Consider the following 57,221-nt stretch of genomic DNA (forward strand, 5'->3'; position numbering starts at 1 on the left):
GAATACGGAAGCTGCGCCGGCGAGCTAATCAGGTAGCGCCTCAGTAAGGGTATACCTAAAAGACAGGCGCATAAGCAGTGCGGTGACCGCCTCAAGAGAACAGACCGTGAAAAGAGTGGAACCAATTAATAGGTGGCAAATTGAACCCGCATGAGACGGCAAGGGCATCACGCTAGGGCATCCCGATTGGTCCGGCAGCAGTTAGGCAATCTCCAATCGCACCCGAGCTTTGCCGTGCCTAATCAGGCGCCTGCCGAACACCGGCGCAAACTTCAAGAATTGGAGCGGGCGGAGCGAAAAGCAGACCTTCGTGGCGGGGATCACCTGCCCCGCTCCTCAAACAGGGAGGCACGATCGGTGAAGGACGACCCGCTAAAGACGGCAGAGTATCAGGATGGCGATGTCACCATACTCTCAAGAGCGCCGCTAATTGGGACATTGGAGCTAACGGATAACGATGGCGAGCCCATCAAACTGCAACTGGATCGACGGAACGCCGAAGCCTTGATGGCAGGATTAACAAAATTTCTCCTGAACGGGGAGGGCGAGGACGCACCGATGGCGGCTGATCGCGACGCTTCAGGATAAGGATTGACGCCATCCTAAAGCCTTTGTGAGGGATTCTGTCGCAAGCAGCTCCCCTAGGGCGGCGCGGCCGGTAATCTGTCGTGGCGTCATGTTTAGGGTGTCAGCACCCGCTCGTTCATCGAAAACGACCGTGCAGCCTAGCGCGATGGCAATCTCAGATATCGCTTCTGCCATCTCCTCGTCAGGCGTGACAAAATCCCCCGAGATTGTCCGGAGTTCTTCGATCGCCTTGGAGGTCGACAGTAACGACCCTACGCATCTGCTATGGGCGCAAGCCTTCACGACGGAAATTAGATCGGCTCCATCATAGTGCTTGTTGTCCATGACGGCTCTCCGTTTAGTCGAGCCCCTTCGATCCACTCAACCTTTTGCTTGCGGAAAGAGTTCCATAGCGCCTGAGCCGAGCATCGCCATCGGACCGGTTCCTGGGTTCCTGATGGGCCTCCCGCGTTAGGTCGATGGATCGATGTCGCAATACCGGTTCTCTCTGGTTATGCTTGCCGATCACAATGCGTGCGCCATAACGGTTGTGTGGAAATGGATTTTCGCAATGCCGTCGATGAAGCGCTGGTGTGGGCCCGCGGTTGGTTCGACTATGGCGGCGCACCCTGGTTCTTCTATCAGATCAGTATCATCGTTGGGCTTTTTCTGGCGGCAAAGCTCGCTGCAAGTCGCATCGAACCGCTTCTGGAAACCCGGGCGCGCCAGATCAAAGGACACCCCGGGTTGCTGCGGGTCGTAGTTGCGCTATTGCGGCGCATCGACTGGCTTGTTTTCACGGTCTTTCTGCTTGCTGCTCTCATCTTATTGCGTGGCGTCACTTGGCCGAGCCGAAGTTATATCATTTCCATCGCGTTATCGCTCTCCCTAGCGTGGCTGTTCGCCTCCGTGCTCTCGCGCATCATCCGCAATCGGCTGGCAGCGCGCACTCTTGGCTGGCTTGCCTGGATCTATGCGGCCTTTGTTATCCTTGGCATTAACGACGACGCGGCGGCATTCCTAGATTACTTCGCTTTGCCTTTGGGCCAGATTCGCCTGTCGGCTCTCACGGTGTTGAAGGCGACACTGCTGCTGACCGCGACCGTCTGGCTCGCTGTCGTTGTTGGCAGGTATCTCGACGAGCGCGTTCAGAGTTCGGAAGAACTCACACCCTCGATCCGCGTCCTGATAGGCAAGTTCGCAAAAATCGGACTTGTGCTGTTCGCCGGTTCGGTTGCGCTTTCTTCCGTTGGTGTTGATCTCACGGCATTGACGGTGTTTTCCGGCGCCATCGGCCTTGGCGTCGGTTTTGGACTGCAAAAGGTCGTTTCGAATTTTATCTCCGGCGTGATTATCCTGCTCGACAAGTCCATCAAGCCGGGGGACACGATTTCGCTCGAAGATACCTTCGGATGGATACGCGACCTGCGGGCCCGCTTTGTCTCAGTGGTGACGCGGGACGGCCGCGAATACCTGATCCCGAACGAGGACTTCATCACCCAGCGGGTGATCAACTGGACATTTCGCGACGACCTTGTGCGGCTCGACGTGGAATTCGGTGTTTCCTATGACGCGGACCCACATAAGGTCAGCCAGCTAGCGATACAGGCTGCCTTGACCGTCCCGCGAGTGGAGGCGGATCGACGGCCGGTCTGCTGGCTTACGGCCTTCGGCGAATCTTCGCTGGATTTCGTCCTGCGCTTCTGGGTCCATGAGCCACAGCAGGGCCTGACCAACGTGCGCGGAAAAGTGCTGCTCGCGCTGTGGGATACGTTCAAGGAGAACGGAGTTGGCATCCCCTTCCCGCACCGTGAGATTATCATGAAGCAGGGCTTCCAATCTCGACCGGTTAACACTGGCTAATGTGGCGGGAATTCACGTCGATGGAAGCGCATGAGTGCCAAAACGCTCAGCCATTCGCCACAAACAGGAGAAACCTCGGAACCACTGGTTGGCTTACTGGGCTTGTCTGGAGAGCGCCGCCAAGTTCGTCAAACTCTTGGGATCAGTGGTGAGCTTAGGTGACTCGAACACCTGACCCCATCATTGCGAATGTCGGGTTCGCAACTGATAGTGGACATTGCCCGGTGCCGTTGCAACTTCCGCTTCTGGCGCTGTCTGCCGGTTCCGATGGGCAAAACGGACGGTAGCTTTCACTCTCACAGCCGAAATTCAAACGGGGACACTAGCGGCAATCGCGCCGGCTTGACCGGACAGCGGAACGTTTTACCGATGCCGAAGTTTGTTGACGCCCTCGTCAGTTTCGAAAATCAAATCTGGAGTCTCGATGCGGATCCGAGCCGGCTACAATCTGAGCTTCGAATGCCAGGCAGTCACGCCGATGTTGCTTGTCCTCGAAATTCATCCCTCGCGACGCATCGATTTGCTAACGGAACAGATCATCAGCTTCGATCGCCCGATCGAGTCCCGCGGCTATATTGACGGCTTCGGAAACGCCTGCACACGCATCGAGGCGCCCGTGGGCTTGACCACGATCTCGACCGACTTCGAGATCTATGACAGCGGCAAGCCGGATGTCGTCGCCGCGGATGCGGTCCAGCATGATATCAAGGACCTGCCGGATGACGTGCTCGTCTTCCTTCTCGGCAGCCGCTATTGCGACACTGATCGCCTCGGGGATTTCGCTTGGGCAAACTTCGCCAACACGCCGCCGGGATGGCCTCGCGTCCAGGCAATCTGCGATTTTGTCCACACCCACATCGCGTTCAACTACCAGAACGCCGATCCTCTAAGGACGGCACATGGTGGATATACCGACAGGACCGGCGTGTGCCGCGATTTCGCGCACCTTGCAATCACACTGTGCCGGTGCATGAACATTCCAGCCCGCTACTGCACCGGCTATCTCGGCGACATCGGTGTCCCGCCGGTGCCGGACCCAATGGATTTCAGCGCCTGGTTCGAAGTTTATCTCGGCGGGCATTGGTTCACCTTCGATGCGCGTCATAACAAGCCCCGTATCGGCCGAATCCTGATGGCAACGGGCCGCGATGCGACTGACGTCGCGCTTTCCACGAGCTTTGGCGCCTCGAGGCTGGCTGGGTTCGAGGTGATCACGGAAGAGATCATGCCTGGCGTCGACGGCTAGAGTAGCGCTCAGCGACTTGTGCCGCCGACGCCCGACTTCATCGGCGCCCTCGGGCCGCTCTTGAACGGTATTGTTCGTTGGCGCGGGCTCCCAGCCGAACACGCTCCGGCCGCCGAGCAGGTGAGATTGGTCGAGCTCCCCAGCGACGATCTCCTTCAGGCTTGGCCCCGTGGTATAGCGTTCCAACCGCCGCGACTGGTCGTCAAGACGCTTCAGCGCCCGCAGTTCCTCATCTCGCCCAAGCTTAGCCTTGTGGACCGCCGACTTGAGAACGCCGATAGTCTCGTCATACACTTTGAGCGGCACCGGAAACGGGTGCCGGTCCTTACCGCCATGCGCTAACGAAAACCGCGCTGGATCGGAAAAACGGCAGGGCGCGCCGTGGACAACCTCCGCAACCAGGGCAAGCGCACGCGCGGTCCTTGCACCAACGCCGGGCACGAGCAGCAATTCTGAGAAATCCGAAGGTCCACTTTCGACAGCTGCGGCGATGTTGCCGTGCAACCGCCGCATGATGACATCGCTTTCGCGAACATCATGGTGCGCGGGCATCACCAAGTGAGGAAGGAGCGGTTGATCCGTCTTGGGTTTGGCCTTCTCCTGAACAGCGGCGAACTCGCCGACTATGCGATCGGGGCCGAGAGACTGGAGGAGATCGAGTTGGCCCTTCCGCGAGGCCTCCGCCCGGTAATCGGTGAGGTTGACGATTTCGCCCTGGGCTTCTCCTTCAATTGCCGCGTGCGGCGCTTCAACGAAGTTTTTCAACCCCTCAGAGAGCCAGTGATAGCGACGCGCCTGCCTGCTCTCCCCGTTCATGCCTTGCTGCACGACGGTCCAATTGCCCTCATCGGTGACGATAAAACCGTGGAGATAGAGGTCAAATCCATCCTGCACGGCCGCGCTGTCGACTTTCGCCACAAGCCGGCTTGCCGTTGCAAGGCTCCCTCCGTCGAAGCCGATTCGCTCGCCGATCGAGACCAATTCATGTGGCGTCTTTCGTGAATGCGCGCCCCGACCGCCGCAGACATGGATGCCCAATTCTTTGGACAGGGGAGAAAGGCCACGCTTCAACGCGCCGATGACGCTGGTGGTAATGCCTGACGAGTGCCAATCCATTCCCATCACGGCGCCGAAGGACTGAAACCAGAAGGGATGCGCCAGCCGGCGCAGCAGTTCGTCGCGGCCATAGTGGTGGATGATAGCCTCGCACATGACAGCGCCGAGACGTGTCATCCGGTCGCCGAGCCATTTCGGAACCCGTCCACCGTGGAGCGGCAGATCCGCACTTCCGCTTCGCTGTGCCACTCTGAAATCGCCTATTTTTAGCTGGGCACCCTTGCCCAAACGGGTCCAGCCACACATTCGGAAATCCTGACTGTTAGTGAACAAAAAAGGAACAAAAGAGTCAAGCTGCTGCCGAGGAGGGTGAGCACTGCGAAAACCCAGCACTCGCCGATGGCCTTCGCGTGATGTGCGACATGCTCGCGGCGGCGTCTTGCATCGTCAACACTTGTGCGAGCAAGGTATGGGCAAGTTGGGAGAAGACCATTGCGGTGCAAGAACGAGGCCCCGGCGATGCTCTGCCGGGGCCACCCCTCCGCCCAAGCGGTTATGCGGCTTGTTGCAATGCGCGTTCGTTCACACCGCCCTCGCCAAGAGCGGAGAGCGCTTCGTCTGTTGCTGTTTCTTCATCGAGCGTGGCCTTGAGGAGTTCGACCGCTTCGGGTTTTCCAAGCTGTTCCGCCCACGCGATGAGGGTCCCATAGCGGGCGATCTCGTAATGCTCAACTGCTTGGGCCGCTGCGACCAAGCCAGCGTCCAGGGCCGGAGCGCCCTTGTATTCTTCGAGGATATCCGAGCCTTCCTCTAGGATGCCGTCAATTGCCGGGCAGGTCTTGCCACGGGCGGACTTGCCAAAGAGTTCAAAGACTTGGTCGAGACGTTCGACCTGGCCCTCGGTTTCGGCCCGGTGTTTCTCGAACGCCGCCGTCACCTCTTCGGATTCCGCGCCCTTCGCCATTTTCGGTAGTGCCCTCAAGATCTTCTTCTCGGCGTAATACAGGTCCTTCAAGCCGTCGAGGAATAGGTCTTCCAGGCTCTTCGTTTCCGTTTTTGCGGTCTTCTTCGTGGTTGCCATTGTGGTCGGTCTCCGGGTTGGTAGAAGCCTCGCCATGTCGGAGGCTGCTGATAACCCGCCGCTCCAATACTTGTTCCCATCATTTCGGGGTATCAAGCGGTCGGCCGTCCATCAACTTCCCGATGCCCTTCTCCAGGGGGCCGACCTCATCCTCTACCTCATCAAGCTTGACCTGCGCCGACCTTGCGTCTTTGCGGAACGCCTTGGCCAAATCAGGCGCCGACCTCTGCGGCTCGCCGAGGACGCGCGGCTTGTAGATATGCTCCTTCGCCCATTGGCGAATGAAGGCCAGGCCCTTGAAGCTCACGCGGTGTTCCCTTTCGGCGCCGCAACGGTCAACTCGTCGGTGATCGCTTGCTCTATGTCGACTACGACCGCTTCAAGTTCCTCGAGCGGAACGCCTGCTTTCTTGGCGTCGGTCGCACATTTTTTTGCGAGGATCGGCGCCGACTTCTGCGGCGCCTTGAGGTGCCGGTCGGTAACTTTGGCATCGAGCCAACTATCCATGAAGTCTTCTGCGCGTTTGCTCATTTGGTGCCTTCCAGCGATTTCCTTAGCGGTCAATCGACACAACGCGATGCTGTGCAAAAGGATGCTGGGAAGTGGTCACGATGCGAACGGCTGGGCATGACGGAACGCCTGCCCCAGCGTGAGCCATGTCCAGGCTGCGAACCATTCTACACAAGAACGAGCGTCGACGCAGGCGGCGAGGCCGCAGCGACTCTTCCGGAGCGTGCTCAGAGCTTTACAGTGTCACTGATTGAGAAATATCGGACGATTGCGGTGCGGTTTTCGAGCTAAGCACCTGTTCGCGCAATGCTTCCCAAGTTGCGGGTTGGTTTCTCGGTTACGCTGACGAGCGAGTCAACCATCTGTAACCTGACACATGCGATCGACTACTGGCGGGCGGCGGCTGCCATGCTCGACCAGGAATTCCGGGGCCTAACTAGACGCCGGCGAAACAATCGATGCGACCATTGTCAATTCCGCTTCTACCCGAACCAATAACGAAGACCACGATTGACGTAAGCATTGCAATAGATCGGAAACGGCCCTGGCGGCGTCTCGCGTAAAATTCGGTGCGCCAGCTTATTCAGACAGCCGCCCGCTACGATGGCCCATCATCATCCGGCCTGCATACATCGTGGGAGCGCGCTTGCCGGGAAGGTTGGCTTCCAGGACAAGTTGCTCGACGAAGCCTTGATTCATTTCGAATTCGACGCACTCATCGAGCTTGTCGACAATCCAAACCGCGTAATTCTCGGATTCCTTCCGCTTGTATCCCGAATCATCCAACGGAATAGTAATTTCAGGGGCAACCGGCAGCAGCATTATTTTTGGTTTTGGTAGGTCATATGTATGACCTTCGTAAGCGTATCCGACAATTATCCCGCACGACAATTGTTTTCTTAGATCAATTTTTCCAATAGTTTCAGTTTTGTTCTTTAAAGCAATAACAATTGTCCCAAGTTTTTTGGTATCTACTTTCAAATGATAAGTGATTGTAATTGGAATTTGTGGAATTGTTGCCTTCAAGCTTTCCATCAGTTCTCCAAATTTCTCCTTCGTGTTACTACGCCCCATCAAATTGTTGAAGAGCGCTAACTCATCATCGTTCAGTTCGCCCAGGGCCTCAGACTCTATGCTGATGCCGGTGTCCTCTAGGGCTGCTGGTTGTCCAGGCACGCCCAGTCCCGTTTCGGCGCGTATCCCATAGAGCCTAACCTGCGTTGCATTGTATGCGCCCGCAGGAAACGTCAATGTGGGGCGGTGAAAGTCGTCGCTCATTTTCCCTTCTCCCATGTTTGAAAACGTTCAGTTCATAAAATTTCTCGCCAGCGGAAATTCTCTTCGAATTTTGCCCCCAGCATCGGGTTCAGCTGATCGCTTGCATTGATCAACGCCTCCGCGGCATTCTCGAACGTCAGACTATCTGCATCGAGACGAGGCCAGGCCTGCGCTAAAGCCAGCGCTACGTCATCCCTCGCCTGGGCCAGCGCGCTCTTGAACAGGAAAGGGCGAGCGCGAAAACCACGAGCCGTGAAATCCGAAATGCGGTGCATTGCGGCTTCGTCGACATTCTCTATGTCGATCTCCAGGAGCCGTTCGTCGGCCAAGCCGTCACGGACGAGCCCTGCGTGATAGAGATCGACGATCGTATCAAACAACGCGCCCGTGAACGGCCGCGACCGGTCATGGATTTCGTCAGTCACCTCCGACAGCCGACGGGCATTGCTGGCGAGGCGGATCTGCCGATCTCCAGTCAGTTCAGCGATCCGATTAAGTTCGTTCAGGACTAGAAGATTGCCGCTGCAGTTGCGCAGCAGCCGATCAAGACCGCTGTCGAAATGCAGGAACGACAGAAGCGAAATAAGATCGGCGCTTGCCTCATGAAACGGCGCGTAATCTCCACGGCCAAGACCGTCGATCGGCGTGCCGAAAAGCGAAAACAAAATAGCATGACCAATCTCGTGCGCGATTACATCGAAATTGAGCGCATACGGATAAGTCCGGCCATCCGGCCCGCGATCTTGCCCCAGCTCTAGGTAGCCGTAGCCCGACTGTGCATTATCCCATTCGACCCAGGGGATGATTTCGAGTCGTTCGTAGGTATCGGCGAAGTGCCAGACGATCGGGCGGCCGAGATAACTCTCCCAGATATCCAGAACACGGCTGACGGATGCAAAGGCGTGGGCTGCCAGGAATTGACGGGAATTTAGCGGTATCTGGTCGAAATGGCCGTCGAAAGCCGCTTGCGCAGGTGGAAAGATCTCGCCGACGAATGGCGGCAGATAAGGATATTCGTAGGGTTCCTTGTCGAGGAGCGGATCACGGACATAGAGGCGGTGATCTTCGGGACCGGTGAGCAGCCGGTCGGGCGGAGTCGAGATCCACACCGTCTCGGGCGTGCCATATCCGGCAATATGTGGCACTTGCGGGAAGATACGGAAACGTGTTCCGAGGCCCTGGCTCTCGAGCCCAGTCTGATCGAGCGTTTCGAATTGCCCGCGTCCCCACATAATACACACACTATCATTCGTCTTACGTTAGGTAAACTGTGCTTCAGTCTCGAAATACGTCAGAGACTTAACCCTGCATCTTCGAGGTCACGCGTAAAGACAGCCGTCAGGGTCAAGCTCGCCAGCTCGGGCTGCCGTCGAAAATCTTCCCTCTGCAACAGTCGGAGCGCGTCAATCGCGTCCTTTTTCTTTTGCTGGACAAAGACGGAGGCGAGGATCGCGCGACATTCCTTGGCAAAAAATTCGTGCCCCTCCCTCAAAGCGTCATCGACCACTCTCACGAGTGTGCGATCACGAAAATTGAGGCGATTTGCGGCGCGATCGAGGCTCGCCCGAAGGTTAGCCGAAAGCAGGCGCTGACGGTAGGCTGAGCGAACCGTCATCCGCAGATCGATCATCGCTTGTGTCAGCGGCGCGAAGTTCAGTTCGGCAGGCCCGTGCAGCACGGCGACCGCATCGTCCCTGGCGAATGCGAATCTCCGATACCAGCGATAGACGAGGCCCACGCCCTGCATGTGGGGGAACAGTTCCGCGGCACGCAAGGCGCCCATGCTGGCCGCACCAATGACCGGAATGCCGAGGCTGAGCGCCCAAAGTATTTCCTTGTGCCTGACAGCGGGCTCCGTCTGAAAGCTGCCGTCAATGAGGAGGATCGCGGCTGGATCGAAGTGCTGCACCGCCCACACGATCGAGCCTTGTGCTGCCGGCGGCAGGCAAATCCCCTCGAACGTCTCATGCGCCTCCGCATGAGATATTGTCGGACCGGTGAAAACCAGCTTTGGTCGCATTTAGCTCAACTCTCCAGGAGCGGAAGCAAATCGGGAATGATGATCCTGACGACTGACAGGTCGGTCAGGGGTGTGACATCAAGCCGGACCACATTCACGGCGGCAATCCCGCTTTGTCCAAGCATACGCAAAATATTGGGCAGCCGCCCGCCTGCCTTTGCGTCTATCCGTTTCGCAAGCATGGAAGTTCCGGCTGCCGCGGCCTTCGGTAATGAGCCGCCGATGCGTCGCGATCTTCTGCCAGTCAGGAAACTTCGGGTAGAACGCGCGTGTCATGTCGTCTCGAGCACCCGAAATAGCCGCCAGCCGGGACTGCGCCGCCTCGTAAATGGCATGAGAAACCGCGGCTGCTGGATCGAGGCTTGCAGCCGAGCCGACCGCGGGGTGCGGCAGGAGCGCCGTTTCTGCTGCGCCATCCTCCATCAGATGGCAGCAAATGACCGGAATTCCAGTTGGCGACGGCGCCTCCCAGAGGCCAACGAGCAGTCCTCTGTCTCTCAACCGCCCCAGAAGCTCGCAAACTGACTTATCGTCGATAGTCTCCAGGTCGACGCGGCACCTCTGGAAAAAGCCGTGGGTCCGGTTCGCCCGCGCAATAGCATCCCGCTCCACGCACTCGAGAATGCCATGCAGGATCGCATCACTTTCGACGAAAGCTGCCGCCAGACCCGTCGTCGAAGCGGCGAACGTCCCGTCATGGGGCTGTGGTGGAAACGTGTAAGCCGTATGCACGAGTTCGAGCGGAACCATGTCCCGGCTGCCATTGAGAAGATTTTCAGCCACCACCCATGTCAATGCCTGGTCGCGCCAGTCCGAAGCGGCGCCATCCTGGAGGTGAGCCGCGAAACGATCCGGCGGAATTTCGAGCGAATTGGCCGAGGCGGTGACCGCATCGTAATGACGCATGCGCTCGGCAAAGCACCCCTCGGCGGACTCCAGAATGGCAGAGATCGCTGCTTCGGCGATGGTGCCGCCCTTGCCTTGCGAAACCGCGTTAGAGAGGGAAAAGGGCCTCACCACCTGCACCACGGGGATGCCGACACGGTCGAGCCCGGTGATGTCGGCGACCCGCGTTATGCCCAAGGCTTCGCGCATCGCCATCAGCCGCGCCAGCGCCTGGGCGGGGGGCGGGCCCGATCGTTGATACCTCTCAGGAGGGATTGCTGTGGCGATCGTATTCAGGGTCACTTGGAAGGCTGGCCCCGCGGCATCGGCTCCGGATTGACGACCAGCACCTCGCCAGGCTCGAGAGCAGACTTGGCACGGTCGACGCGGTCGCGGTAGCGCGAGGCCAATTCTCTAGACAGTCCAAACGAGACAAGCATGTCATATGCGGCGAGCAGGATGGGCACAGCGTTCTGTTCCGAGGCGATGGCCAGGCTGTCCGCGAGGGCGTCCAAGACTTCGCTGTCAGGGGCGTGTTGAAACATCAGGCGCGCCCGGCGGCGGTGAAGCTCCGCAAGCCAATAACGGTGACCGCTCTTCTCAGCTTCCGAGGCCGCCGTGGACAGCAAATCCAGTGCTTCGTCAACATCGCCTGTATGTTCTAAGAGCTCGGCAAGCATCCCGCAATAAACCGGATAATCCTCGGGCGTCTGCAGTTCGGCGTGGACGGCAAGGCCCTGCCGAATCATCTCCTTGCCCTGCTCGATATGCCCGGAATTTCCTTCACACCAACCTTCGAAAATTTCGGCCGTTGCAGCGAGGGACGGCAGGTGGTGGCCTTCGGTCAATTGGCGTATGTCGGCGATGACCGTTCGCAGCGCGGCAAAATCGCGGCGGTAGCAATAGAGCATTGCCTCGTTGTTGTAAGCATGCGCGATGCTGCCAGCGTGTCCGGTCTGTTGCGCCCAACGCCTGGCTTCAGACAAAGAGTGGATCGCGCTTGACGTCCGCCCAATGAACCACTGCGACAAACCCCTGTGTGAAAGACCGCAGACCTTTGCGTCATGTCCGCCGAACAACGACACGTTCTCCTTCCCTTGGCCGGTCCGATAGAGGAAGAGCCCTGTGTCCACCGCCGCAATGCAGCTTTCATGCCGCCCCAGGTAAAAATCGATAGCCCATACGCAATGTCTTGCCTGGAGTTGAACCTCCGGATCGTCGACGTCCTTCAAGTCATTGAGCACGGCCTGCGCACGCACGCCATTGACATCCGTCCCCGTAAACCACCAGCCCCAAAATAGGGGGAACCATCTCGCGCGTTCAGCCAAGGGCCGCTTCCGCGCTATCTCTACCCCGTCCTCGTAGAGTTTGCGCGCTGGGAAAGAACTTGGACCCTCGGTGCTTGTCAGAACTGGACCAAGCGCAGCCATCGCCGAAAGTCGAAGAGTTTCTTGTTTGTCGGGCTCGCCGATCTGCATGCAAAGTGCCAGGGCATGCTCCAAGAGATGTTGCGCCTCCACCATTGCCGACCGGGCATAGCTTTCGGTGCCCGCGGCCACGAGCAGATCGATCGCGCTTTCCAGCATCCCAGCCCTCTCGGCACGTTCGGCCAGCGCGACAGTTCCGATCCATGGCGCAATATTGCGGTCTCGAGTAAGCGCGGCAAATAGCCGACGGTGGAAGGCCTGCCTTCTCGTGCGCAGCAGGGAATTATAGATGGTCTCTTGGATGAGGGCGTGGCGGAATCCATACGCTGGCAGGGCCGAGGGTCTGACGCGCGTCAGAAACCCGGCCTCGCTTAGAGCGTCCAGAGCATTGTCAATCGTCTGGGCGTCATAGCCCGGCAATAGCTCGTTAAGCAGTCTCTGGTCGAAACGGTTGCCAGCAACTGAAGCGGCGTGTGCAACGTCCCTTGCTGGGCCGAGCGGCTCAAGCCTAGCGTTGAGAATGCCCTCAAATGTCGAAGCGCGCCCCGGCGATGCGGCCTGCGCCAGCCTGTGCGTCTCGGAACCCGCGTTTTCCGACATCCATTGGCAGATTTCTTCAATGAAGATCGGCACGCCTCCCGTCACACGGGCCATTGCATCCAGGAATCCAGGGAGTGAGGAAGATCTGCTTTCCGGCCACATTGAAGTTACGGCCAGCCTCGTTTCCTCCCGATCGAGCGGACGCAGCGACATTAGCCTTAGTTTTGACGCCTCCAGCCAACCGGTCGGGTTTAAATTGCGCGTGGTGACAACGAGAAGCGCGGGGAAAGCGCTGATCACCCGCGCAGCTTCGGTGAGCAATTGCATGGACGTCGGATCGATCCAATGGATGTCCTCGACCACCAAGACGAGTGGCCCCTCTGCGCACAACATTTCTATGGCGCGCTGGATGGCCCAATTGGCTCTCTCGCGAATGAGCTCTAGATCAACGTCCTCCGACCCCTGCTTCGTTCCCTCTGCGCCAAGCAGAAAAGAAAATATATCGACGATGTCCGTGTCTACAACGCCCTGAGATCCAAACAACTCGGCGACAGCGGACATAGTAGGTCGTCTCGCGCTGTCCGCCCTGCCCGCCGGGAAGTTCTGTAGTAGGGGATGAAGGGCCGACCGCAATCCACCGGGTAGGCACTGGAAGAGCAGCAACTTCGAACGCCGCCGACGTGTCATTCTGCGGAGTTCATACACAAGCCGTGATTTGCCAATCCCTGCCTCACCGTCGATCAGCAAGACTTCACCGTTTCCAGCAGCAGCCCTGGCCCAGCATTCCGCGATTGTGCTCAGTTCGTTCTTACGTCCGATAAGCGGGCTGCTCAGCCGACCGAAAGCAAAGAAGCGATCCACCTCCCTTTTGTGGCGGACAGCTTGCCAAACACGTTCCGGCTCAGGAAAGCCCTTGATGACACGCTCCCCTCGAAAGCTGAAAACATGCGACCGCCGCGCCAAACTCCGCGTCTCGTGCGAGACAAAAACAGTGTCAGCGCCGGCAATAGCCTGCAGCCGTGTCGCCATGGCGAGCGCCGCGCCAGTGACGCTATCGGGAATGGCGTGTTCTTGCCCGTCGTGGATGAGGCTCATCGACGTAGCAATCCCGACCCGGACATGAAGGTCAGCGTGGCCTTGCTGAAGGCCGACATCCTTACAAGTTTCAACGATTTCTAAGCCCGCGCTGATCGCGAGCGAAGCCGCGTCTTTTGCATCGATGTCCGTCGGGAACAGCGCGAGGCCGCCGTCGCCAGTTTCGTCCCTGACGGCGCCTCCATGGCTTGTGATCGCGCGGCGCACCGCCTGCTGGAATGCCGCCAGCAATCCCTCAAACTCTTCGATGTCGAGAACGGCGAGCAGTTCCGTCGACCCGACGAGGTCGTAACAGAGGGCCGTCAGAACACGCCGCTCGCTCCGGCGCTGCAACGCAATGTTGGCATCGGGAAAACTAACCGGAACCAGCTCTGCTGGCGCTTTCGCCGAACCTTCCCCCGACATCTTTGCTCTGCCTCCCTTACGGGACCAACGACAACCATAGCAAATGCACTTTCATTCAAATAGCTGTATTAGGCCGGCGTGCCGCTGCTCAACGAGGATTATCTTATTCTCTCCACCATCCATTCGGCATAGCCTTTATCGTCGTAGGTATATGAACGTCCCGCTTTACTCGGCGTCTCGGCGTTTTCGGTTTCCACTCCTGTCGGACCGTTTCAGCGCTTCGCCCGCGCTGGCGGTTCCGCACATCGCGACAACCCTGCGATCGTGTTCTGATAACCAATGTCCATGTTACCCTCCGCCAGCAAGGCCTTTTGGGCAGCCCACCCCAAGGACTATGCGAGGCTGGTGCTATCTCTGGCAAAACCTAGCGCCAGCCATTTTGAATTTCAGAAAAGCGCTGGTGCCAGCATGACCGTCCAGCAAACACATCGCCATCCGTTCTAGGAGCATCTGTGACCGACTGGCTGGCGACATTGCGGGAACAGGCAAAAGTCGGAGAGGAGATGGCCGAGGAAGTGTCGCGAATGCTTTCCAATCCGGACATCTCGCTGCAGCAGGCATCGCGGCTCTACAATGCTCTTGAGCAGCAGGCCCAGTTTACCGAGAAGCTGGCTCGTGTGTTGGAAGAGAGCGGACACGACTTTACTGTGGTTGAGGCGGCCGAGGCTCTGGAGGAGCTTTTCAATGAACTCGCAGCAAGTGCAGCGGGTAAGGTAAAGCAACTCCAGCAGTGACCATACGAGATCGCCCTGCATCGCGCGGAGGTCGCTCATGCAAGACGCGTGTTTGCAGTCCGGCGGATCAAGCATCAACCCTTGCTCCGTGCGGGTTTCCCCAGACGTCAAACTCACCGCCTTCATGCACGGATTCATGGTTGTTCGAGAAATCTCTGAATCAAGCTGGCCACCCCCTCAGGGTCTTCCCAATGGACGTTATGGCCGTGGCCAGGAAGGGAGATGAATTTCGCGCCGACGATCGCCTCTTTCAGATGCGCCTGGTGCTCGGCGGTCGCGATCGTATCTTCCTCGCCACGGAGGATTAGCGTTGCCGCGGAGATATCCTGCAGAAGCGGGGACGGATCATAGGCGATCTGCTCGTAATGAATCGAATGCCAGATCCGTGACGACACTGCGGCGCTTTCGCGTCGTGCATGGGTGAGGAAACTCTCGTCGACCGGCATTGCGCCGGAACACCATTTCCGGATGAATGCGCTTTCTGGATCAATCGGATCGCGGAGCATCAGGATGTTCTCCCAGAGCCACCCCTTCCGTTCGCGGGGCACGGCGGATGTCGACATGAGAACGATTTTGCCGACGATCTGCGGCCAGCGCTCGGCGAGCGCTTGCGCAAGCCGCCCTCCGAGCGAATGGCCGACCACGTGCGCCGGCGCAAGGTCCAGGACCTCGGTCAGCAGCCGGATATCGTGGGCCATCTCTGGAATCGTGTAGCAACCCTCGGGCTTATCGGAATGCCCGTGGCCGCGCAGATCAGGCGCAACGAGGCGAAAGCCCGTTGCGAGATAGGGAGCGATCAGGCTCCAGCTTCGCGCGCTATCGGTAAAACCGTGCAGCAGGAGGACAGGCGTTCCATTGGCATCGCCCATTTCGACGTATGCCAGCCGGATACCGTTCGGCAGCACGGCGGTCCGCTTCAGCGCCGAAAAGTCCTCTTGGGAAAGCGGTTCAGCCACACCTTTCGCCCGCAATGATCGCCAACAGACGACATGAAGCGGGAACCGCCAACAAGCCATCGCCCATCAGCTTGAAGATGCGGCCATGGTGGCGGGCGATTTCGGGCTCGAACAAATCCTTGCGGCCGGCCTGCAGTCGCTCATGCGTCCCCTCCTCGTCGCGCTCCATCAGCGCGGAGTAGCCTACGACATCGGCAGCGAGAATGGCGGCGAGCTTGCGGTCCATCTAGTTGGCCCCTGCCTCCCGCAAACCATAGTCTTTATCGATCGTAGCGTAAATAAACGACCGGCTTGGCTGCGCGTTCCGTGACTTCCGTTTCCACTCCTTGCCGCCCGTTTCATCCACTACGCCCGCGCCGGCGGGCACGCTGGAGTGAGGCCACTGCTTCACGTGGACACCCTGCGCCGAATTGCACGACCGGCAAAGACGTGGTTGATTAAGTTTCGATTAGCCTTCGCGGTCGATGATGTCGAATGAGGCTTGAGGATGCAGGAATAATCGCCAACCGGTCTGCTGATTTATGAAACGCCGGATCCTCGCCTCGTGTCTTCTGCTTGCTTTTGAAGTCACTGGTGTGCACGCACAGTCCTTTCTGTGCGTTGGTCAACTCGCTACGGGATTTGATTGGCTGAACGGACAATGGGCGGTCAGTCCGCCCGATCTTACGGACAAGGTATTTGTTCTGCAGCCGTCCGGCTCGCCTGACGAATATGCCGTGACCCGGATCGGGGACGAGGCGCCTAGCCACTATTGTCCTCTGCAGCGAAGGTCCGATTCCACCCTTTTGCTTATCTGCGGCGGTCAGGCGAACGGGTTCACCTTCTCGTCGAAGACGCTTCGATTTCAGGAAAACTACGGCATCGGCTACACCAATGCCGGCGACAGTCGCGCCAACACGCCTCACCTCGTGATCGGGAAATGCACCAGACTCGAGCTGCGCGGGATTATCCAGTAGCGAACTTCTCGCCAGATCATTAATCGGTTGCGGTCTCATGTCGATTGCTTCGCCGGTCCTACAATTCTTGAGCGGGAGTAAGTGTCCTTGGGAAGCTGGCGCCACCGGTGGGCTCAAAACGCACGGGAACCACTGGATTGTTTCCCATAGGGCTGCTCCGGATACCCCTCCGGGGGGCGGGGAACCTGGCGTTCCCGCCTCTCATTTCGAATTAGCTGATCGGGCAATCTTTGACCTTGCGACAAGCCCTACCTGAAAATAGTCTGATCCGGGTTGGCGTGCTCGGCGCTCAGCAGACAATGAGAGGCGAAAATGAAAAGAATTTTGACCGTTGCCCTGGCTGGGGCAACCTACGTGGCGGCTGCGTTGTCTGCGGCGCCGGCATTCTCCCAATCAAAAACGCTAACCATCTCCTGGTGGGGCTTCAATGGCGAGAAGCTTGACCAATATATCGTGCAGCCGTTCAAGGAAAAATGTGGTTGTGAAATCGTATTCGAAACCGGCAACAATGCCGACCGGCTGAACAAGATCAAGATCCGTGGTGGCGAAGGAGTCGATGTAGCCTATTTTACCGACGCCTATTCACAGATCGGCATCGAGGAAGGGCTCTTCCTGCCGATCGACAGGGCAAAGATCCCGAATCTCGCGGGGCTCTATGAAATGGCCCAGGCGCCTCAGGGCGAATACGGTCCCGCCTACTCGCTCGGCCGCGTCGGCATCATCTACGATTCTGCCAAGGTCGGGAACGCAATAACATCCTGGAATGATCTCTGGAGGGATGAATTTAAAGGCCAAGTGTCACTGCCAGGCATTACCACCACTGCGGGACCGATGGCCGTCATGGTGGCTGGCATGCATGCAGGCGTGGATGCGTTTGAAGATCCCGACGCGGCGTTCAAAGCGATCGAGGAGATCAAACCAAACGTCGTCAAGAACTACAACACTGGCTCGGAGCTCATCAATCTCTTCTCGACTGGAGAAGTATCCGTAGCGATGGCACAGGATTTCACGCTTGCGCAGCTTCAGGCTGCGGTTCCGAGCGCGGTATGGGCCGACATTTCGGAGGGCGCCATCGCTACCATGAACACCATCAATATCCCGAAAGGGTCCGAGAATGTCGATCTCGCCCATGAATTCATCAACTTTGTCCTCGACCCTGCCGTGCAGCAGACCCTGGCCGAAAACGGCGTCGATGCGCCGGTTGTCAAATCGGTCACTTTGACGCCAGAACAGGCGAAGCAATGGACCTACGGCGCGGAGATGATCGAAAGCCTGAAGCGGGTTGACTACGCGAAGATGAACGCTGCCAAAAGCGAATGGATCGACCGCTGGAACGAGGTGTTCGGCATGTGATCAGTCGCGTTGCGACTTTTCGATCGGCCTGTATTTGCACCTCATCCGTGGGGTCCTCACAAGGGGCCCCACCTTACTGAAACGTCGGCCTGCGCCCGAAACGAGCGAAAATGCTGAAACGACATGCGGGATGGGTGATTGCGGCGCCGGCAACGCTCGCCGTCATCATCTTCCTAGTTCTCCCAGTGGCGGCGACAATAGGCACGACCTTCGGCGACCCCGATGGGCTCTTTGCTGCCTATGCCGACTTCTTCAATAGCGGATTCAGGCGCAACGTTTTGTGGCGCACGCTCGAGATTTCACTGATAACGACGGCTATTTCGCTTTTCGTTGGTTTCCTCACTGCTTATGTCGTGGCCAAGTCGCCCGGACGGCTGAAAAGCCTCCTTATCATCGCAGCGGTTTTTCCCCTCCTGACTGGGGTCGTCGTTCGCTCATTCGCCTGGCTGATCATGCTCGGCAAAAACGGCATCCTAAACAATTTCCTCGTCGCAATCGGCGTCACCAACGAGCCTTTGTCGATGCTCTACACGCAAGGGGCAGTGATTGCGGCGATGGTCTACCTCTTTGTGCCGCTAACGATCCTCACCTTGGTCGGCGTGCTCGAGAACATTCCCGAAGATGTCGTTCAGGCCTCCGCATCGCTTGGAGCAACTCCGGCCGCCACCTTCCGGCAGGTCATCCTGCCGCTTGCCGTGCCAGGCCTTATCGTCGGAGCAGTCCTCGTATTCACCGGCTCCTTCACCGCCTATGCCACTCCTCAGCTCGTCGGCGGCGAGCGACAAATGGTGATGGGCACATTGATGTATCAGCGCGCCATGGTTTCATTCGACTGGGTCGGTGCCTCAACCATCGCGGCCATCATGGTGGTTCTGACGATAACGGTCGTCTTGGCGATGAGCCGCATGGCGCGTCGACTCAACCCGATGGCGACATGATGACCAGCCGTATCCATCCCCTGCTCCTGCTGTCCACGGTGCTGGTCTACATATTCCTTATGGGTCCGCTGATCATCGTTTTCGGCGCTTCGCTCAGCGACACTACCTACCTGACTTTCCCCCCGCAGGGCCTGACGTTGCGCTGGTTTGAGAACATCTTCAAGATCGGCGCCTTCCGCCGCACGATCGTGACCAGCCTCGAGCTTGCCTTTCTCGCAACCGGACTTGCCCTGTTTATCGGCATACCAGCCGCCTACGCGCTCAACCGCTACAGGGTCCAGCTCCCGACCTGGCTGTCGACGGTATTCGTGCTGCCGATCCTTGTGCCGGAGATCGTTTTCGGTTTTTCGCTACTGAAATCCGTCGCCGTAGGCGCTTCCGCTCCGATCTTCGTCGCGCTGTTGATAGGCCACACGCTGCTCGTTCTGCCCTATTGCGTGAGGGTTATCTCGGCCAGTCTTGCGTCCTTCGATTTCTCGATCGAGGAGGCGGCGGTCAGCCTCGGCAGCCCGCCGATCAAGACGTTCTTCACCGTCGTTCTGCCGAATGTCCGGTCCGGCGTCATTGCGGCCTTCATTCTAGCCTTCATCACATCGATCAACGACGTGTCGACGTCGCTGTTCCTGACCGGACCGGGAATCTCGACGCTGCCGATCCAGATACTCGCTCATGTCGAGCAGTTCTTTGACCCCACGATCGCTTCCGTTTCCGTGCTCCTGATGCTGCTGACCGTCGCCGTCATGGCTATCATCGAGCGCACGCTCGGCCTCACTTTCCTCGCCAAATAAACAAGAGCTAATGACACTTCCCCTGACGATTGAAAACCTTACAGCCCATTACGGGCCGACGAAGGTGCTGGAGGACCTGTCGCTTTCCGTCGGCGCCGGCGAACTGGTCTCGCTGCTCGGCGCCAGTGGCTGCGGCAAGACAACGACATTGCGGCTGGTCGCCGGCTTCCTTGAGCCGACAGCGGGCACGATCCTGCTCGGCGGAAAGGACCTGACCAAGCTTCCCGCCTACAAGCGGGACATCGGCCTCGTCTTCCAGAACTACGCGCTGTTTCCGCATCTTTCCGTGCTCGAAAATGTTGCTTTCGGCCTGAAGCAGCGTGGAATTTCACCGGCCGAACGCCAGAAGCGGGCGCTTGCGATGCTCGAGCGTGTTGGCCTGTCGCCGCTTGCCGACCGCCTTCCCGGCGCGCTTTCAGGTGGCCAGAAGCAGCGCGTGGCGCTCGCTCGCGCGCTGGTCATCGAGCCGCCACTCCTAATGTTCGACGAACCGCTCTCCAATCTCGACGCCAAGCTTCGTATCGATATGCGGGTCGAGATACGCCAGCTTCAGAGAGCCAACGGCACGACCTCGGTCTATGTCACGCACGACCAGGAGGAAGCCTTCTCCATCTCCGACCGCGTCGCCATCATGAATGCCGGGCGCATTATGCAATTCGACACGCCGGAAGTGCTCTATCAGCGACCGGCTAACGCCTTCGTCGCCCGTTTTGTCGGCTTCGAAAATCTGATCCCCATGCACGTCTTGGCACGTCAGGGCGAGCAGGTCATCGCGGAGGCGGCGGGCGGCGTGAAACTGCATTTCAACCAGGACAGGTTCGGTCAGATTCCTGATGACTTCGTGCTGGCCGCAAGAGCCGACGGACTTGCCGCGACCGCCAATCTTGCTGCCGAAGGGCTGCCGGCTATGCTTGGCCTCAGAACTTATCTGGGCCGTGCCTACCAGTATCAGTGCGAGACGGCGGCCGGCCTGCTGGTCGCCAACGGCTCATTGTCGGACCCGCTCAGGTCCGGAGATGGCGCAAGGCTCGTTCCGCTCCCCGAGCAATGCTGCATCCTCGCGCCGGAGCACTCGTAATGTCCATTCTGATCAAGAACGCCTTGCTCCTCCCGATCGACGACGAGATGACCGTCGTCGAGAATGGCTATGTCATTATCGAAGAGGATACGATCGCAGCGATGGGCGCCGGACCCGCGCCCGATGTGTCCGGCACTGAAGTGGTCGACGCGGATGGCGACGTGCTGATGCCTGGCATGGTCAACCCGCATTGCCACATGGCGATGACGCTCTTCCGCGGCCTCGGGGAGGATGTCGATGACCGGCTCTATCGCTACGTCCTTCCGATGGAACGGAAATTCGTCACTCCGGAGATGGTGCGTGTCGGCACGCGGCTCGCCGCGCTGGAACTCATAGAGGCCGGCGTCACCGCCGTCGCTGACATGTATTATTTTGAAGCCGAAGTCGGGCGTGCCGTTGACGAAGCCGGTATCCGCGGAGTCGTCGGCCAGACAATCGCAGATTTCGATCCGCCGGACCATCGGACGATTGACGAAGGCTTTGCCCTCACCGAGAAACTGGTCGCGGAATTCAGAGGCCATGACCGTGTCGTCCCTTCGATCGCGCCGCATGCGCCTTATTCGACCGATATCGCTGTGATGAATCGCGTCGCACGGTGGTCGGATGACCATCCGGACGTGCCGGTGCAGATTCACTTGGCCGAGATGGCCTCGGAGATGGAGTGGTGCGCCAAAAATTACGGCATGCGCCCAGTCGAGGTCGTCGAAAAAGCGGGACTGCTCAAAAAGGGCCTGATCTGCGCCCACTGCCTTCATGTCAACGAAAGCGACATCGAGAAGATGGCGCACGCCAAGGTTTGCGTCGCCCACAATGCGCGTTCGAACGCGAAGGCCGGACGGGGAATCGCGCCGGTCGAAGCGATGCGCAAGGCCGGAATTCCGGTCGGGATAGCGACTGACGGCCCCATGAGCGGCAACACCCTCGACCTCTTCTCGCAGTTCGCTCCGGTGTCAATGTTCCAGAAGCTGCTCGGCCACAGCCGCAAGCCCATGCCGGCGGCCGAGGTCATCCGTATGGCGACCATCGAGGCCGCGCGCGTGCTCAGTCTGGACCGCCAGATCGGCTCGCTGAAGCCGGGCAAGAAGGCCGACCTCATCCGCATCGATCTCTCCGCGCCGCGCATGCAGCCAGTCTACGACGTGTATGCCACGCTGGTCTTTTCGGCTATGCCTGCCGACGTCCGCGACGTGATGGTGGCGGGGCGCTGGCTGATGCGCGACCGCGAGGTGCTGAGCCTGGAGCGCAAAAAGATCATGCGTGACGCCTTGCAGATCGCGCGTCAGTTCAAAGCCGAAATGGCGCGGATCGACGCCGGGGCGTGAATCAAGTCCGAGGAGTGAACATGGCCGACAATGCGACTTCCGGAATGTCCAGCGCGGTCCTCGACCAGGTTCTGGCGCACGTCGATGCAGGCATCGACGACAGCCTCACCCGGCTGTTCGAGCTGATCCGCATTCCGTCAGTTTCGACCGGTCCGGCATATGCAGACCATTGCGCCCGAGCCGCTGAGTGGCTTTCGCGCGACCTCGCTGGCCTCGGCTTCGAGGCGTCGGTGCGCCCTACTACCGGTCATCCCATGGTTGTTGCGCATGATCGTGCGGTTTCCGGACCGCACGTGCTGTTCTACGGCCACTATGACGTCCAGCCGGTCGACCCGTTAGAACTGTGGGAATCGGACCCGTTCGAGCCGATGCTGGTTCCGCAGCCAGGCGGCGACACACATATCGTGGCGCGTGGCGCGTCGGACGACAAAGGCCAGTTAATGACTTTTGTGGAGGCCTGCCGAGCGTGGAAGGTGGTGACCGGCCGCCTGCCGGTGAAGGTCTCGATGCTGTTCGAGGGCGAGGAGGAATCGGGCAGCCCGAGCCTCGCCCCTTCCTCGAACAAGCCGGCAAAGAACTCCGCGCGGATGTCGCTCTCGTGTGCGACACGGATATGTGGGATGCGAAAACGCCAGCAATCACCACCATGCTGAGGGGCGTGCTGAAGGAGGAGGTCGAAATTTCTTGCGCCGATCGCGACCTGCATTCGGGTATGTTCGGCAACGCGGCCCGCAATGCCTTGCAGGTGATGGCGGACGTCATAGGAAGCCTGCGGACACCTGACGGGAGCGTCGCGGTGCCGAGCTTTTATGATGGCGTCAGCGAACTGCCGGAGGAGATAGGTGCTCAATGGCGGCGGTTGCCATTCGACCAAGAAAAGTTCCTGAGGGACATCGGCTTGCGAATTCCGGCCGGCGAGAAAGGCCGGTCTACCCTCGAGCAAGTTTGGGCGCGACCGAGTTGCGAGGTCAATGGGGTGACCGGCGGCTACACCGGCGAGGGTTTCAAAACTGTGATTCCAGCCAAGGCCAGCGCCAAGATCTCCTTCCGGCTGGTGGAGGGCCAGGATCCGGAAAAGATACGGGCAGCGTTTCGCGCGCATGTGCGGGCGAATGTGCCGGAGGATTGCAGCGTCACGTTTCGCGACCATGGCGGCAGCCCGGCAACGGTCATGCCGATCGATGGCGATTTTCTGCGCAAGGCGCTAGCGGCGCTGACTTGCGAATGGGGAAGGGAGGCAGCAGTGGCCGGCACCGGTGGATCGATCCCGATTCTTGGTGAATTCAAGCGTCTGCTCGGTATGGATTCGCTGCTCGTCGGCTTCGCGCGCTTCGACAATCGGGTGCACAGTCCGAACGAGAAGTATGACCTCTCAAGCTTTCACAAAGGCATACGCTCATGGGTGCGCATCCTTGCTGCGTTCGCGGACTGAGGGGGCGGAAAGCTACCATACGACCGGATGGCTTTCACCGGTCTGCACGTTGACGAAGCCTTGAGGAATCGCCTCCGTTGGCGCGACGAGAACCCAACGCCAAGGCGCGCAGGTAAGAGTGGCGAACTGTAGCCGCTCGGGGAAGCCGGGAAACCAGCGCGGCGAGAATGTCGGCTCGTAGAGCCAGTCCACTTTCGCCGCTTCAGCGTAAAGCCGCCGCATATCGGCGTCGTATTCTTCGGCCGGACGACAGGTCATCAACCCACCGACCTCATAGACTACCTCGGCGGCGACCTGGCCCTCGCGCACAAGCACCCAGCCGCCCTGGTTATCACGGATGCGGTTCACGACCGTCGCCATCGCCACATCGGACGAGCCGACTACCCAGATGTTGTGCTTGTCATGCGCCACGGTGCAACCAGCGGCAGTGTGCGGTGTCGCCGGTCCGCAACCGAGCCAGAACATCTTCGCCACTCTGCCTTCGCCTGAGAAGCGGTCGACAATGGCGAATTTGGTGATGTTCCTGGCCGTGTCACGCTGGACCTCGCCATGTTCCACGGCGAGCTCCGTCTCGATGAACGCGTCATGCCAGTGAAACGGCCTGAGTAGCGCCGCCTTCATAGTGGTGCGCCCCGGAGTGGCAGGAATGGCGAAATCCTCGGCCTTGAGGTCGCGGGCGATCTTGATCGTCTTGGTCGCCCAGTCCGGCCAATCGATCTTGGGTAGCGGGCCCAGATAGTCTTTCGCCGCCGAGACTTGGCTTCCGTCGGCCCAGACTTCCGCGATGGAAAGAGCCGCCACATCGTTGAGGAGCACGAAATCGGCATAGCGGCCGGGCGCCAGGCTGCCGACAAACGGCGTCAGCCGCATGTGTCGGGCCGGGTTAATCGTGACGCACTGGATTGCGATCTCGGGAGCCAGTCCGCTAGTGATCGCCAAACGCAAATTATGGTCCGTCGCTCCCAGCTCGATTGTTTCGCTGGCGCCGCGATCGTCCGTGGCGAAAGCGATCTGCGACCAATCGGCGAGTCCGCGTTTCATCAAGCCGCGGATGATCTCCGGCATGGTATGCGGGCGGATCTCGATGAAAATGCCACGTCCGAGTTTGTCCCACGCCTCATCCGCCGTCCAGGCTTCGTGATCGCCTGCCAGCCCCGCCGCTGCGAAGGCGTTGATTGAGGGCAAATCGCGCAGCCCCGCGCCGTGGCCCTCGACCACGCCACGCTTTTCAAAGGTCGCGCGGATCATGCCCCACAGGCGCTCATGGGATGGATTTTCCGGATTCCAGACGGCCGGCCAGTCCATCACCTCGTCAAGACCGGCCGCCATGGCGCTGGCGTCGAGAAAGGCCGCCTGCTCAGCATAGCCATAGTGCCCGCCGCCCCACTCATAAGCCGTCGGCGGCACGGCGGAGCCCGGCAGCGGAAATATCTTCAGCGGCGAGCCCCGGTGGCGCGCCGCAAGCCAGAATTCGAGATTGTGCTCGCCGCTTACATTGGAGAATTCGTGGCTGGCCTCGCAGGTCCAGGTATTGCCGCGAGGCAACACTAGTGCCGCCTCGAATTCGGGCGTCAAATGCGAACTTTCGATATGCTTGTGCACCTCGCCGAACCCGGGCACAGCCGAAAGCCCTGATCGATCGACGCGCTCCCTGACCTCGCCGGAATACGCGCCCGCGGGTCCAACCCAGGCGATCCGCCTGCCGCGGATCACGATATCCTGGTCTTCCGCCCAGGTGCGGGTATGGACGTCGAGCAACCGCCCGACCCTGACGATCCGGTCCGCCGGGCGCTTTCCGAGCGCCACGAGCACTAGATCTTGGCGGATAGCGACCTCATCGGCGGCGTTGATCAGGAGGTCGTCGGGCAAGGGCGCGGATTCAATCACGTCGTTATTTCCAGTTTCGGCTTGATTGTTGTGACCTTAAAATGGGATGCGAGGCCAGCGTCATCTTCGCCTCTCCGGACTGTTCTTCATGCCACCCATCTCACCCCGCGCCACCGTCATCGACACTGATCCCGGTATCGACGATGCAGTCGCAATCCTTTTTGCGCTGAACTCGCCCGAATTCGACATACACTGCATCACGACGGTCGCAGGCAATATCGGCATCACAACGACGACCCGCAATGCGGGCAGAATTCTGGCCCTGGCGGAACGCCCGGAAATTCCGGTCATCGCCGGAGCGAAGGAGCCGCTGTCTCGCAAAGGATTCGATACGGCCGATATCCACGGAAATGACGGCTTAGGCGGCGTCGTATTTCCGGAGCCTGCGGCGCCGATCGCCGGAGATGACGCCGTGGGATGGCTGGCACGACTGTTGGACGAAACCAAGCCGGGCATGCTCGACATCCTGGCGCTCGGTCCGCTCACCAATATTGCCCGTCTGGTGATGGACCATCCTTCCTCGACTCGCCGCATAGGCCGGATCGTCGCGATGGGCGGGGCAGTGCGCGAGCCGGGAAATGTCGGCCCGCGCGCCGAGTTTAACATTGCCGCCGATCCCGAAGCCGCCGCAGTGGTTTTCGCCGCCGGTCTTCCGCTCACTCTGATCCCGCTCGATGTTACTCGGAAGGTGCGAGCGACGCGTGGCTATATCACTGCGATGAGGAAAGCCGGCAGACCGGCCGCGATCGCCTCAGCCGATTTGATCGACGCCTATTTCCACACCACGGCAGGCGGCGAAAGCCGACCGCTTCACGATCCCTGCGTAATGCTTTATGCGCTGCGGCCCGATCTATTCGGCTGCGAGCAGCTTGGATTTTCAGTGGATTGCGGCGCGGGTGCCGACGCCGGCGCGCTGACCATCGACCCAGGCGCTTCCAGGATTTCAGTCGCCAAAACGGTGGAGGGATCAGGGGCATTGACGCTGCTCGCGGAACGACTAGCGGACTGACCGATCAGACTTCGCGCAATTCCTGCTCGACCAGCGTCGTCCAGAAGGCGACGCCCGAGGCGATGGCGTCGTCGTTGAAGTCGTAGCGGCTGTTGTGATGCAGCGCGCCTTCCACGGCCGGACCGTTTCCCAGCCAGACGTAGGCGCCTGGAACCCTGGCGCTAAAAAAGGCGAAATCATCGCCCGCAGTCGATGGCGGAAAGGCGGTGAGGACGCGATCTTCGCCAAGCGCGATGCGCGCTGCCTCCAGCGCCCGTCGCGCGGCTTCGGCGTCATTGATGACGGGCGGGATGTTGCGGAAATAGCGATAGTCGCAAACCAGGCCATGAGTGATTGCAATCCCTCGCGCCAGCGCGCCGATTTCTTCCTCGAGCTGTTCGCGCACAGCCGCGCTGTATGCCCGCGCCGTGCCGCCCAGTCGCACATCGTCCGGAATCACGTTGAGCGCCTCGAAGCTGCCGGCCTGAAGCGCGCAGGCGCTAACCACGGCCGGTTGGAGCGGATCGACACGGCGCGCTACGATCATGTGCAGCGCCGTGAGGAACTGACCTGTTGCAGTGATGGCGTCTCGGCCGAGATGCGGCTTCGCGCCATGCGTGCCAATGCCTTTGAACGTCAGTTCCCAGCGGTCGGACGAGGCCAGCTGCGGCCCCGCGACAATCGCCATCTGGTCGGTGTCCAGGCCGGGCATGTTGTGCAGCCCGTAGACGGCGTCGATCGGAAAAAGGTCGAAAAAACCATCGTCGACCATTGCCTTTGCCCCGCCGCGACCTTCCTCCGCTGGCTGAAAGACGAAGTGGACAGTGCCGGAAAAATTACGCGTCTCTGCGAGCCGTCGCGCAGCACCGAGCAGCATCACCGTGTGCCCGTCATGGCCACAGGCATGCATCTTTCCAGGCGTCTTCGATTTGTAGGGACGGTGCTCCGCAGTCTCCCGCATAGCGAGCGCATCCATGTCGGCGCGAAGGGCGATGCGGCGAGTTCCGTTGCCAGCCCTCAACGTGCCGACCACTCCGGTCTTGCCCAGTCCCGCATGGACCTCGACCCCCGCCTCGGAAAGGAAGTCGCGGACGATGGCGCTAGTGCGATCCTCCTCGAATCCCAGTTCGGGATGCGCATGAATGTCGCGCCGCAGACGGGTCAGGATTTCCAGATCGCTGTCAGTCAAACCGCATTGAACGGACATCTTTCAAGCTCTCGCTTTCGATTTGGTCCCGAATATGTTGACCTCAACTGCACGCTCGGTTCCGCGAAAACCTTCTGCAACAGAAAGATCGCAATTGCCACTCGCTCCTCCCGAATTCTGGCAGGATATCCACCCGGCGGGAACTTTCGATCCCGTTCCAGCGGATGGATTTCGTGACCTCTATCCATCCGCGTTGCCGGACGGCCGCCAAGTTGCCCTGCCGATTCGTATCCTTCCGGGTGGAAAACAAGCTGTCGCCTCGCTGATCGTGAACCAGGCGAGCTTTGTTGTGGAGGATTCGCTCGCAGAAGCGATGGCCGATCTCGCCCGCCCCTTTGATGCCGACATCATCATCGGGATTCCGACGCTCGGCCTGCCGCTCGCGAACGGAGTCGCGCGGCGGCTCGGCCACCGACGTATGGTCCCACTGGGAACGTCGAGGAAGTTCTGGTATCGCGACGAGCTTTCCGAGCCGTTGTCGTCGATCACCAGCCCGGACCACGCCAAACGCGTTTTTCTGGATCCTCGGTTGCTGCCGCTGCTCGAAAATAGACGAGTGATCGTCGTGGATGATGTCATCAGTTCCGGTGCTTCGATGACGGCGGTGTTGCGGCTTCTGGGGCGTATCGGAATCAAACCGGTTGCAGCGGTTTTCGCCATGACCCAAGGGGAGCGCTGGCGGGATGCGCTTGCGGATCTCGACCGGACGCTGCCGACCCTGGTTTTCAGCGCGATTGCATCCCCCATTTTTGCGGTAACCCCTGAAGGCTTGTGGCGACCGGAACTCTCAGTCCAGGATATTTGACAGCCTCCATTGCAGTCATTCTCGTGCTCAAGCCGGATGCTGGACCGCCTAGGAAACCGCTTCGAAACGCTGCGCCAGAGTTTTACAGCGTCACTGATTTCATTGGAAAATTTCCGTTCGATCGGCACCCGGTTTTACAGCTAAGCACCGGAATTCGTTGGAAAACGGCTAGCTTCCCAAGCTGAACGCGCGGGTTCGATTCCCGCTACCCGCTCCAGTCCCGCCTTGGTACAGCCCGGAGACATGGGTGACAGATCGTCCCTAAGACATGGGTGACAATCTCGTGCCGAACGGATTGTCGATGGTTTGCAAAGTCCTCTGCTCCAGATCGATATAGCCGAGATCATAGCGCATGAAGGAGACGAGCCAAATGCCGTCGTCGACTTCCTTGATGCCGAGCTTTTGGCCTGCGAGCACCTGCGAGATGTTGATCCTCTTGCGATGCATGCAGATGCGACCGCAGCTGGTGACGAGAATGTCGCGGTCGTGGAAAGGGTAGTGCAAATCCTGCAAGCCGGCATAGGCTTTTGAAGAGGGTGCGTACAGGTCGGCTGGCGCCTTCATGTCGAGCGCCTCGTGCGGCCGCTCGGTATTGAATTCCTTGACGAAGGCGTCGAACCTGGCCTGCTGCTGAAGGATGTTGGCGCCGGCCGGCCGGGTCGTCTCTGCCTTGAGCGTGCGGTGCATTCGCTCGTGGCGACCGTTCTGCTGTGGATTGCCGGGCTGGATGCGCTCGATGGCAATACCCAGCCTGAGCCAGAAGACGGAGAGCCTGGACAGATTGTAGAGGCCGTTGGGCGAGGCGAAAGGCAGGCCGTTGTCGGAGCGTATGGCGCTGGGCAGGCCGCGCTCTTTGAACAGTCGCGCGAAGGCCTGGATGACCGGCGCTTCCTTGGTTGATTCAAGCGCTTCACAGGCGAGCAGAAAGCGCGAGGCCTGATCGGAGACGGTCAGCGGGTAACAATAGCGGCCATTGCCGAGCTTGAACTCGCCCTTGAAGTCGGTGCACCACAGATCGTTGGGCCGAAGCGCCTGCGACAGCTCGGTCCCCTCGGCCTTGAAGCGGCGCCGGCGGCGGGCATGGGCGACCAGACCATGGCGGTCGAGCACCGCATGCACCGTGCTCCTGGCCGGGATGCGGACGTCGCCGTCCAACTTGCGCACCAGGAGCTCGCGTATCTTCCTGGCACCCCAGTGCGGTTTGTCCTTCTTGGCCGTCACGATCATCCGCTCGATCGGGTCGGGCAACTGGTTGGCATAGCGCACCGGCCGGCGCGAGCGACCGCACAGCGCCTCCAGCCCGTCGTCGCGGTAGCGGTTGAAGATCTTGTAGCCGGTCTTGCGCGAGATGCCGAACGCCCGGCACACCTCGCTCATGCTTTCGCCGTCAAGAAGACGGCCCACGAAACGAACGCGCTCGTCCATTACCGAACACTCCCTCCACGGCATCAACACCTCCCGCAAAGCGGAAAGTGTTACCCATGTGTCCGGTACGTTCCGTCACCTATGTCTCGGGTCGTTCACTTCGTTCCAGGCTTGAGATCAGAGCCGGTAAATTCTGATGGCGGTGTCGCGCAGGACCGCTCTCTGCACCTCTTCCGGATATGGCGCCAGCGCAGCGCCATGCGCAGCGACAAGATCGGCATAGTTCGTCCAGAGCTTTTCGATCGGAAAATTGCTGCCGAACAGGCAGCGTTCGGGCCCGAAAATGGCGATTGTTTCGGCAATCACGTCGGCGACGTGAGCCGCATCGTTGCGGTGGATAAATGTTCCAAGGCCGGACAATTTGCTGACGACGTTTTCCTCGCCGGCAAGCCGCTTCATGCCTTCGCGCCATGCCTCCCGCCCGGCCGGCGACAGATCCTCCAGCATGCCCGCATGCTGTAGGACGAAGACGATGTCGCGATTGTCGGCGGTGAGCCTTGCAGCATCCGCCATCTGCGAGGTGAAGACCTGGAGGTCGAACGACCAGCCGTGGTCGGCGAGGACACGGACATTCTTCCGCAATCGCGCGTCGTTCATCAGGTCTGGCGAGGCCGCGAAGCGGTACATCTCGTTTTCGTGCCAGTGAAGCTGCATGCGGATGCCGCGCACGAGCGGGTAGACCGCCTGGCGCTTCATGGTTTCCTCCGCATCGTCCGAAAGAAGGTCGGCATAACCGACAATGCCGTGCGGCCAGCCATGCCGATCGGCAATGCCCTGCACCCAGGCGACTTCCTCGACTGCCTGCGCCTTCGCCCAGTTCGTTTGCACATAAACCGATTTTTCGACGCCCGAACCGACGATGTCTGCCAGGAATTCTTCGATCGGATAATCCCGGCGGATAGGCTCGTAGGGACCGAAGATGCGCGGCATCATCGGCCGCTGCAGCCAGGGCAGGTCGGCTTGGCGCCATATGTGGTGATGGGCGTCGACTATGCCGGTCATGCCGCAATCCCCGTAATGGAAAACCGCCGCGTCGCCTGGCCACGCGGCCCGTGTTCGACAGCATCCAGCCTGCCGAAAAGCCGGTCCAGCGCGCCCAGGCTGCCCGCATCGCAAAGGTCGTCGAGATGCGGCAGGATTCCGGCCATGGCTCGGGTAAGGGGACGGTATCGCGGATCGGCCGCCAATGGCGTCGCCCAGACAAGGCGATGGCTGAGCCGCGCAATCCGCTCGACGGCATGGACCATCTCGGCCGGATCGCCGCGTTCGAGCCCGTCGGACAGGAGGACTGTCACAGCGCCTCGAACCAGTGCGGCGTGGCGCGATACCGACAGGAATTCTTCGAGCGACGAACCGATGCGAGTTCCGCCATCGAAATCGAACACCATGTCCGCCAGGCGGCCGAGCGCCTGGTCGGGGTCGCGATGCTTGAGCATCGCCGTGACCCGGCTGAGGCTGGTGCCGAAACAGAAACACTCAACGCGGGGGCGCTCGCGCACGAGCAAATGCGCGAAACGCAGATAGATCTCCGACTGCGCCTTCATCGAACCCGAGACGTCTATCAGGAGCAGCAGCTTGCGCGGGCGTTCTGGCCGCGACATCCGCGTCATGCGCAGCGTCTCGCCGAACGTGGCGCGCGCTGCCCTGCAGGTCCGGGCAAGGTCGATCCGCGGACCGCGCGGCGACGGCGTCCAGTTCCGGCTTTGCATATGCGGCAGGCGGGCGACCTTGCGCCTTATCCGCGCCAGCGTTTGCGCGTCGGCATCGCTCACGCGTCCGAAATTCTTGCGTCCGCGCACAAGATCGTCGGCCGCGGCCTTGCCGGCGGTGTCGCCCTCCAGCGGATCAGTGCGAGATTGGTCGCCGCGCGGGGAGGACGGTTTCGGTGCTTCGTCGTCTTCGTCCGGCGCGGCCGCAATCATCAGCGATTGGCCGAACCAGGCTTCAAACACCGCATCGTAAATCGGGAAGTCTGCCGGCGAACCGGTGAGCGTGACGCGGCCGATCCTGGCAAGATCGGATATGCCGCGCGGCGGAGCGGCCCGCGCCGCCTGGAGAAAGCACACCGCCCGGCCAGGATCGATCACAAGCCCGGCCTCGCGCAGCGCCGCCGGAAAGCCGGCAAGCAGTTCGGCAGCGATGAACGCCGGTGAATGCGGACGGACGGCGGGCGCTTTCATAGCACACCTGCCTTCTGGACGGCGGCGAAATCCTCCTGGTCCTTGACCAGCAGGCCGAGCGAACGCCGCAAGGCTTCGGGCCAGGCGGCGCCGTCGCGATGCAGCACTTCCGCTGCGCGCGCCCAATCGATGCTTTCCGAAATCCCGGGCCGCTTGATCAGCGGCAGCCGCCTGATGCCCGCAACCGCATCGACCAGCACTTCGGCCGCCTCCGCGGCTACCCCTGGCGCGTGGCGCTCGATGATGGCGCGCTCTCGCGCCCGCTCGGGATAGTCGATCCAGTGGTAGAGGCAGCGGCGGCGCAGCGCATCGTGCAATTCCCGCGTCCGGTTGGAGGTAAGGATCGCCACCACCGGCTGAGTGGCCCGGACGGTCCCGATCTCGGGGATGGAGATCTGAAAGTCGGACAGGAATTCGAGCAGGAAGGCTTCGAAGGCGTCGTCGGCGCGGTCGATCTCGTCGATCAGAAGCACCGTCGCCGACGCATTGCGCAACGCCTTGAGCAGCGGCATTTCGATCAGGAATTTTTCGGCATAGAGATCGGATGTCTCGACCTTGCCGGAGCGCTCCGCGACCCGAACGTGCAGCAATTGCCGGGCATGGTCCCAGTCGTAGAGCGCCTTGGACGAATCGATGCCCTCATAGCATTGCAGCCGGAGGCATTCGCGGCCGAGAATGACGGCGAGCGTTTTCGCCACCTCGGTCTTGCCAACGCCGGGTACGCCTTCGAGAAGCAGCGGCTTGCCGAGTTCGAGGGCGAGATAGATCGCCGTCACCAGCGTCTCGTCGGCCAGGTAGCCGGCGGCGGCAAGCTCTGCGTCGAGCTGGTCCTGGGTCAGGGGCGAGGGCAAGCCGTTGGTCCGCTAGAATTGCTGTTTCTCGTCGCAGACCATCCGGAACCGGTTGGAGCAATGGGCGGCGGCGTCGCCGCCTGCAGCCTTGCCTGCTTCCGTACCGAAGGCCGCGGCCATGGCGGCTTCGTCGTCGAAGTACATTTCGGACACGCCGTCGAACGGCGCGTCGGCATTTTCCGCGCGCAGCACGTTGGAGGTGTATTTCCTCAAGCCCGGCAGATTGCGCGCAAACGCGACGTGGTCTTCGAGGATCCACTTCCGGAAATCCTCGAAGCTCATGCCGTCCTTGCGCTTCATCAGGGCCATCACTTTGATCATCTTTTCATCCTTCACTGGGGTTCAATTTGTCCGGCCGCGCAAGGCGTCGAGCCCGCGCAATATCTTTTCCGGCGTGATCGGCATCGAGGTGACGCGCACGCCGCAGGCGTCGAAGATCGCGTTGGCGATCGCCGGTATCGGCGAATTGGCGGTCATCTCGCCGATGCCCTTGGCGCCGTAAGGGCCGTTCGAGGCAGGCCGCTCGATGATCACCGAATCCATTTCGGCGAGATCGCCAGGGCCGGGCATCAGGTACTCGGAGAAGTCGAGCGGGCCATGCGAGCGGTCCGGGTAATACGGTTCGGTGGTCTCGTAGAGCGCGTGGCTGATGCCCATCCATGCCCCGCCGACGATCTGCTGGTGCGCCAGCGCCGGATTGACGGCGCGGCCGATCTCGTAGGCATTAGTCATCTTGAGAACGGCAACTTCGCCGGTTTCGTCGTCCACCTCGACCTCGGCCACGGTGCAGGCATGCGCCTGGCAGGAATCCGGGTCCATCTCGCCGGTTTCGGGAACGACCTCGCTCTTCGGCTTCAGGAAGATGCCGCGGCCGGAAATGGTCTTGCCATGCTTGAAGTGGGCGGCGAGCGCGACATCCAGGACGGCGATACCCTTGTCCGGCGCGCCGTTCACATGAATGCGGCCCTTGCCGTCGGTGACGAGGTCGCCGGCGTCGACCTCGAGCTCAGTGGCGGCGATGCTCATCAGCACCTCGCGCGCTTCCCGCGCCGCCATGATGACGGCGTTGCCGATGCGGTGCGTGCCGCGCGATGCGAAGGTGCCCATGCAATGCGGGCCGGTATCGGTGTCGGCTGTGTCGACCATGACGGTGTCGTACGGCACGCCCAGCGCCTCGGCGCAGATCTGCGCCGCAACCGTCTTGATGCCCTGGCCGAGATCGACGCTCGACAGGGTGATGACGAAGCTGCCCGTGGTTGTGGCATGGACCAGCGCCTGGCTGGGATCGCCGCCGAGATTCATGCCAGTCGGGTAGTTTACCGCAGCGACGCCGCGCCCCCTAAGCCTGGCCATGGCCTGCCTCCCGCTTCAGCGAAGACATCGATGCGAATTCCGGCGGCAGCGAATGCCCGGTCTGCTTGGCGGCCGCCTGGATCACCTCGACGAGCGCCGCGCCTTCCACCTTCTTGCGATGCGCCTTCATGTCGCCGTCGCGATAGGCGTTGATGAGCCGGAGCTGCATCGGGTCCATGCCGAGGAAGCGGGCGACCTGGTCCATCTGCGATTCCAGAGCGAAGTCGCCGATGGTCACGCCGAAGCCGCGCATGGCCGAGGACGGCGTGCGGTTGGTGTAGACGCAATAGGCGTCGACATGGACATTCGGGATCGTGTACGGCCCCGGCATGTGCGCGGCGGCCTTGGTGGTGCCGTAGGTCGAGTGGCGGCAATAGGCGCCGGCGTCGACATAGAGCGTGACCTTGCGGGCGATGATGCGCCCATCCTTCATCACGCCGTCCTTGATGTAGATGCGCTCGGCGGCGCGGGGTGACGACACCTGCATCTCCTCAGCGCGGCTGTAGGCATACTTCACCGGCCGGTTGGTGAGCATCGCTCCCAGCGCCGCGATGGGCTCGACCATGACGTCGACCTTGCCGCCGAAGCCGCCGCCGACTGTGCCGCCGACCAACCGAAGCCTGTTGAACGGCACGCCGAGGATCAGCGCCATATTGTCGAGCGTGAAATAGAGCGCTTGCGTGTTCGAATAAACGGTGACGCGGCCATTGCCTTCAGGCTTGGCTATGCATCCGGTCGTTTCGGTCGGCGCATGCTCGATAGGCGAGGATTCGTAGCGATGCTCGATGATGTGGTCGGCCCCAGCGAACGCCTTGTCCACGTCGCCGAACCGGATGCGGCGGCAATTGTGGCCTTCATAGACGAAATAGTTCGTACCCTGCTTCTTGAACGGCGTCGAAGTCATCGCCTCCTCGACGTCGAACACCGCCGGCAGATCCTCGTAGTCGACCACCACCCGCCGCGCGCCTTCGAGCGCCGCCTGCGGCGTCTCGGCGAGCACGACGCAGATCTGCTCGCCCATGAACAGCACACGGTCTTCGGGCAGCACCGGCTCGTCGTCCGGCTCGACGCCGATCAGTTTCAGGATCGTGTACCAGTTGTTCGGCACGTCCTTATGGGTGAGCACGCGCACCACGCCGGGCACTTGCATCGCCGGCGCTACATCGAGATTGCCGATCAGCGCGTGGTGCCTGGTCGAGCGCACCATCTTCAGGTGCAGCATGCCGGGAAAGCCGACATCCTCGTAGAACTGCGTGCGACCGGTGACGTGGCCGCGCGCATCGGCGCGTTGAACGCTCGTGCCGACCACATCTAGATCGGCCTCGCGCTCGGCTGAAAAGAAACTCGCGTCGATCTTTTCCATGGTGCTTCCTCAGGCTGCCTGTGCGGAGCCGGCGGCGTTGACGCGCTGGGCTGCGTCGAGCACCGCATCGATGATGGCTTCGTAGCCGGTGCAGCGGCATATGTTTCCGGAGATGGCGCGGACGGCATCGTCCCGCGTCGGGTGGGGATTTTTCGCCAGCAGGCCGGCGGTGGCCATGATCATGCCGGAGGTGCAAAAGCCGCATTGGGTGGCGAAGCCTTCCAGGAAAGCCTCCTGGATCGGGTGCAATCCCTGCAGCGGGGTCAGCCCCTCGATCGTTTCGACCCGCGCCTCGTCGATGGTCTCGACCGGCACCATGCAGGACATCACCGTCCTGCCGTCGAGCAGCACGGTGCAGGCGCCGCAGGCGCCCTGGTCGCAGCCGCGGCGCGTGCCGGTCAGCCCCTGATTTTCGCGCAGCGCGTCAAGCAGCGTGGTTCCCGGCGCGACCAGCATCTGCCGCTCCGCGCCGTTGACGGTCAGCGATACGACTGCGTGCTTCATGGCTCCCTCCCGGTGGCTCTGTTTTCGGTTGCAGCTATTCGCCGATCAGCGCGCGCCTGATGTGAACCGGCGTCACGCGCCTACGGTACCAGGCGCTGGCATAGGCGTCGTCGAAGGGCTCGATGTCGTCTCCGGCCGCCTCGGCTGCGGTCATGATGCCCGCCCGGTCGAAGGTCTGCCCGAGCAACTTTTCCTCTACCGACTTGGCCCGGAGCGGATGCTTGGCGACGCCGCCGAGCGCGATGCGGCATTCGGCAACCTTGCCGTCTTCGAGCCCGATCACGGCGGCGACGGTCACGATGGCTGCTGAATTGAAAGCGCGGCGCGTAGCTTTGACGAATTTGAAGGTTCCCGGCGCAGGCAGCGTGAAGGAAATCTTGGTGACGATTTCGCCTTTCGCGACGCCACTCCGGACAAGGCTTTCGACAGGCTCGAAGCGCGCCGCGCCGCCGTCCGCGACGGCGGCGGTGGCGCCGAGCGCAATGAGGCAGACGGCAAGATCGCCATAAGGTTGCTCGACGAAAAGGTTGCCGCCGACGGTCGCCATGTTGCGGATGGTGGGGGATGCGATCGTATCGATCGCCGGCCCCAGGAAGGCGAGCTCCGGCCTTTCCTGCAATTCGCTAAGTGAGGTGGCCGCGCCGATGGAGGCCTTGCCGTCGCTGATAAAGATTCCGGAGAGACCGGCCTTGCGGAGACTTACCAGCGTGTCGAAGCTGTCCGTGCCGTAGTTCAGAACCGGCATCACTACCGTGCCGCCGGCCATCAGCACCGCGCCGGGATGCCTGGCCAGCGCTTCTTGAGCGAGTGCGAGCGAGCCCGGCACGATTACCGCCTGCAACATTATTGTCCTCCCAGACGACGATGGGCTTTTCCGCCTCTTGATTATCCATTATCGATAAACGAGAATTACTTTGTCAACCGCAATGGCGGGAAATATGATGCTGCATTGCGGCAGGCGGCGAAGCGGCCTTTAAGGCGGAACGGGCGGACGGCGGGCATGAACCAACTGCGCAAGATCGGATCAGACGTCGTGGCCGAGCCCGACCGGCATGAGGCGGCGTTCGTCAACGTTCCGCTGCGCCAACGGCTCAAGGAGGCGTTGCTGCGCCGCATCCTGGGCGGCCATTACGATCCCGGCGAGCGCCTGGTGGAGTTGCGCATCGCGCAGGAATTCGGGACCAGCCAGGGGCCGGTGCGCGAAGCGCTGCGCGAACTTGAGGCGACCGGCCTCGTCACCAACCTGCCGCGGCGCGGGACATATGTCGCCGAGGTGATGGGCGACGGACTGCGCGAGATCTATGCAGTGCGCGGCGCGCTTGAAGAGCAGGCGACCAGGACCGCGACGGCGAAGCGGAGCTGCGACCTGGCGCTGTTGCAGCGCGAAGTCGACATGATGCATGCGGCCGCGCTCGCGGGCGATACGCATGGCGTGGTCGAGCATTCGGTGAAGTTCCACCGCGCCATCATGCAGGCGGCGGGCAACCGGCTGCTGCTCAACATCTGGCAGTCGCTGCAGATCGAGACCCGCACCACCATCACCATGCTAGTCGAAGGGCTCGACCTGGTGGAGATCGCCGACAGCCATCAGCCGATCGTCGATGCGATCGCCAGCGGCGACGCCGAGCGGGCGGCGTGCGTGGCGCGTGAGCATCAGGAATATTTCGAGCGGCTGCCGGTGCCGACCCGCTCCGGATCCTGAGCCGTTCGGCTCAGTCTGCCGGGCGGAAATGCTTCGACAGCTTCAGGCCCTGCGCCTGATAGTTCGAGCCGAGGTCGGTCCCGTAGAGCGCCTTCGGCCGCGACAGCATGTGTTCATAGACGAGGCGGCCGACGATCTGGCCATGCTCCAGGATGAACGGCACTTCGTGGCTGCGCACCTCCAGCACCGCGCGGCTGCCGGTGCCGCCGGCTGCGGAATGGCCGAAGCCGGGGTCGAAGAAGCCGGCATAGTGGACGCGGAATTCGCCGACCAGCGGATCGAACGGCGTCATCTCGGCGGCGTAGAGCGGCGGCACGTGCACCGCCTCGCGAGACACAAGGATGTAGAACTCGTCGGGGTCAAGGATGAGTTCGCCCGCGCCGCCGCGATTGTAGAGCGGCTCCCAGAAATCATAGACGCCGTGGGCGGCGCGCTTGTCCACATCGACCAAGCCGGTGTGGTGCTTGCCGCGGTAGCCGATCAGGCGGCCGGCATCGCCGCTGAGGTCGATCGAGAGCGCTATGCCGCCGCCCGAAATGTTCGGCATTTCCGATGCGACCAGCGTTTCGCTCGCATGCAGCCGGTGAAGCTCGGCTTCCGAGAGCAGGGCATTGCCGATGCGGAAGCGGATCTGCGAAAGCCGCGAGCCGGTGCGCGCGATGATCGGGAAGGTGCGCGGGCTGACCTCCAGATAGAGCGGCCCGGAATAGCCGGCCTGGATCTTGTCGAATTCCTGGCCGCGGTCGGTCATGACGCGGGTGAAGATATCGAGCCGGCCGGTCGAGCTTTTCGGATTTGCCGAGGCCGAGACGCTGGCCGGCAGGTTCAGGCTTTCCAAAAGCGGCACGATGTAGACGCAGCCGGTTTCGAGCACCGCGCCATTGGTCAGGTCGATCTCGTGCAGCTTCAGACGGTCGAGCTTTTCCGAAACGCGGTGGTTTGGCCCCGGCAAAAAGCTGGCGCGCACCCGCCAGGCTCTTTCGCCGAGCCGCAGGTCGAGGCTCGCCGGCTGGATCTGGTCCGCGTCGAGTTCCCTGGCGGACGCCAGCGCGCCGGACTGAAACAGCCCCGCAATGTCCTGATCCGGAAGAATGCCCGTCTGCCGCAAGCGCCTACGCTCCTTCAAAAATATCCGGCGAGGTTTAATGAAGCCGGCAATTGACGCAAGCCGGCCGTCGGTCTAATGGACATTTATCCCGTGGTGATTTGGCCGGTCGGCTTGCAGCCACGTTAAATAAATCGCTAAAGGGCCGTTGATGGACCGGTTGCGATTTTCGCCGCCGGTTTTTTTGTTTTTTGGGGACAGCGCAATGACCATCGAAAAGAAGCGCAACTGGAAGCCCGCAACCCAGCTCGTTCATTCGGGAACGATGCGTTCCGGCTTCGGCGAGACCTCCGAGGCGATCTATCTGACGCAGGGCTATGTCTATGACACGGCCGAGGCCGCGGAGGCCCGCTTCAAGGGCGAGGAGCCGGGCTTCATCTATTCGCGCTACGCCAACCCGACCGTCGACATGTTCGAAAAGCGCATGTGCGCGCTGGAAGGCGCCGAGGATGCGCGCGCCACCGCGTCCGGCATGGCGGCGGTTTCGGCCGCACTCCTGTGTGGCGTCAAGGCCGGCGACCATATCGTGGCCGCCCGCGCCCTTTTCGGTTCTTGCCGCTGGGTCGTCGAGACGCTGATGCCGAAATACGGCGTCGAGGCGACGCTGGTCGATGGCACGAAGATCGAAAATTGGGAGCGGGCAGTGCGCCCCAACACCAAGCTTTTCTTCCTCGAAAGCCCGACCAACCCGACGCTCGAAGTCATCGACATAGAGGCGGTGGCGCGGCTGGCGAATTCGATCGGCGGCCGGCTGGTGGTCGACAATGTGTTCGCCACGCCGCTGCAGCAGAAGCCGCTCACGCTCGGGGCGCATGTCGTCGTCTATTCCGCAACCAAGCATATTGACGGCCAGGGGCGGTGCCTCGGCGGGGTCATCCTGTCGGACAAGAAATGGATCGATGAGAATCTGCACGATTATTTCCGCCACACCGGCCCGAGCCTGTCTCCGTTCAACGCCTGGACGCTGCTGAAGGGGCTGGAGACGCTGCCGGTGCGCGTGCGCCAGCAGACCGAGAATGCGACCAAGATTGCCGACTTCCTGGCCGAGCGGCCGGAGGTGGCGCGGGTCATCTATCCGGGGCGCAGCGATCATCCGCAGGCCGATATCGTCAGGAAGCAGATGCTCGGCGGCTCGACGCTGATCTGTCTCGATCTGAAGGGCGGAAAAAAATCCGCCTTCGCCTTCCAGAACGCGCTGGACGTGGTGCTGATCTCCAACAATCTCGGCGATTCCAAGAGCCTGATCACGCATCCGGCGACCACCACGCACAAGAACCTCTCCGACGAGGCGCGCGCCGAACTCGGCATCGGGCCAGGAACGCTGCGCCTGTCGGTCGGACTGGAGGATGCCGGCGATCTGCTGGAGGACATCGAGCAGGCGCTGAAGATCGCTGGGTGAGGTCGCATTGACCGCCCTTGCATAGTGGCAGCGCGGGGTGTGCTGATTCTTCCTTCTCCCACAAGGGGAGAAGGGAGAGGCGCACACCTCACCATTGCCACGCTGCGTTTCCGCCCTGGTCATTGAACGAGCCCTTCGACAGGCTCAGGAGTGGGAAGCGGGGCGCGAGGCCAACGCCTTCCTAATTTTTATACGTGGCGCGAACTCCGCGCCCCGCCGGTGATTTTTCAGCCCCCCGTTTCCCAGCCTGCGGACCTGCCGACATACGCCGGTGGTTTGCCGTGCCAGCGCGAGCGATATACGGCGCCTCGTGCCCGTCTTAGCGGACAGTCGTGGAAACTCTGGACGACCTTCCGCTTCCGCGGCCACGTTAGCCGCTTCCCCGGAACACCGGTTCCTCCCCGCAAATCACCGTCATGACCGGCGTTCCCGCAGGAGAAACTGCCGGGGATTATGCGGGGAACGCAGGGGGTGATGGACAAATTTTTCGCATTTTTCTCGCCAGCCGTTGAAATGACAGGGTTATTTCCGTCGTGCCGGGTGGGTTTATTCACGCGGGAAGCGTGCCGCTTGCGCCGGCATGGCCGCCGTGGGACATCTCCGGCCCGGCCGGCAAGGCAGGAATCGAAAGCATGCGGCGGCAACAGCCAGAGGCGGTTTCCATGAGACCTTTCGCGGTTACGAACCGCGGGGTGCTGTCGATCGCCATACCGATGACGCTCGCCTACCTGACCACGCCGATGCTCGGGCTGGTCGACACGGCGGTGGTCGGCCAGTTCGGCAACGCCGCACTTCTCGGCGGCCTCGCGGCGGGCGCGCTGGTGTTCGATGTGGTTTTCACCACCTTCAATTTCCTGCGTTCGGGAACGACCGGGCTGGTGGCGCAGGCCTTCGGTCGCGGCGACGAAATCGAGGAGCAGGCGGTGTTCTGGCGCGCTTTCGCCATCGCGCTGGTCGCGGGCCTGGTGCTGGCGGCATGCGCGCCGCTGTTTTCGATCGTCGGCATCTGGTTCATTGATGCGGAACCCGGCGTCAATGCCGCGCTGGACGAATATGTCCGTATAAGGCTTCTCGGAGCGCCGTTCGCGCTGATCAACTACGCGATCCTCGGCTATGTGCTCGGGCGGGGCGAGGGCGGTCTCGGCCTGGTCCTGCAACTCGTCCTCAACGGCATCAACATCGCGCTTTCCATCGCCTTGGGTCTCTGGCTTGGCTGGGGCGTCGCGGGCGTCGCTTGGGGCACGGTCGCCGGCGAGTTCGTCGCCATGCTGCTCGGACTTGCAATCGTGGTCGCCCGCTTCTCGAAATCGCCGCGCCTGCCGCGCGAGCGGCTTCTGCACGCCGAACCGTTCTGGGCCATGGTTTCGCTCAACCGCGACATCATGATCCGGTCATTCTCGCTGCTGGCGGCATTTGCCCTGTTCACGCGGCAGGGCGCACAATTCGGCACGCTGACGCTCGCCGCGAACGCCGTGTTGATGAACTTCTTCATGATTTCGGGCTTCTTCCTCGACGGATTCGCGACTGCCGCCGAGCAGCTGGCCGGCCGCGCTGTCGGTGCGCGCAACGCGCCTGCGTTCCGGCGGGCCGTGTGGCTGACGTCGATATGGGGTTTCGGCCTCGCCGGCGTTGCCTGCGCCGCATTCCTGCTCGGCGGGCGCGACCTGATCGCGCTGATCACCACGGCGGAGGACATTCGCGACATAGCCTCGGCCTACCTGCCATGGGCGGCGTTCACCGCCGTAAGCGGAGTGCTGGCCTTCCAGATGGACGGCGTCTTCATCGGCGCAACCTGGTCGACCGACATGCGCAACATGATGCTGCTTTCGCTCTGCGTGTTCGTGGCCGCGATGCTTGTTCTGACCGGGCCCTTCGGCAATCACGGCCTGTGGGCGGCGCTGCACATCTTCCTTATCGTAAGGGGACTGAGTTTGCTGGCGATCCTTCGGCTGCGGCTTCGGACCAGCTTTTAGGCAATCTGACTCGGGCTGCTCCGCCCCTCGTGGGTTTACCTCCACCGTTCAGGGGGAGGTGATCGCATATGGGCCATGTTTGTAGGCGAGGCAGGGCGGCCGCCTGTTCTGCACCGCCGTTGCCTTCCGACAAGGCGAGGCATGGATTCCCGACACTCTCCACTCGTGCTTCGCACTCGCTCACGAGGTCGGGAATGACGGATTTCACTTTCGTCTCCGCCAATCTCCAACGCTGGCGACTGGCGGAAGCGGTAAAAGAAGTCCGTCATTCCCGACCTCATGAGCGAGCGAAGCGGAGAGTGTCGGGAATCCATACCTCAACTTAGGGGGCGTCAGAATCCTCTCAGGTATGAACACCCGGCGAAACGTTCCTCGCACCTGATGCGCAGCCACATGCGATTGCCCTGCTCTCAAGGGTAAGGGTGAGGGGCAGTTTCTGCGTAATGCCCTACAGCGGCTTTGCGGCCCAGTGGGCGAGGCGGCTGTCGCGGATTTCGCGCAGGCTGGTTATTCCGTTGGCATCGGCGAAACGCGCCATGCCGCCGACGATGCGGCCGGGCAGCGCCGGGCCGGCATAGATCATCCCGGTGTAGAGCTGGACCAGATCGGCGCCGGCGCGGATTTTTTCGAGCGCGGTATCGGCGGAATTGACGCCGCCGACACCGATCAGCGCCAGATCGGGGCCGACGAGCCGGCGCATTTTTGCGAGCACGGTCGTCGAGCGTCCGAACAGCGGCTTTCCCGACAGGCCGCCGGCCTCGCCCGAAAAGGCGCTCGACTGCAGATTGGGGCGCGAGATCGTCGTGTTCGAGACGATGACGCCGTCAATCGCCTTGTCGACGACTTCGGCGGCGATGTCCTCAAGCTCAGCCTCGTTGAGATCGGGCGCGATCTTGAGAAAGAGTGGCGTCTTGCGCCCGGCGCCGTCCGGCAGGGCCTCCCGCGCGGCGGTAATACGCGAAAGGAGTTCGGCGAGCTCGGCGCGCGCCTGCATGTTGCGCAGGCCCGGCGTGTTGGGCGAGGAGATGTTGACGGTCAGGTAGGAGGCGTGGCGAGCGAAGCGCTTCACGCCGAACTCGTAATCGGCGATGCGGTCGGCGCTGTCCTTGTTGGCGCCGATATTGACGCCGACGACGCCCGGCCGGCCCGCGCGCGCTGCGAGCCGCTCCTCGCAGCGCGCATGGCCCTCATTGTTGAAGCCGAGGCGGTTGATGACGGCTTCGTCCTTTGTCAGCCGGAAGATGCGCGGCTTGGGATTGCCCGGCTGCGGCAACGGCGTGACGCTGCCGATCTCTGCGAAGCCGAAGCCGAGATCGAGCAGCGCATCCGGCACATCGCCGTTCTTGTCATAGCCGGCGGCCATGCCGAGCGGATTGGGGAAATCCAGGCCGCAGATGCGGACCCTCAGCCGCTCGTCGACGGGCGGCTTCGAGGCGACCGGCAATCCGCATTTCAGCGCCTTGATCGACAGGCCGTGCGCGGTTTCGGGATCGAGCGTGAAGAGCAGCCGCTGGCCGAGCCGGTCGATGCCGTTCATGAAGGCTCCAGCGGCGGAAATTCGTGGCCGTTCGCGCTGAGCGGCAGCGGCTTGGCCCAGATCACCGCCGACAGGTCGAGAGCGCCGTAGAGATGCGGGAACAGCGCGCCGCCGCGCGAGGGCTCATATTTCAGCGCCGGCCCGAGCTTTTCGGCGTCGATCGCCACCAGGAGCAGGCCGGTCTGGCCGGCGAAATGCCGGGCTGCGGTCTCCTCAACCTGATCGGCGGTGGACAAATGGATGTAGCCGTCGGCGATGTCGATCAGCGCGCCGGAAAAGGTTCCAGAATTTTCGGCCTCGCGCCATAGCGCTTCCGGGCATATCTTGTAAACGGTCTGTCGCATGCGCGCCCTATAGGCCAGAAGCCGGGCCGGGAAAAGGGGAGGAGTCTCCCTATTTACGGCGCAAACCGCGGGCATCGTGCCCCCCGGATCGCGAATGGAGGAAGTCATGCGTGCCATTGCCACCGTCGTTGCTGCGATCGCCATGTCGTTTGCGGGCGCACCGGTCTTCGCCCAGGACAATACCGACCGCTACACGCTGGAAAAGACTGATAACGGCTATGTCCGGATGGATCGGCGGACCGGCGAGATGTCGCTGTGCGAGGAACGCGCCGGCCAGCTCGTCTGCAAGCTGGCGGCCGATGAGCGCGCCGCCTTCCAGGCCGATACCGAGAGGCTGGAGGCAGCGATCGAGGCGCTCGAGGAGCGCGTCGCCAAGCTGGAGAGCGGGCTGACGGCCAAGCTCGACCAGGCGCTGCCGACCGAGGAGGAGTTCGAGAAGACGATGAGCTATATGGAGCGGTTCCTGCGCCGGTTCATGGGCATCGCCAAGGATTTGGAAGAGAAGCCGGATCAACCGCAAACTCCGCCCGCCGACCCGCAGAAGACGTAATCGCCTATTCCGGGACGGCTCATTCCGGCTGGTAGGCCTCGAAGCCGAACATCACGAAGATCATCGAGATGGCGAAGAACAGGCAGGCGACGGCGAGCGAAGCCTGCCCGAAACGCGCATAGACATCGCGCATCACGGTCGCGAACACGAAGCGCGAATGCTCGCTGGCGGGCCGCGCCTTGTCGTCGAGATACATCCAGACTTCGGTCGACTTCGGATTCTGGCGGGCTGCCGCGTAGGCCTTCCAAATGAGGATGGCGGCCATCAGAAGCGTCAGCATGGCGCCGGCGCGGAAGGCCGATACGGGATTGAACGAGAAGCCGACCATCACGCAGGTGATCGCCAGCGAACCGAACATCACGGCGCGCCCGATGCAGAAAACAGCGACTTCCCTTATTTTCTCCATCGAAGAGATCCGTCTGTGCCTAGCGTAACTGTGCAGAGGGACGCCTGTTCCCGGCAAGTAAATTTCCGGCGATCCGCCCGGGCGTGTTGATATTCAGGTGATGCCGGCATGCCCTGACCTGAATCTCAACACGGCCTGATGGGGCTTGTAGGCGCCTCGTTTCGAATGCAGCTTGAAAACCCCGGACTTCCCCGCATAATCGGCGTTCAGCCGCTGCCAGAAGAAAAAAGCGGAGGGATGGGGAGGGATCAGTGCCGTCAGGCTACAAGTTCGTCATCGCGGACGACCATCCCCTGTTTCGAGGCGCGCTGAAGCAGGCGCTGTCCGGCATCGCCGATGTCGCGACGATCCTCGAGGCCGGGGATTTCGAGGCGACGAAAGCGCTCGTCTCGGCCAACGAGGATGTCGACCTCGTTCTGCTCGACCTGTCGATGCCCGGCGCGAGCGGCCTTTCCGGCCTGATCTCGCTGCGCGGCATTCATTCGGCGGTGCCCATGGTGGTGGTGTCGGCGCATGACGACGCCGAGACGATCCGGCGCGCGCTGGAACTCGGCGCGTCCGGCTTCATCTCGAAATCGGCGAGCATGGAAGACATTAGGGCGGCCGTGATGACGGTGCTGTCGGGCGGGATCACAGCGCCCGTCGGCATCGATCTCGGCGTCGAGCGCGACCCGGAGATTTCCGACCTGATCAAGCGGCTGCAATCGCTGACGCCGCAGCAGGCGAGGGTACTCGGCATGCTGGCGGAAGGGCTTTTGAACAAGCAGATCGCTTATGAGCTCAGCGTATCGGAAGCCACGATCAAGGCGCATGTCTCGGCGGTCCTGCAGAAGCTCGGCGTCGACAGCCGCACCCAGGCGGTGATCCTCTTGTCCAAGATCGGCACCGACCCGCTGCCGGCCTCATAGCGCCAGAACGATCAGCGCTCGCCCAGAAGCGCCGCCAGCACTTTCAGGTCGACATTGCCGCCGCTGAGCACAATGCCGACGCGCTTGCCGGCGCAGGCGACCGTGCCATGCATCACGGCCGCGGCGGCGAGGCAGCCTGTCGGCTCCACGACGAGCTTCATGCGCTCGGCGAAGAACCGGACCGTCTCGAGCAGTTGCGCGTCCGAGACCGTGACAATGTCGTCGACCTTGTCTTTCAGGATGGGGAAGTTGTGGGCGCCGAGATGGGTGGTGAGAGCGCCGTCGGCGATGGATTTCGGCACGGGGATGCGAACCACCTCGCCCTTGCGCAATGATTGCTGGCCGTCATTGCCGGCCTCCGGCTCCACGCCGACAATGGTGCAGGCGGGCGCCGTCGCCCGGGCAGCGAGCGCGCAGCCGGCAAGCAATCCACCGCCGCCAAGCGGGACGACAAGCATGTCGATCGCCCCGACCTCCTCGATCAGTTCAAGCGCGGCGGTGCCTTGTCCAGCAATAACGTCGGGATGGTCGTAAGGCGGGATCAGAGCCGCCCGCTGCTGGGCAGCAAGGCGATGACTGATCTCCGCGCGGTTCTCGGTGTAGCGGTCATAGAAGACGATCTCGGCGCCGTAGCCTTTGGTCGCGGCAATCTTAATCTCCGGCGCGTCCTTCGGCATGACGATGGTCGCCGAAACGCCCTGGAGCCTGGCGGCATACGCAACCGCTTGGGCGTGGTTGCCGGACGAATAGGCGACGACGCCGTTTTGGCGAACGCCCGCCTCCAGCGCGGCTATTGCGTTGTAGGCGCCACGAAACTTGAAAGCGCCGCCCCGCTGCAGGTTCTCCGCCTTGAAGAACAGGCTTGCCCCGACCCTTGCATCGGCGGTTCGCGAGGTCAGAACCGGCGTCTTGTGAGCCGCGCCGGAAATCCGCGCCCGCGCCGCCAGCACATCGTCGAAGGTGGGTATGCGCAAGGGAGGCAATGAGGGGTCGAGCACTGGGTGTCCTCCAGATTCATCCTGGAAAGTGGTCATCGAGATGGATGCGACTTACTCCGCCGCCTGCGCCATCCGCCGCACGCGGGTCATCATCGAGCGCAGGGCAGCGGGCTTCACGGGCTTGTTGACCACCGGCACGTCGATCAGGTCGGCGGCGGCGCGCACCTCGTTGGAGCGGTCGGCGGTGAGCAGCATCGCTGGCGTGCCGCTGCCGTAGAGGGTCCTCAGCTTGCGGATCGCGTCAAGCCCGGTTTCGCCGTCGAGATGATAATCGGCGAGGATCAAATCGGGAGGATCGCCGGCCGGCCGGCCGTGATCGAACGGTTTGGAGCCCGGATGAATGCTGACATTGCAGCCCCAACCTTCCAGCAGGAGCCGCATGCCTTCCAGGATGCGGGCGTCGTTGTCGATGCAGATTACGTTGAGACCGCTCAGCGCGCCGACTGCCGGCAATGGCGGGCTGGCCTCCGTCGCAAGGCCAGGCTCCAGCGCCTGGGTTACCGGGAGAATGACCGAGAAGCGCGTGCCCTTGCCGCGGCCGGAATCGATCTGGATTTCGAGCCGGAGCACGCGGGCGATGCGATCGACGATAGACAGGCCGAGGCCGAGACCCTGCGCCTCGCGCACGCCCTCGTCGAGCCGGGTGAATTCGCGGAAGACGGTGTTGAGCTTGTCGGCGGGTATACCGATGCCGGTGTCGAACACCTGAAGCTCGGCGAGTTCGCCCCGCCGCCGGACGCCGACCAGAATACGCCCGCTGCGCGTGTATTTGATGGCGTTGGAGACGAGGTTCTGGATAAGACGGCGCAGCAGGTTGCGGTCTGTCTCGACGGTGATCGAGGACGGCACGATGACCAGTTCGAGGCTCTTTGCGGCGGCCATCGGCTGGAAATCGGTGCCGATCTGGCGTAGCAGCCCGTCCAGCCGGAAAACCGTCGCGGCAGGCTTCATGGCGCCCGCGTCGAGGCGCGAAATGTCGAGCACCGCCCCGAGGATGGTTTCGACCGATTCCAGCGACGATTCGATGTTGGCGGCGGCTTCGCCGGGCGCGCCCCGGCCTGCCCGCTCGATCAGCGAGGCGCAGTAGAGGCGCGCCGCGTTCAGCGGCTGCAGGATATCGTGCCCGGCAGCCGCGAGGAAGCGCGTCTTACCGAGATTGGCTTCCTCGGCGAGCATCTGCGCCTGCGCCAGTTCCTCGTTGACGCGCGTCAGCTCGGCGGTGCGGCTGCGGACGCGCTGTTCCAGCGATTCGTTGGCGCTCTTCAGCGCGAGGTCGGATTTCACGCGCGCCGAAATGTCGGCATATGTCGCGACGATGCCGCCGTCCGGCATCGGATTGGAGCGGAGCTCGATAATCCTGCCGCTAGTCTTCAACTCGATCTGCCAGGGACTGCCGAAAGTGGTGAGGCGGTTCAGCGTGGCGACGCGGGAATCGGCGGGGATGTCGCCGCGCGCCGCCAGGAAGCGCAGGATCTGGTCGAGCGAGACGCCGACCTGACCCATCTCGTCGGGCAGGTCGAACAGCGCGCGATACTGGCGGTTCCAGCAGGTCAGGCGGAAATCCTGGTCGAACACGGTGATGCCCTGCTCCATCTGGTCGAGCGCGATCTGGAGGAGGTCGCGATTGTGCTGCAGGGCCTCGGTCGCGTCGTCGAGCAGGCGGAACGCATCCTTGGAGGCGCTGTCGTGGCGCTGGAACAGGAGCGACAGGATCAGCCGCGCGGATGAGGAGCCGACGGCGCTGGCTAGCAGCTGCTCGGAAAAGCGGACCACTGCCATGCTGGCCTGCTCGTTGCCGTTGAGTTTCAGGCCGCCGGTGTTCTCGAATGTCTGGAACGAGCGCTCGGTGCGCTCGACGCCGAGATAGCGGGCGATCGTGTCCTTCAGATCGTTGACGGTGATCGCCGTGCGGAAACGCCTGAGGCTTGGCATCGGGCTCGCGTCGCGCGGCACGAAGATCGACGCCTGGATGCGTTCGAGCGGCACGGAGGCGCGGGACAGCGAGCCGAGCACGAAGAACAGGAGATTGACCGACAGGCTCCACATGACGCCGTGATTGAGCGGTTCGGCGACGGTGCCGAACAACGCCTGTGGCCGCAGCGCCTCGATGCCGAAGGGGCCATGGGCGAGAATTTCCGTGCCCGGCGCGGCGAGTGATGGAAAGAGCAGCGTGTAGGCCCATACAGTGATGCCCGCCACCATGCCGAGCGCTGCGCCGCGCGCATTGGCGCCGCGCCAGATCAGGCCGCCGAAAAATGCCGGCGCGAACTGGGCAATTGCTGCAAACGACATCAGTCCGATCGATGCGAGCCGCGCATTGCTAGTGCTTTCGCGGTAATACAGGAACGCCACGAAGAGGATGAGGAAGATCGATCCGCGCCTGATGTTGAGGATCAGGCTCGACCAGTCCTCGGTCTCGCGGGCTTCCGATTTCAAGAGCCGCCGGACGAACAACGGGATGATGAGATCGTTGGAAATCATGATCGACAGCGCGACGCTGGCGACGATCACCATGGCGGTTGCCGCGGAGAGGCCGCCGATGAATGCGGCCATCGCCAGCAAGTTCTCGCCGCTTAGCAGCGGCAGCGACAGCACATAGAGATCGCTGCTCGTCCGCGTTCCCACCAGCGCCAGCCCGGCGAATGCAATAGGTAGTACGAACAGGTTGATCGCCACCAGATAGAGCGGGAACACCCAGGTGGCGGTCTTGAGTTCGATCTCGCTGCGATTTTCGACGATCATCACGTAGAACTGGCGCGGCAGCATGATGATTGCGAAGCCGCTGATGACTGTAAGCACCAGCCAGGTGCCGAGCGAGGTGCTGTAGCCCATCGCGTCGCGGACATTGGCGTTCTCGGCGAGCTTTGCAATCATGTCGCCCGGCCCGTCGAACAGGACGAAGGTGACCATCAGGCCGATCGCCAGGAAGGCGGCCAGCTTCACCACCGACTCGACCGCCACGGCGAGGATCAGCCCGTCCTGATGCTCGGTCGCATCGGCATGACGTGTCCCGAACAGCACGGCAAACAGCGCAAGCAGCATGGCGACCACCAGCGAAATGTCGCTGACGAAGGGATCGAAAGATGGCGGCGCGCCGGTGTAGTGCTCGACCATCAGGCTGACCGAGCCCGAGATCGCCTTGAGCTGCAAGGCGATGTAGGGCACCGCGCCAATGGTGGCGATCAGCGTGGCGATCGAGGCGACGGCGAAGCTCTTGCCGTAGCGAGCGCCGAGGAAATCGGCGATCGAGGTGATCTTTTCGGCCTTGGCGAGCTTGATGATGCGCCGGAGCAGCGGAAAGGCGAAAACGAACACCACCACGGGGCCGATATAGATGGCCAGGAATTCGAGGCCGCGTTCGGATGCCAGCCCGACCGATCCGAAGAACGTCCAGGAGGTGCAGTAAATGGCGAGGCTGAGCGCGTAAATATAAGGCCGGGGCCTGCCCGAGCCTTTGGCCGCGGCCCGCCGGTCGCCCAGGCTGGCGATGACGAAAAGCAGCGTCACATAGGCGACCGCGATGATGACGATGACCCAGCCCTGCACGCCCGGATGTTCCTCCCTTCAGGCGCCCTTGCGCCTCAAGCACGCAAGGCAATCACAGCTTCGGCAGCAAGTCCATTGCGCCATGGACTAAGGTCAACTGCCGGGCAAGCGGAATTTTACCGGTTTTGCAACCGGGGGTTTTTGCTATTGTGCGGTTGCTTCGGCGGGGGAGCGGATCCGGTCGTCGCCGGCGGACAGGAGAGGGAACGATGATCAGGGAATTCCAGGAATTCATTTCAAAGGGCAATGTGATGGACCTCGCGGTCGGCGTCATCATCGGCGGCGCCTTCGGCCTGATCGTCTCGTCGCTGGTCGCCGACATCATCATGCCGATCGTGGGGCCCATCTTCGGCGGTTTCGACTTCTCCAACTATTTCCTGCCGCTGTCGTCCAACGTCACCGCAAACTCGCTTGAGGAAGCCCGCAAGCAGGGGGCAGTGTTCGCCTGGGGCAATTTCCTGACGGTGCTGATCAATTTCCTCATTCTCGCCTGGATCATCTTCCTGATGGTGAAGGGCGTGAACAGCATGCGCCGCAGGCTTATTGCGGAAAAGCCGACTGAGCCGAAAGCTCCGCCTGCCGACATCGCGCTGCTGACGGAAATCCGCGATCTGCTGGCGAAAAAATAGATCCAGCTGAATGCCGGCCTGCAAATGGCGGCTGGGCCTTACCTGAATCTCAACGAAGCTAAACCGGCCCCGCTGCCTCGCGGCCGGGTTTCGTTTGCGCCGCCCGGAACGGCGCGGTAGCAACAGCGCTCAACTGTAGAATTCGGGGTAGCCATGAAACTGATCGACGATCTGCGCAGCGAGGCTCGCCTGGCGCCCGAAAGTGGCATCGTCGCCGTGGCCAATTACGGTTGGGGGCGGGCGGGTCTGATCCCGCTATGGGCGGGAGAGGGCGACCTGCCGACGCCGGAGTTCATTTCGCAGGCGGCCGCACGTGGGCTGTCAGCGGGCGAGACCTTCTACACCTGGCAGCGCGGCATTCCGGAACTGCGCCAGGCGCTCGCGCGCTATCACGCCCGCCATTTCGGCAAGGCGTTCGCGCCGGAGGAGTTTCTGGTGACCGGCGGCGGCATGCAGGCGATCCAGCTTGCGTTGCAGGCCACGGCGGGCGCTGGCGACGAGGTGATCTACCTGTCGCCGGCATGGCCGAACTTTCCCGGCGCGGCGGGCGTCGCTGGCGCCAAGCCGGTTGCCGTCAGGCTGGACCAGACCGGCAATGGCTGGACATGCGAAGTCGCCAAGGTCGAGGCGGCGGTGACCGATCGCACAAGGGCCATCTTCGTCAATTCGCCCTCGAACCCGACCGGCTGGACCGCCGACCTGGATACGCTTCGGGCAATCCTCGATCTCGCCCGGCGCAAGAATCTCTGGATCATCGCCGACGAGATCTATGCGCTGTTCCATTATGGCGGCGTCAGGGCGCCGTCCTTCATGGATATCATGGACGAGGATGACCGCATCCTGTTCGTCAACACGTTCTCCAAGAACTGGGCGATGACCGGCTGGCGCATCGGTTGGCTGCGCGTGCATCCGGCGCTGCAGCAGACATTCGAGAACCTGATCCAGTATTCGACCTCGGGCGTGGCGCAGTTCATGCAGCGCGGGGCGATCGCGGCGCTGGATGAGGGCGACGATTTCCTGGCGGCGCAGATCGAGCGCGCGCGGCAGGCGAGGGACATCGCCTGCGATATACTCGGCGCAACCGGCCGCGCCCGGTTCAGCGTGCCGCAGGGCGCGTTCTATCTGTTCTTCACCGTCGACGGCATCGCGGATTCGCGCGCCGCGGCCTTCGAGATCGTTGACCGCGCCAATGTCGGGCTGGCGCCCGGAACCGCCTTCGGAGAGGGCGGCGAAGCTTTTTTCCGGCTATGCTTCCACCGCCGGCTGGATCAGGTCGAGGAGGCGGCGAACAGGCTGGCGGAGTGGATCAGGACGGTTTGACGATCAGCCCCGCGCCGTCTTGCGGGGCCGGCCGCCTTTGAGGCCGTTGCTTCTAGCCGCCGCGGCTTTGGCCGGCGAAGTCTTCCGGCCGGCGATGCCTGCCAACTCGCGTGTCATCCAGGCGCGCGTTCCGAAAATGCCCGCCACCAGCGCGGGAACGTAGAGATCGACGTCCAGCGTTGGCCAATGCAGGTTCAAGCCGAGACCATCGACGATTATGGTCGCCAGATCGACGTCTTTAGCGCCTTGAAGGTCCTGAACCAGATGCGCCGGAAATGCATAGGTGCAGCCATTGACCAGATCGATCACCACGCGGCCTGATGCGGGGTCATAGCGGGCGGCTGAAGCCCGGCTCTCGTTCTCCATAACAGTTCGACCGCGAGCTTCGGCCGCATCGAATGTTTTATCAGTCATTCTGGCCATGGATACGCTCCCATTCTCCCAGGAATTCGTCTCGATGTTTAACAACCTCGGCCAACAAGCGCCGCATGTCCGACCGTTTGATGCCGATGCTGAACACCAGTTCGGGTGCGCCGTCCGCTCCAAGCAGGTTGATCTTCGCATGGCCGGCGCCGGTCAGATGAACATGGGCCGGCTCGTGATCGGCCGTATAGATCACAAACCGGAAGCCATGAGCACGGTGGACGACGACCATCAGCCAAAAATAACCCATCGGATGGGTTATTGCCAGCCCCGATTTAGCTCACGAAGGAAGCGTCAATTCAGATCTGATTTCAGTCGACAGTAAGAACTCTCACCCGCCCGATTTCGGCACCAGCAGCGGAATGATGCGCTCGCTCTTGGCGACTGCCGGACGCCCGGTCGCGCCGTAGGAGATGCCGAGCGCATCCCAGGTCTCGACCAGCGCGTCGCGCAGCGTCTCGATCAGGGCATCGGAATGGAACGGCGTCGGCGTGATGCGCAGCCGCTCGGTGCCGCGCGGCACCGTCGGATAGTTGATCGGCTGGATGTAGATGCCGTGGACGCCGAGCAGGCGGTCGGTCGCCATCTTGCAGAGTTCGGGATCGCCGACCAGCACCGGGACGATATGCGTGGCGGAGGGCATGACCGGCAAACCTGCGGCAGCCAGGATATCCTTGGTCCGCTCCGCCTGCCGCTTCTGCGCTTCGCGCTCGGCCTGCGACTGCTTGAGGTGGCGGATCGAAATGGTGGCCGCAGCCGCGATCGCCGGCGGCAGCGCGGTGGTGAAGATGAAGCCAGGCGCATAGGAGCGCACCGCGTCGATCACGGCGCTCGCGCCGGTGATGTAGCCGCCCAGTGTCCCGAACGCCTTGGCGAGCGTGCCCTCGATGATGTCGATGCGGTCGGCGAGGCCTTCGCGCTCGGTGATGCCGCCGCCGCGCGGACCGTACATGCCGACGGCATGGACCTCGTCGATATAGGTCATTGCGTTGTATTTCTCGGCGAGCTCGACGATCTGTTCGATCGGAGCGATGTCGCCGTCCATCGAATAGACGGATTCGAAGACGATTAGCTTGGCGCGCTCGCGGCCTGCCGCCTGCAGCAGGCTTTCAAGATGGGCGACGTCGTTGTGGCGGAAGATCTTCTTTTCGGCGCCCGAGCGGCGCACGCCCTCGATCATCGAGGCGTGGTTCAGTTCGTCGGAAAGCACCAGGCAGTTCGGCAGGAGGCGGGCAATCGTCGAGATCGACGCCTCGTTGGAGACGAAGCCCGAAGTGAAGACCAGCGCAGCTTCCTTGCCGTGCAGGTCGGCGAGTTCCTTTTCAAGCTCGACCAGCGGGTGGTTGGTGCCGGAAATATTGCGCGTGCCGCCAGCGCCCGAACCCATCCTGCCGGCGGTCTCCTGGAAGGCGGCGATCACGGCCGGGTGCTGTCCCATGCCGAGATAGTCGTTGGAGCACCAGACGGTGATCTCCTGTTCCTGGCCGTTGGCGCGCCAGATGGCGCGGGGGAAGGAGCCGGCGATCCGCTCGAGATCGGCAAAGACGCGATAGCGACGCTCGGCATGAACCTGGTCGATCGCTTCCTCGAAAAACCGCTGATAGTTCATTCTGATTTCCCAGTTTGGCGGCGATCATAATCACTGCCGATTTTTGCGTCCATGACCGAAACTCGGTCAAAATGCCACGGCTTGCCCGCCTACAAACAAACACAAGCCCTTTGCTATTGCATTGACCGGAAACAATGGGCCTTTTCGTCGAAGGTTAGCGAGATGGTTCCAGATGCAGGCACGCGACTGAACGCGCCCGGTGAATTGAAGTGTGTTGCCATTATCCCGGCGGCGTTTCACATAGTTCATTAAGATCAGCGGAGATTTTGCAATGAGCGTTCTGGTAACCGGCGGCGCCGGCTACATCGGCAGCCACATGGTGTGGGAGCTGCTCGATGCCGGCGAAGAGATGGTCGTGCTCGACCGGCTGTCGACAGGCTTCGAATGGGCGGTCGCCCCGGAGGCGAAGCTGGTCGTCGGCGACGTCGCCGACGGCGAACTCGTGGGTTCGCTGATCCGCGAGCATTCGGTCGACGCCATCATCCATTTCGCGGGTTCGATCGTGGTTCCGGAATCGGTCACCGACCCGCTCGGTTATTACGAGAACAACACCTGCAAGACCCGAGCGCTGATCGAGACGGCGGTGCGCGGCGGCGTTCCCAATTTCATCTTCTCCTCGACCGCAGCCGTCTATGGCGCGGCGGGCCTGGAGCCGGTCCGCGAGGATGCGCGGCTTGCGCCGGAATCGCCCTACGGCCTCTCCAAGCTGATGAGCGAATGGATGCTGCGCGACGCCGCAGCCGCGCACGGTATTCGCTACACGGCGCTGAGATATTTCAATGTGGCCGGCGCCGACCCGAAAGGCCGGACCGGCCAGTCGACGCCCGGCGCCACCCACCTGATCAAGGTGGCCAGCGAAACCGCGCTCGGCAAGCGGCCTTCCATGCAGGTCTTCGGCACGGATTATCCGACGCCGGACGGCACCTGCGTGCGCGACTACATCCATGTCAGCGACCTGGTCGCCGCGCATCGGCTGGCATTGGAGCGGCTGCGCGCCGGCGGCGACAGCCTCGTCGCCAATTGCGGCTACAGCCACGGCTATTCGGTGCTCGAGGTGATCGAGAGCGTGCGCCGTGTGTTCGGCGGCGACTTCGACGTCAAGGTCGGCGGCAGGCGGCCCGGCGACGCGGCGTCGGTGATCGCCAATTCCGATCTCGCCCGACGCGAATTCGGCTGGACGCCCGCCCATGACGACCTCGACGCTATCGTCGGCGATGCGCTATCGTGGGAAAGGAAGCTCACCGGCAAGAACTCGGTGCGCGGCTGAGGCGACTCTGCCGGGCAGCGTTCCCGGCGAGAGGGCTTTCCGGCGGGTGGGGACGAGGCATGGGACCGCAAGTCGCGATCGACCTCGGGCGGATTGAGCGCAACGCGCGGAAAATCGTCGAGCGCTGCGCGCAATCCGGGATCAAGGTTTTCGGCGTCACCAAGGGAACCTGCGGCATGCCGCAGGTTGCTCGCGCAATGCTGCGCGGCGGCGTCGCCGGCATCGCCGAATCGCGATTCGAAAACATCCGCCGGCTGCACGAAAGCGGGATCGATTGCCCGATCATGCTGCTGCGCAGCCCGCCGATCTCGCGCGTCGAGGAGGTGGTGCGCACGGTCGATATCAGCCTGCAGTCGGAACTCGCCATCATAGGCGAGATCTCGCGCATCGCCGAGCGCCTCGGCCGCGTCCACGACATCATCGTCATGGTCGATCTCGGTGACCTGCGCGAAGGCATCTGGCCGAACGACCTTTTGCCGACCGTGGAGAAGATCCTCGAGATGAAGGGCGTCAGGATCGCCGGCATCGGCACCAATCTGACCTGCTTCGGCGCCATTGTGCCGACCGAGGAGAATCTTGGGCAACTGGTGGCGCACGCCTACAAGATCGAGCGGCTGGCCGGGATCACGCTCGACTGGGTGTCGGGAGGAAATTCGTCGTCGCTGCCGCTGCTGCTCGAAGGACGCCTGCCCGCAGGCATCAACAATCTGCGCGTCGGCGAAGCCATCCTGCAGGGCGGCATCGAGACGTTCCGTGACAAGCCATGGCCCGGACTGGAATACGAGGCATTCCGACTTGCCGGAGAACTCATCGAGGTGAAGCTGAAGCCTTCGATGCCGATCGGCGAATCCGGCTTCGATGCGTTCGGCAACCGGCCGCTCTTCGTCGATGAAGGCGACCGGTTGCGCGGCATTGCTAATATAGGGCGCGAGGACGTCATTGTCGAAAGCCTCACGCCGATCAACAAGGGCGTACGGGTGCTGGGCGCGTCGAGCGACCATCTGGTGCTCGACGTGACCGAAGCCGATCCACCGCTCGCCGTAGGGGATCGCGTCAGCTTCCGGATGGGCTACGGTGCGCTGCTCACCACGATGACCTCGGAATATGTCGAAAAGGCACCCATGCACGACATCGCCGAAATACCCGGCCGCAAGATGGTCTCGATAATCGCCGAGCCGCAATCGGCACCCATCCTGGCCAGGCATGATGTCGGCTCAAGGCTCGAGGCGATGGATTACGATGTGGTGGAACTGGCCGACGCCACGCGTCCGCCCGCGGGCCTGATCAGGCTTCATTCGGGCAAGGACCGGCGCGCAGCCTATCAGGCTCTGGCGGCAGCCGCCCGCGCTACGCACTCGCTCGGCCTCATCTGGATTGACTCGATCGCGGCGCTGATGCCGGAAGCCGGCGAA

The 57,221-nt window shown here is 61.9% G+C and carries 51 protein-coding genes, 3 pseudogenes and 1 riboswitch (1 of these 55 running past the window's edge); of the genes and pseudogenes, 22 read left to right on the top strand and 32 right to left on the bottom strand.

The genetic code is table 11. The annotated features are described in order from the left end of the window. Positions 1–357: 357 nt before the first annotated feature. Entirely contained in the window at positions 358–588 is a 231-nt protein-coding gene (locus tag G6N73_RS13350) for a hypothetical protein (protein ID WP_165028295.1), read from the top strand. On the opposite strand, the gene G6N73_RS13355 is transcribed toward G6N73_RS13350, so the two are convergent. Then, positions 580–912 (bottom strand): hypothetical protein, encoded by a 333-nt coding sequence (locus G6N73_RS13355; protein ID WP_246251999.1) that lies wholly within the window; start codon positions 910–912, stop codon positions 580–582. The two genes, G6N73_RS13350 and G6N73_RS13355, sit on opposite strands and share 9 nt — an antisense overlap. A 213-nt stretch (positions 913–1,125) precedes the next feature. On the opposite strand from G6N73_RS13355, the gene G6N73_RS13360 reads away from it, so the two are divergent. Next, positions 1,126–2,430, top strand: a complete 1,305-nt coding sequence (locus G6N73_RS13360) for a mechanosensitive ion channel family protein (RefSeq protein WP_246252002.1) — start codon at positions 1,126–1,128, stop codon at positions 2,428–2,430. Between the two features lie 424 nt (positions 2,431–2,854). After that, on the top strand, positions 2,855–3,676 hold the full coding sequence (locus tag G6N73_RS13365) for a transglutaminase-like domain-containing protein (protein WP_165028297.1): 822 nt from the start codon (positions 2,855–2,857) through the stop codon (positions 3,674–3,676). 78 nt (positions 3,677–3,754) lie between these two features. Here the strand turns inward: G6N73_RS13365 and G6N73_RS13370 are convergent. The 9 genes and pseudogenes from G6N73_RS13370 to G6N73_RS13410 all read right to left on the bottom strand — a co-directional run. Continuing rightward, a pseudogene (locus tag G6N73_RS13370) lies at positions 3,755–4,981 on the bottom strand (DUF763 domain-containing protein); the annotation flags it as partial. A gap of 304 nt (positions 4,982–5,285) precedes the next feature. Further along, the gene (locus G6N73_RS13375; RefSeq protein ID WP_165028299.1) at positions 5,286–5,813 is read right to left on the bottom strand and encodes a YciE/YciF ferroxidase family protein; all 528 of its coding nucleotides are present in this window, start codon (positions 5,811–5,813) and stop codon (positions 5,286–5,288) included. Between the two features lie 79 nt (positions 5,814–5,892). Then, positions 5,893–6,120: a Rho GTPase-activating protein gene (locus G6N73_RS13380; RefSeq protein ID WP_165028301.1), complete on the bottom strand. Its 228-nt coding sequence runs from the start codon at positions 6,118–6,120 to the stop codon at positions 5,893–5,895. Continuing rightward, positions 6,117–6,344: a hypothetical protein gene (locus G6N73_RS13385; RefSeq protein ID WP_165028303.1), complete on the bottom strand. Its 228-nt coding sequence runs from the start codon at positions 6,342–6,344 to the stop codon at positions 6,117–6,119. The genes G6N73_RS13380 and G6N73_RS13385 overlap by 4 nt, the downstream gene beginning before the upstream one ends. Before the next feature lie 558 nt (positions 6,345–6,902). After that, positions 6,903–7,601, bottom strand: coding sequence for a hypothetical protein (locus tag G6N73_RS13390; RefSeq protein ID WP_165028305.1), 699 nt, complete (start codon positions 7,599–7,601; stop codon positions 6,903–6,905). Positions 7,602–7,633: 32 nt separating this feature from the next. After that, positions 7,634–8,833 (bottom strand): gluzincin family metallopeptidase, encoded by a 1,200-nt coding sequence (locus G6N73_RS13395; protein ID WP_165028307.1) that lies wholly within the window; start codon positions 8,831–8,833, stop codon positions 7,634–7,636. Between the two features lie 59 nt (positions 8,834–8,892). Then, positions 8,893–9,519, bottom strand: a complete 627-nt coding sequence (locus G6N73_RS13400) for a TfuA-like protein (RefSeq protein ID WP_343044614.1) — start codon at positions 9,517–9,519, stop codon at positions 8,893–8,895. A 180-nt stretch (positions 9,520–9,699) separates the two neighbouring features. Continuing rightward, a complete protein-coding gene (locus G6N73_RS13405) occupies positions 9,700–10,809 on the bottom strand; it encodes a YcaO-like family protein (protein ID WP_343044615.1) in 1,110 nt (369 codons plus the stop codon). After that, positions 10,806–13,973 carry an ATP-binding protein gene (locus G6N73_RS13410; protein WP_165028311.1) on the bottom strand — a complete coding sequence of 1,056 codons (3,168 nt, stop codon included), beginning with the start codon at positions 13,971–13,973 and terminating at the stop codon, positions 10,806–10,808. The genes G6N73_RS13405 and G6N73_RS13410 overlap by 4 nt, the downstream gene beginning before the upstream one ends. A 452-nt stretch (positions 13,974–14,425) precedes the next feature. On the opposite strand from G6N73_RS13410, the gene G6N73_RS13415 reads away from it, so the two are divergent. Further along, the gene (locus tag G6N73_RS13415) at positions 14,426–14,707 is read left to right on the top strand and encodes a hypothetical protein (RefSeq protein ID WP_165028313.1); all 282 of its coding nucleotides are present in this window, start codon (positions 14,426–14,428) and stop codon (positions 14,705–14,707) included. Between the two features lie 134 nt (positions 14,708–14,841). On the opposite strand, the gene G6N73_RS13420 is transcribed toward G6N73_RS13415, so the two are convergent. Continuing rightward, on the bottom strand, positions 14,842–15,663 hold the full coding sequence (locus tag G6N73_RS13420) for an alpha/beta fold hydrolase (protein WP_165028315.1): 822 nt from the start codon (positions 15,661–15,663) through the stop codon (positions 14,842–14,844). Between the two features lie 46 nt (positions 15,664–15,709). Continuing rightward, a pseudogene (locus G6N73_RS13425) lies at positions 15,710–15,889 on the bottom strand (adenylate/guanylate cyclase domain-containing protein); the annotation flags it as partial. A gap of 295 nt (positions 15,890–16,184) precedes the next feature. Here G6N73_RS13425 and G6N73_RS13430 point away from each other — a divergent pair. From G6N73_RS13430 to G6N73_RS13460, 7 genes and pseudogenes are all read left to right on the top strand, one after another. Then, positions 16,185–16,619, top strand: a complete 435-nt coding sequence (locus G6N73_RS13430; RefSeq protein ID WP_165028317.1) for a hypothetical protein — start codon at positions 16,185–16,187, stop codon at positions 16,617–16,619. Between the two features lie 312 nt (positions 16,620–16,931). Beyond that, positions 16,932–17,972, top strand: a complete 1,041-nt coding sequence (locus G6N73_RS13435) for an ABC transporter substrate-binding protein (protein ID WP_165028319.1) — start codon at positions 16,932–16,934, stop codon at positions 17,970–17,972. A gap of 110 nt (positions 17,973–18,082) precedes the next feature. Beyond that, the gene (locus G6N73_RS13440; RefSeq protein WP_206078835.1) at positions 18,083–18,910 is read left to right on the top strand and encodes an ABC transporter permease; all 828 of its coding nucleotides are present in this window, start codon (positions 18,083–18,085) and stop codon (positions 18,908–18,910) included. Continuing rightward, positions 18,907–19,698: an ABC transporter permease gene (locus tag G6N73_RS13445; RefSeq protein ID WP_165028321.1), complete on the top strand. Its 792-nt coding sequence runs from the start codon at positions 18,907–18,909 to the stop codon at positions 19,696–19,698. The genes G6N73_RS13440 and G6N73_RS13445 overlap by 4 nt, the downstream gene beginning before the upstream one ends. A 10-nt stretch (positions 19,699–19,708) precedes the next feature. Continuing rightward, positions 19,709–20,776, top strand: coding sequence for an ABC transporter ATP-binding protein (locus G6N73_RS13450; protein ID WP_165028323.1), 1,068 nt, complete (start codon positions 19,709–19,711; stop codon positions 20,774–20,776). Beyond that, positions 20,776–22,098: an amidohydrolase family protein gene (locus G6N73_RS13455; protein ID WP_165028325.1), complete on the top strand. Its 1,323-nt coding sequence runs from the start codon at positions 20,776–20,778 to the stop codon at positions 22,096–22,098. Before G6N73_RS13450 ends, G6N73_RS13455 begins: the two co-directional genes overlap by 1 nt. A 44-nt stretch (positions 22,099–22,142) precedes the next feature. Further along, a pseudogene (locus tag G6N73_RS13460) lies at positions 22,143–23,530 on the top strand (M20/M25/M40 family metallo-hydrolase). A 12-nt stretch (positions 23,531–23,542) separates the two neighbouring features. Here G6N73_RS13460 and G6N73_RS13465 read toward each other — a convergent pair. Next, on the bottom strand, positions 23,543–25,417 hold the full coding sequence (locus tag G6N73_RS13465) for an adenine deaminase C-terminal domain-containing protein (RefSeq protein ID WP_165028327.1): 1,875 nt from the start codon (positions 25,415–25,417) through the stop codon (positions 23,543–23,545). Between the two features lie 88 nt (positions 25,418–25,505). Here G6N73_RS13465 and G6N73_RS13470 point away from each other — a divergent pair, with 88 nt between their 5' ends. Next, on the top strand, positions 25,506–26,426 hold the full coding sequence (locus G6N73_RS13470; RefSeq protein ID WP_165028329.1) for a nucleoside hydrolase: 921 nt from the start codon (positions 25,506–25,508) through the stop codon (positions 26,424–26,426). A gap of 4 nt (positions 26,427–26,430) precedes the next feature. Here G6N73_RS13470 and G6N73_RS13475 read toward each other — a convergent pair whose 3' ends face one another. Then, positions 26,431–27,612: a M20 aminoacylase family protein gene (locus G6N73_RS13475; protein ID WP_165028331.1), complete on the bottom strand. Its 1,182-nt coding sequence runs from the start codon at positions 27,610–27,612 to the stop codon at positions 26,431–26,433. A 94-nt stretch (positions 27,613–27,706) separates the two neighbouring features. Here G6N73_RS13475 and G6N73_RS13480 point away from each other — a divergent pair, with 94 nt between their 5' ends. Continuing rightward, positions 27,707–28,417 (top strand): phosphoribosyltransferase, encoded by a 711-nt coding sequence (locus tag G6N73_RS13480; protein ID WP_246252007.1) that lies wholly within the window; start codon positions 27,707–27,709, stop codon positions 28,415–28,417. A 261-nt stretch (positions 28,418–28,678) separates the two neighbouring features. Here the strand turns inward: G6N73_RS13480 and G6N73_RS13485 are convergent, their stop codons facing one another. The 9 genes from G6N73_RS13485 to G6N73_RS13525 form a co-directional block, all read right to left on the bottom strand. Beyond that, positions 28,679–29,866 (bottom strand): integrase core domain-containing protein, encoded by a 1,188-nt coding sequence (locus G6N73_RS13485; RefSeq protein WP_165028335.1) that lies wholly within the window; start codon positions 29,864–29,866, stop codon positions 28,679–28,681. Between the two features lie 93 nt (positions 29,867–29,959). Next, entirely contained in the window at positions 29,960–30,844 is an 885-nt protein-coding gene (locus tag G6N73_RS13490) for an amidohydrolase family protein (protein ID WP_165028337.1), read from the bottom strand. After that, positions 30,841–32,022, bottom strand: a complete 1,182-nt coding sequence (locus G6N73_RS13495) for a vWA domain-containing protein (protein WP_165028338.1) — start codon at positions 32,020–32,022, stop codon at positions 30,841–30,843. Before G6N73_RS13495 ends, G6N73_RS13490 begins: the two co-directional genes overlap by 4 nt. After that, complete coding sequence (locus G6N73_RS13500) at positions 32,019–32,873, bottom strand: AAA family ATPase (protein WP_165028340.1); 855 nt, start codon at positions 32,871–32,873, stop codon at positions 32,019–32,021. The genes G6N73_RS13495 and G6N73_RS13500 overlap by 4 nt, the downstream gene beginning before the upstream one ends. 12 nt (positions 32,874–32,885) lie before the next feature. After that, entirely contained in the window at positions 32,886–33,194 is a 309-nt protein-coding gene (locus tag G6N73_RS13505) for an EthD family reductase (protein ID WP_165028342.1), read from the bottom strand. Between the two features lie 21 nt (positions 33,195–33,215). Continuing rightward, a complete protein-coding gene (locus G6N73_RS37940) occupies positions 33,216–34,226 on the bottom strand; it encodes a xanthine dehydrogenase family protein molybdopterin-binding subunit (protein ID WP_165028344.1) in 1,011 nt (336 codons plus the stop codon). Continuing rightward, the gene (locus G6N73_RS37945) at positions 34,213–35,589 is read right to left on the bottom strand and encodes a xanthine dehydrogenase family protein molybdopterin-binding subunit (RefSeq protein ID WP_165028346.1); all 1,377 of its coding nucleotides are present in this window, start codon (positions 35,587–35,589) and stop codon (positions 34,213–34,215) included. The genes G6N73_RS37940 and G6N73_RS37945 overlap by 14 nt, the downstream gene beginning before the upstream one ends. Before the next feature lie 9 nt (positions 35,590–35,598). Next, on the bottom strand, positions 35,599–36,093 hold the full coding sequence (locus tag G6N73_RS13520; RefSeq protein WP_165028348.1) for a (2Fe-2S)-binding protein: 495 nt from the start codon (positions 36,091–36,093) through the stop codon (positions 35,599–35,601). Positions 36,094–36,127: 34 nt separating this feature from the next. Beyond that, positions 36,128–36,937, bottom strand: a complete 810-nt coding sequence (locus G6N73_RS13525) for an FAD binding domain-containing protein (RefSeq protein ID WP_165028350.1) — start codon at positions 36,935–36,937, stop codon at positions 36,128–36,130. Between the two features lie 156 nt (positions 36,938–37,093). Here G6N73_RS13525 and G6N73_RS13530 point away from each other — a divergent pair, with 156 nt between their 5' ends. Continuing rightward, a complete protein-coding gene (locus tag G6N73_RS13530; protein ID WP_165028351.1) occupies positions 37,094–37,795 on the top strand; it encodes a GntR family transcriptional regulator in 702 nt (233 codons plus the stop codon). Between the two features lie 10 nt (positions 37,796–37,805). On the opposite strand, the gene G6N73_RS13535 is transcribed toward G6N73_RS13530, so the two are convergent. After that, positions 37,806–38,903: a 2'-deoxycytidine 5'-triphosphate deaminase gene (locus tag G6N73_RS13535; protein WP_165028353.1), complete on the bottom strand. Its 1,098-nt coding sequence runs from the start codon at positions 38,901–38,903 to the stop codon at positions 37,806–37,808. An 80-nt stretch (positions 38,904–38,983) separates the two neighbouring features. After that, a riboswitch (SAM riboswitch) is annotated at positions 38,984–39,061 on the top strand. 44 nt (positions 39,062–39,105) lie between these two features. Between G6N73_RS13535 and G6N73_RS13540 the strand changes: the two genes are divergently transcribed. Together G6N73_RS13540 and G6N73_RS13545 are read left to right on the top strand one after the other, a co-directional pair. Continuing rightward, positions 39,106–40,299, top strand: a complete 1,194-nt coding sequence (locus tag G6N73_RS13540; protein WP_165028355.1) for an O-succinylhomoserine sulfhydrylase — start codon at positions 39,106–39,108, stop codon at positions 40,297–40,299. A 632-nt stretch (positions 40,300–40,931) separates the two neighbouring features. Then, on the top strand, positions 40,932–42,272 hold the full coding sequence (locus G6N73_RS13545) for an MATE family efflux transporter (RefSeq protein WP_425484081.1): 1,341 nt from the start codon (positions 40,932–40,934) through the stop codon (positions 42,270–42,272). 448 nt (positions 42,273–42,720) lie between these two features. Here G6N73_RS13545 and G6N73_RS13550 read toward each other — a convergent pair whose 3' ends face one another. Then, a complete protein-coding gene (locus G6N73_RS13550) occupies positions 42,721–43,809 on the bottom strand; it encodes a quinone-dependent dihydroorotate dehydrogenase (protein ID WP_165028360.1) in 1,089 nt (362 codons plus the stop codon). Next, complete coding sequence (locus G6N73_RS13555; RefSeq protein WP_165028362.1) at positions 43,806–44,153, bottom strand: DUF952 domain-containing protein; 348 nt, start codon at positions 44,151–44,153, stop codon at positions 43,806–43,808. Before G6N73_RS13555 ends, G6N73_RS13550 begins: the two co-directional genes overlap by 4 nt. Before the next feature lie 106 nt (positions 44,154–44,259). Here G6N73_RS13555 and G6N73_RS13560 point away from each other — a divergent pair, with 106 nt between their 5' ends. Then, positions 44,260–44,703, top strand: a complete 444-nt coding sequence (locus G6N73_RS13560; RefSeq protein ID WP_165028364.1) for a hypothetical protein — start codon at positions 44,260–44,262, stop codon at positions 44,701–44,703. 19 nt (positions 44,704–44,722) lie between these two features. Here the strand turns inward: G6N73_RS13560 and G6N73_RS13565 are convergent, their stop codons facing one another. Next, entirely contained in the window at positions 44,723–45,109 is a 387-nt protein-coding gene (locus G6N73_RS13565) for a hypothetical protein (protein ID WP_165028366.1), read from the bottom strand. A gap of 251 nt (positions 45,110–45,360) precedes the next feature. On the opposite strand from G6N73_RS13565, the gene G6N73_RS13570 reads away from it, so the two are divergent. Beyond that, positions 45,361–46,017 (top strand): response regulator, encoded by a 657-nt coding sequence (locus G6N73_RS13570; RefSeq protein ID WP_165028368.1) that lies wholly within the window; start codon positions 45,361–45,363, stop codon positions 46,015–46,017. A gap of 11 nt (positions 46,018–46,028) precedes the next feature. Here G6N73_RS13570 and G6N73_RS13575 read toward each other — a convergent pair whose 3' ends face one another. Then, positions 46,029–47,015, bottom strand: coding sequence for a threo-3-hydroxy-L-aspartate ammonia-lyase (locus tag G6N73_RS13575; RefSeq protein ID WP_343044616.1), 987 nt, complete (start codon positions 47,013–47,015; stop codon positions 46,029–46,031). A gap of 51 nt (positions 47,016–47,066) precedes the next feature. Then, the gene (locus G6N73_RS13580; RefSeq protein WP_165028371.1) at positions 47,067–50,561 is read right to left on the bottom strand and encodes a PAS-domain containing protein; all 3,495 of its coding nucleotides are present in this window, start codon (positions 50,559–50,561) and stop codon (positions 47,067–47,069) included. A gap of 209 nt (positions 50,562–50,770) precedes the next feature. On the opposite strand from G6N73_RS13580, the gene mscL reads away from it, so the two are divergent. Both mscL and G6N73_RS13590 read left to right on the top strand, forming a co-directional pair. After that, positions 50,771–51,190 carry a large conductance mechanosensitive channel protein MscL gene (gene mscL / locus G6N73_RS13585; protein ID WP_165028373.1) on the top strand — a complete coding sequence of 140 codons (420 nt, stop codon included), beginning with the start codon at positions 50,771–50,773 and terminating at the stop codon, positions 51,188–51,190. Between the two features lie 153 nt (positions 51,191–51,343). Continuing rightward, positions 51,344–52,510 carry a pyridoxal phosphate-dependent aminotransferase gene (locus G6N73_RS13590; RefSeq protein WP_165028375.1) on the top strand — a complete coding sequence of 389 codons (1,167 nt, stop codon included), beginning with the start codon at positions 51,344–51,346 and terminating at the stop codon, positions 52,508–52,510. A 3-nt stretch (positions 52,511–52,513) separates the two neighbouring features. Here G6N73_RS13590 and G6N73_RS13595 read toward each other — a convergent pair whose 3' ends face one another. The 3 genes from G6N73_RS13595 to hemA all read right to left on the bottom strand — a co-directional run bounded on the left by G6N73_RS13595 (position 52,514) and on the right by hemA (position 54,542). Further along, on the bottom strand, positions 52,514–52,933 hold the full coding sequence (locus G6N73_RS13595) for a DUF2442 domain-containing protein (RefSeq protein WP_165028377.1): 420 nt from the start codon (positions 52,931–52,933) through the stop codon (positions 52,514–52,516). Beyond that, on the bottom strand, positions 52,917–53,165 hold the full coding sequence (locus G6N73_RS13600) for a DUF4160 domain-containing protein (protein WP_165028379.1): 249 nt from the start codon (positions 53,163–53,165) through the stop codon (positions 52,917–52,919). Before G6N73_RS13600 ends, G6N73_RS13595 begins: the two co-directional genes overlap by 17 nt. A gap of 99 nt (positions 53,166–53,264) precedes the next feature. After that, on the bottom strand, positions 53,265–54,542 hold the full coding sequence (gene hemA, locus G6N73_RS13605; RefSeq protein ID WP_165028381.1) for a 5-aminolevulinate synthase: 1,278 nt from the start codon (positions 54,540–54,542) through the stop codon (positions 53,265–53,267). Positions 54,543–54,813: 271 nt separating this feature from the next. Here hemA and galE point away from each other — a divergent pair, with 271 nt between their 5' ends. Together galE and G6N73_RS13615 are read left to right on the top strand one after the other, a co-directional pair. Next, positions 54,814–55,809, top strand: coding sequence for a UDP-glucose 4-epimerase GalE (gene galE, locus G6N73_RS13610; RefSeq protein WP_165028383.1), 996 nt, complete (start codon positions 54,814–54,816; stop codon positions 55,807–55,809). Between the two features lie 59 nt (positions 55,810–55,868). Next, positions 55,869–57,221, top strand: the 5' portion of a protein-coding gene (locus G6N73_RS13615; RefSeq protein WP_165028385.1) for an alanine racemase. The gene runs 471 nt beyond the window's last position; the window shows 1,353 of its 1,824 coding nt (coding positions 1–1,353); the start codon lies at positions 55,869–55,871; its stop codon lies beyond the right edge, outside the window.

Source organism: Allomesorhizobium camelthorni (assembly GCF_011045125.1).
Classification (GTDB): Bacteria; Pseudomonadota; Alphaproteobacteria; order Rhizobiales; family Rhizobiaceae; genus Allomesorhizobium; species Allomesorhizobium camelthorni.

Bases quoted from the DNA above. Each gene is read 5' to 3' on its own strand.
- G6N73_RS13355 (WP_246251999.1), bottom strand. From the start codon at position 912: ATGGACAACAAGCACTATGATGGAGCCGATCTAATTTCCGTCGTGAAG.
- G6N73_RS13360 (WP_246252002.1), top strand. From the start codon at position 1,126: ATGGATTTTCGCAATGCCGTCGATGAAGCGCTGGTGTGGGCCCGCGGT.
- G6N73_RS13365 (WP_165028297.1), top strand. From the start codon at position 2,855: ATGCGGATCCGAGCCGGCTACAATCTGAGCTTCGAATGCCAGGCAGTC.
- G6N73_RS13375 (WP_165028299.1), bottom strand. From the start codon at position 5,813: ATGGCAACCACGAAGAAGACCGCAAAAACGGAAACGAAGAGCCTGGAA.
- G6N73_RS13385 (WP_165028303.1), bottom strand. From the start codon at position 6,344: ATGAGCAAACGCGCAGAAGACTTCATGGATAGTTGGCTCGATGCCAAA.
- G6N73_RS13390 (WP_165028305.1), bottom strand. From the start codon at position 7,601: ATGAGCGACGACTTTCACCGCCCCACATTGACGTTTCCTGCGGGCGCA.
- G6N73_RS13395 (WP_165028307.1), bottom strand. From the start codon at position 8,833: ATGTGGGGACGCGGGCAATTCGAAACGCTCGATCAGACTGGGCTCGAG.
- G6N73_RS13410 (WP_165028311.1), bottom strand. From the start codon at position 13,973: ATGTCGGGGGAAGGTTCGGCGAAAGCGCCAGCAGAGCTGGTTCCGGTT.
- G6N73_RS13430 (WP_165028317.1), top strand. From the start codon at position 16,185: ATGAAACGCCGGATCCTCGCCTCGTGTCTTCTGCTTGCTTTTGAAGTC.
- G6N73_RS13435 (WP_165028319.1), top strand. From the start codon at position 16,932: ATGAAAAGAATTTTGACCGTTGCCCTGGCTGGGGCAACCTACGTGGCG.
- G6N73_RS13440 (WP_206078835.1), top strand. From the start codon at position 18,083: ATGCTGAAACGACATGCGGGATGGGTGATTGCGGCGCCGGCAACGCTC.
- G6N73_RS13445 (WP_165028321.1), top strand. From the start codon at position 18,907: ATGATGACCAGCCGTATCCATCCCCTGCTCCTGCTGTCCACGGTGCTG.
- G6N73_RS13450 (WP_165028323.1), top strand. From the start codon at position 19,709: ATGACACTTCCCCTGACGATTGAAAACCTTACAGCCCATTACGGGCCG.
- G6N73_RS13455 (WP_165028325.1), top strand. From the start codon at position 20,776: ATGTCCATTCTGATCAAGAACGCCTTGCTCCTCCCGATCGACGACGAG.
- G6N73_RS13470 (WP_165028329.1), top strand. From the start codon at position 25,506: ATGCCACCCATCTCACCCCGCGCCACCGTCATCGACACTGATCCCGGT.
- G6N73_RS13475 (WP_165028331.1), bottom strand. From the start codon at position 27,612: ATGTCCGTTCAATGCGGTTTGACTGACAGCGATCTGGAAATCCTGACC.
- G6N73_RS13485 (WP_165028335.1), bottom strand. From the start codon at position 29,866: ATGCCGTGGAGGGAGTGTTCGGTAATGGACGAGCGCGTTCGTTTCGTG.
- G6N73_RS13490 (WP_165028337.1), bottom strand. From the start codon at position 30,844: ATGACCGGCATAGTCGACGCCCATCACCACATATGGCGCCAAGCCGAC.
- G6N73_RS13495 (WP_165028338.1), bottom strand. From the start codon at position 32,022: ATGAAAGCGCCCGCCGTCCGTCCGCATTCACCGGCGTTCATCGCTGCC.
- G6N73_RS13505 (WP_165028342.1), bottom strand. From the start codon at position 33,194: ATGATCAAAGTGATGGCCCTGATGAAGCGCAAGGACGGCATGAGCTTC.
- G6N73_RS37940 (WP_165028344.1), bottom strand. From the start codon at position 34,226: ATGGCCAGGCTTAGGGGGCGCGGCGTCGCTGCGGTAAACTACCCGACT.
- G6N73_RS37945 (WP_165028346.1), bottom strand. From the start codon at position 35,589: ATGGAAAAGATCGACGCGAGTTTCTTTTCAGCCGAGCGCGAGGCCGAT.
- G6N73_RS13520 (WP_165028348.1), bottom strand. From the start codon at position 36,093: ATGAAGCACGCAGTCGTATCGCTGACCGTCAACGGCGCGGAGCGGCAG.
- G6N73_RS13525 (WP_165028350.1), bottom strand. From the start codon at position 36,937: ATGTTGCAGGCGGTAATCGTGCCGGGCTCGCTCGCACTCGCTCAAGAA.
- G6N73_RS13530 (WP_165028351.1), top strand. From the start codon at position 37,094: ATGAACCAACTGCGCAAGATCGGATCAGACGTCGTGGCCGAGCCCGAC.
- G6N73_RS13540 (WP_165028355.1), top strand. From the start codon at position 39,106: ATGACCATCGAAAAGAAGCGCAACTGGAAGCCCGCAACCCAGCTCGTT.
- G6N73_RS13545 (WP_425484081.1), top strand. From the start codon at position 40,932: ATGCGGCGGCAACAGCCAGAGGCGGTTTCCATGAGACCTTTCGCGGTT.
- G6N73_RS13550 (WP_165028360.1), bottom strand. From the start codon at position 43,809: ATGAACGGCATCGACCGGCTCGGCCAGCGGCTGCTCTTCACGCTCGAT.
- G6N73_RS13555 (WP_165028362.1), bottom strand. From the start codon at position 44,153: ATGCGACAGACCGTTTACAAGATATGCCCGGAAGCGCTATGGCGCGAG.
- G6N73_RS13560 (WP_165028364.1), top strand. From the start codon at position 44,260: ATGCGTGCCATTGCCACCGTCGTTGCTGCGATCGCCATGTCGTTTGCG.
- G6N73_RS13565 (WP_165028366.1), bottom strand. From the start codon at position 45,109: ATGGAGAAAATAAGGGAAGTCGCTGTTTTCTGCATCGGGCGCGCCGTG.
- mscL (WP_165028373.1), top strand. From the start codon at position 50,771: ATGATCAGGGAATTCCAGGAATTCATTTCAAAGGGCAATGTGATGGAC.
- G6N73_RS13590 (WP_165028375.1), top strand. From the start codon at position 51,344: ATGAAACTGATCGACGATCTGCGCAGCGAGGCTCGCCTGGCGCCCGAA.
- G6N73_RS13595 (WP_165028377.1), bottom strand. From the start codon at position 52,933: ATGGCCAGAATGACTGATAAAACATTCGATGCGGCCGAAGCTCGCGGT.
- G6N73_RS13600 (WP_165028379.1), bottom strand. From the start codon at position 53,165: ATGGTCGTCGTCCACCGTGCTCATGGCTTCCGGTTTGTGATCTATACG.
- hemA (WP_165028381.1), bottom strand. From the start codon at position 54,542: ATGAACTATCAGCGGTTTTTCGAGGAAGCGATCGACCAGGTTCATGCC.
- galE (WP_165028383.1), top strand. From the start codon at position 54,814: ATGAGCGTTCTGGTAACCGGCGGCGCCGGCTACATCGGCAGCCACATG.